Source organism: Pseudomonas sp. M2, assembly GCF_015751845.1.
GTDB lineage: Bacteria > Pseudomonadota > Gammaproteobacteria > Pseudomonadales > Pseudomonadaceae > Aquipseudomonas > Aquipseudomonas putida_E.
Window position 1 is genome coordinate 4,461,099 of record NZ_JADOUD010000001.1, and the last position, 50,953, is coordinate 4,512,051.

At 60.5% G+C, this 50,953-nt stretch carries 74 protein-coding genes and 1 tRNA gene (1 of these 75 running past the window's edge); 49 read left to right on the plus strand and 26 right to left on the minus strand.

What is annotated here, in order from left to right; all coding sequences use genetic code 11:
- Positions 1 to 466, plus strand: the end of a protein-coding gene (locus IWW33_RS20615) for a GGDEF domain-containing protein (protein ID WP_119687428.1). 695 nt of this gene lie to the left of the window's left edge; 466 of the gene's 1,161 nt are visible here — the last part of the coding sequence; its start codon lies off the left edge, out of view; it ends in the stop codon at positions 464 to 466.
- A gap of 1 nt (position 467) precedes the next feature.
- Here IWW33_RS20615 and IWW33_RS20620 read toward each other — a convergent pair whose 3' ends face one another.
- Positions 468 to 770, minus strand: coding sequence for an RcnB family protein (locus IWW33_RS20620; protein WP_115274385.1), 303 nt, complete (start codon positions 768 to 770; stop codon positions 468 to 470).
- 114 nt (positions 771 to 884) lie between these two features.
- Here IWW33_RS20620 and IWW33_RS20625 point away from each other — a divergent pair, with 114 nt between their 5' ends.
- Together IWW33_RS20625 and IWW33_RS20630 are read left to right on the plus strand one after the other, a co-directional pair.
- Complete coding sequence (locus IWW33_RS20625; protein WP_012315062.1) at positions 885 to 1,235, plus strand: hypothetical protein; 351 nt, start codon at positions 885 to 887, stop codon at positions 1,233 to 1,235.
- A 92-nt stretch (positions 1,236 to 1,327) separates the two neighbouring features.
- Positions 1,328 to 2,149 carry a class I SAM-dependent methyltransferase gene (locus tag IWW33_RS20630; RefSeq protein ID WP_196914338.1) on the plus strand — a complete coding sequence of 274 codons (822 nt, stop codon included), beginning with the start codon at positions 1,328 to 1,330 and terminating at the stop codon, positions 2,147 to 2,149.
- Here the strand turns inward: IWW33_RS20630 and IWW33_RS20635 are convergent, their stop codons facing one another.
- The 4 genes from IWW33_RS20635 to IWW33_RS20650 form a co-directional block, all read right to left on the minus strand.
- Complete coding sequence (locus tag IWW33_RS20635) at positions 2,150 to 2,917, minus strand: SDR family oxidoreductase (protein ID WP_046785720.1); 768 nt, start codon at positions 2,915 to 2,917, stop codon at positions 2,150 to 2,152. It abuts the gene before it with no gap.
- Between the two features lie 23 nt (positions 2,918 to 2,940).
- Positions 2,941 to 4,008, minus strand: a complete 1,068-nt coding sequence (locus tag IWW33_RS20640) for a phosphotransferase family protein (protein ID WP_115274388.1) — start codon at positions 4,006 to 4,008, stop codon at positions 2,941 to 2,943.
- A 193-nt stretch (positions 4,009 to 4,201) separates the two neighbouring features.
- The gene (locus IWW33_RS20645; protein ID WP_039601984.1) at positions 4,202 to 4,519 is read right to left on the minus strand and encodes an SCP2 sterol-binding domain-containing protein; all 318 of its coding nucleotides are present in this window, start codon (positions 4,517 to 4,519) and stop codon (positions 4,202 to 4,204) included.
- 56 nt (positions 4,520 to 4,575) lie between these two features.
- Positions 4,576 to 5,286 carry a histidine phosphatase family protein gene (locus tag IWW33_RS20650; RefSeq protein ID WP_119689069.1) on the minus strand — a complete coding sequence of 237 codons (711 nt, stop codon included), beginning with the start codon at positions 5,284 to 5,286 and terminating at the stop codon, positions 4,576 to 4,578.
- Between the two features lie 196 nt (positions 5,287 to 5,482).
- Between IWW33_RS20650 and sohB the strand changes: the two genes are divergently transcribed.
- Both sohB and IWW33_RS20660 read left to right on the plus strand, forming a co-directional pair.
- Positions 5,483 to 6,502: a protease SohB gene (sohB, locus tag IWW33_RS20655; RefSeq protein ID WP_039601983.1), complete on the plus strand. Its 1,020-nt coding sequence runs from the start codon at positions 5,483 to 5,485 to the stop codon at positions 6,500 to 6,502.
- A gap of 152 nt (positions 6,503 to 6,654) precedes the next feature.
- Positions 6,655 to 6,728 (plus strand) — tRNA-Cys (locus tag IWW33_RS20660).
- A gap of 99 nt (positions 6,729 to 6,827) precedes the next feature.
- Here IWW33_RS20660 and IWW33_RS20665 read toward each other — a convergent pair.
- The 10 genes from IWW33_RS20665 to IWW33_RS20710 all read right to left on the minus strand — a co-directional run bounded on the left by IWW33_RS20665 (position 6,828) and on the right by IWW33_RS20710 (position 11,196).
- A complete protein-coding gene (locus IWW33_RS20665) occupies positions 6,828 to 7,877 on the minus strand; it encodes a site-specific integrase (protein WP_119687427.1) in 1,050 nt (349 codons plus the stop codon).
- Position 7,878: 1 nt separating this feature from the next.
- Complete coding sequence (locus IWW33_RS20670) at positions 7,879 to 8,124, minus strand: DUF4224 domain-containing protein (RefSeq protein WP_003251051.1); 246 nt, start codon at positions 8,122 to 8,124, stop codon at positions 7,879 to 7,881.
- 39 nt (positions 8,125 to 8,163) lie between these two features.
- Positions 8,164 to 8,634 carry a hypothetical protein gene (locus tag IWW33_RS20675; RefSeq protein WP_196914339.1) on the minus strand — a complete coding sequence of 157 codons (471 nt, stop codon included), beginning with the start codon at positions 8,632 to 8,634 and terminating at the stop codon, positions 8,164 to 8,166.
- A gap of 49 nt (positions 8,635 to 8,683) precedes the next feature.
- Positions 8,684 to 8,875, minus strand: coding sequence for a hypothetical protein (locus IWW33_RS20680; RefSeq protein WP_028698342.1), 192 nt, complete (start codon positions 8,873 to 8,875; stop codon positions 8,684 to 8,686).
- A 46-nt stretch (positions 8,876 to 8,921) separates the two neighbouring features.
- Positions 8,922 to 9,254 (minus strand): hypothetical protein, encoded by a 333-nt coding sequence (locus tag IWW33_RS20685; RefSeq protein WP_196914340.1) that lies wholly within the window; start codon positions 9,252 to 9,254, stop codon positions 8,922 to 8,924.
- Positions 9,242 to 9,670: a DUF2591 domain-containing protein gene (locus tag IWW33_RS20690; protein WP_196914341.1), complete on the minus strand. Its 429-nt coding sequence runs from the start codon at positions 9,668 to 9,670 to the stop codon at positions 9,242 to 9,244. Before IWW33_RS20690 ends, IWW33_RS20685 begins: the two co-directional genes overlap by 13 nt.
- Positions 9,667 to 9,948: a hypothetical protein gene (locus IWW33_RS20695; protein WP_196914342.1), complete on the minus strand. Its 282-nt coding sequence runs from the start codon at positions 9,946 to 9,948 to the stop codon at positions 9,667 to 9,669. The genes IWW33_RS20690 and IWW33_RS20695 overlap by 4 nt, the downstream gene beginning before the upstream one ends.
- Positions 9,945 to 10,211: a hypothetical protein gene (locus tag IWW33_RS20700; RefSeq protein ID WP_196914343.1), complete on the minus strand. Its 267-nt coding sequence runs from the start codon at positions 10,209 to 10,211 to the stop codon at positions 9,945 to 9,947. The genes IWW33_RS20695 and IWW33_RS20700 overlap by 4 nt, the downstream gene beginning before the upstream one ends.
- The gene (locus IWW33_RS20705; protein ID WP_196914344.1) at positions 10,208 to 10,534 is read right to left on the minus strand and encodes a hypothetical protein; all 327 of its coding nucleotides are present in this window, start codon (positions 10,532 to 10,534) and stop codon (positions 10,208 to 10,210) included. The genes IWW33_RS20700 and IWW33_RS20705 overlap by 4 nt, the downstream gene beginning before the upstream one ends.
- Before the next feature lie 92 nt (positions 10,535 to 10,626).
- Positions 10,627 to 11,196, minus strand: coding sequence for a hypothetical protein (locus tag IWW33_RS20710; RefSeq protein ID WP_196914459.1), 570 nt, complete (start codon positions 11,194 to 11,196; stop codon positions 10,627 to 10,629).
- Between the two features lie 48 nt (positions 11,197 to 11,244).
- Here IWW33_RS20710 and IWW33_RS20715 point away from each other — a divergent pair, with 48 nt between their 5' ends.
- Positions 11,245 to 11,700: a hypothetical protein gene (locus IWW33_RS20715; RefSeq protein WP_196914345.1), complete on the plus strand. Its 456-nt coding sequence runs from the start codon at positions 11,245 to 11,247 to the stop codon at positions 11,698 to 11,700.
- 46 nt (positions 11,701 to 11,746) lie between these two features.
- Here the strand turns inward: IWW33_RS20715 and IWW33_RS20720 are convergent, their stop codons facing one another.
- Positions 11,747 to 12,526 (minus strand): DUF2786 domain-containing protein, encoded by a 780-nt coding sequence (locus IWW33_RS20720; protein WP_196914346.1) that lies wholly within the window; start codon positions 12,524 to 12,526, stop codon positions 11,747 to 11,749.
- 148 nt (positions 12,527 to 12,674) lie between these two features.
- On the opposite strand from IWW33_RS20720, the gene IWW33_RS20725 reads away from it, so the two are divergent.
- Genes IWW33_RS20725 through trbK form a run of 3 tightly spaced genes read left to right on the plus strand, consistent with a single transcriptional unit; the run spans position 12,675 to position 13,209 of the window.
- A complete protein-coding gene (locus tag IWW33_RS20725; RefSeq protein ID WP_158621121.1) occupies positions 12,675 to 12,830 on the plus strand; it encodes a hypothetical protein in 156 nt (51 codons plus the stop codon).
- Entirely contained in the window at positions 12,827 to 12,994 is a 168-nt protein-coding gene (locus IWW33_RS20730; protein ID WP_158621122.1) for a hypothetical protein, read from the plus strand. The genes IWW33_RS20725 and IWW33_RS20730 overlap by 4 nt, the downstream gene beginning before the upstream one ends.
- Positions 12,991 to 13,209 (plus strand): entry exclusion lipoprotein TrbK, encoded by a 219-nt coding sequence (trbK, locus tag IWW33_RS20735; RefSeq protein ID WP_125922946.1) that lies wholly within the window; start codon positions 12,991 to 12,993, stop codon positions 13,207 to 13,209. Before IWW33_RS20730 ends, trbK begins: the two co-directional genes overlap by 4 nt.
- 68 nt (positions 13,210 to 13,277) lie before the next feature.
- On the opposite strand, the gene IWW33_RS20740 is transcribed toward trbK, so the two are convergent.
- From IWW33_RS20740 to IWW33_RS20775, 8 genes are all read right to left on the minus strand, one after another.
- Entirely contained in the window at positions 13,278 to 13,874 is a 597-nt protein-coding gene (locus tag IWW33_RS20740; RefSeq protein ID WP_196914347.1) for a hypothetical protein, read from the minus strand.
- Between the two features lie 562 nt (positions 13,875 to 14,436).
- Complete coding sequence (locus tag IWW33_RS20745; protein ID WP_196914348.1) at positions 14,437 to 14,985, minus strand: hypothetical protein; 549 nt, start codon at positions 14,983 to 14,985, stop codon at positions 14,437 to 14,439.
- Positions 14,982 to 15,251 carry a hypothetical protein gene (locus tag IWW33_RS20750; RefSeq protein WP_196914349.1) on the minus strand — a complete coding sequence of 90 codons (270 nt, stop codon included), beginning with the start codon at positions 15,249 to 15,251 and terminating at the stop codon, positions 14,982 to 14,984. Before IWW33_RS20750 ends, IWW33_RS20745 begins: the two co-directional genes overlap by 4 nt.
- Positions 15,252 to 15,269: 18 nt before the next feature.
- Positions 15,270 to 15,653, minus strand: coding sequence for a helix-turn-helix transcriptional regulator (locus IWW33_RS20755; protein WP_196914350.1), 384 nt, complete (start codon positions 15,651 to 15,653; stop codon positions 15,270 to 15,272).
- A gap of 143 nt (positions 15,654 to 15,796) precedes the next feature.
- Positions 15,797 to 15,991 carry a hypothetical protein gene (locus IWW33_RS20760; protein ID WP_196914460.1) on the minus strand — a complete coding sequence of 65 codons (195 nt, stop codon included), beginning with the start codon at positions 15,989 to 15,991 and terminating at the stop codon, positions 15,797 to 15,799.
- Entirely contained in the window at positions 15,988 to 16,425 is a 438-nt protein-coding gene (locus IWW33_RS20765) for a tellurite resistance TerB family protein (RefSeq protein WP_196914351.1), read from the minus strand. Before IWW33_RS20765 ends, IWW33_RS20760 begins: the two co-directional genes overlap by 4 nt.
- A gap of 541 nt (positions 16,426 to 16,966) precedes the next feature.
- Positions 16,967 to 17,218, minus strand: coding sequence for a DUF1654 domain-containing protein (locus tag IWW33_RS20770; protein ID WP_196914352.1), 252 nt, complete (start codon positions 17,216 to 17,218; stop codon positions 16,967 to 16,969).
- Between the two features lie 167 nt (positions 17,219 to 17,385).
- Positions 17,386 to 18,033 (minus strand): LexA family transcriptional regulator, encoded by a 648-nt coding sequence (locus tag IWW33_RS20775; RefSeq protein ID WP_196914353.1) that lies wholly within the window; start codon positions 18,031 to 18,033, stop codon positions 17,386 to 17,388.
- 87 nt (positions 18,034 to 18,120) lie between these two features.
- Here IWW33_RS20775 and IWW33_RS20780 point away from each other — a divergent pair, with 87 nt between their 5' ends.
- The 29 genes from IWW33_RS20780 (at position 18,121) to IWW33_RS20915 (ending at position 39,777) form a co-directional block, all read left to right on the plus strand.
- Positions 18,121 to 18,333: a YdaS family helix-turn-helix protein gene (locus tag IWW33_RS20780; RefSeq protein ID WP_196110008.1), complete on the plus strand. Its 213-nt coding sequence runs from the start codon at positions 18,121 to 18,123 to the stop codon at positions 18,331 to 18,333.
- Between the two features lie 139 nt (positions 18,334 to 18,472).
- The gene (locus tag IWW33_RS20785; protein ID WP_196914452.1) at positions 18,473 to 19,345 is read left to right on the plus strand and encodes a replication protein; all 873 of its coding nucleotides are present in this window, start codon (positions 18,473 to 18,475) and stop codon (positions 19,343 to 19,345) included.
- On the plus strand, positions 19,335 to 20,147 hold the full coding sequence (locus IWW33_RS20790; RefSeq protein WP_196914354.1) for an ATP-binding protein: 813 nt from the start codon (positions 19,335 to 19,337) through the stop codon (positions 20,145 to 20,147). The genes IWW33_RS20785 and IWW33_RS20790 overlap by 11 nt, the downstream gene beginning before the upstream one ends.
- A 2-nt stretch (positions 20,148 to 20,149) precedes the next feature.
- Positions 20,150 to 20,446, plus strand: coding sequence for a DUF1364 domain-containing protein (locus IWW33_RS20795; protein ID WP_196914355.1), 297 nt, complete (start codon positions 20,150 to 20,152; stop codon positions 20,444 to 20,446).
- A complete protein-coding gene (locus tag IWW33_RS20800; RefSeq protein WP_196914356.1) occupies positions 20,443 to 20,871 on the plus strand; it encodes a VRR-NUC domain-containing protein in 429 nt (142 codons plus the stop codon). The genes IWW33_RS20795 and IWW33_RS20800 overlap by 4 nt, the downstream gene beginning before the upstream one ends.
- On the plus strand, positions 20,868 to 22,166 hold the full coding sequence (locus tag IWW33_RS20805) for a site-specific integrase (protein WP_196914357.1): 1,299 nt from the start codon (positions 20,868 to 20,870) through the stop codon (positions 22,164 to 22,166). The genes IWW33_RS20800 and IWW33_RS20805 overlap by 4 nt, the downstream gene beginning before the upstream one ends.
- A gap of 271 nt (positions 22,167 to 22,437) precedes the next feature.
- Positions 22,438 to 22,755, plus strand: coding sequence for a hypothetical protein (locus IWW33_RS20810; protein ID WP_196914358.1), 318 nt, complete (start codon positions 22,438 to 22,440; stop codon positions 22,753 to 22,755).
- Positions 22,756 to 22,767: 12 nt separating this feature from the next.
- Positions 22,768 to 23,454: a hypothetical protein gene (locus tag IWW33_RS20815; RefSeq protein ID WP_196914359.1), complete on the plus strand. Its 687-nt coding sequence runs from the start codon at positions 22,768 to 22,770 to the stop codon at positions 23,452 to 23,454.
- A gap of 156 nt (positions 23,455 to 23,610) precedes the next feature.
- The gene (locus IWW33_RS20820; protein ID WP_012315773.1) at positions 23,611 to 23,970 is read left to right on the plus strand and encodes a hypothetical protein; all 360 of its coding nucleotides are present in this window, start codon (positions 23,611 to 23,613) and stop codon (positions 23,968 to 23,970) included.
- 72 nt (positions 23,971 to 24,042) lie between these two features.
- A complete protein-coding gene (locus IWW33_RS20825; RefSeq protein ID WP_196914360.1) occupies positions 24,043 to 24,417 on the plus strand; it encodes a putative holin in 375 nt (124 codons plus the stop codon).
- Entirely contained in the window at positions 24,418 to 24,699 is a 282-nt protein-coding gene (locus tag IWW33_RS20830; protein WP_196914361.1) for a phage holin family protein, read from the plus strand.
- 183 nt (positions 24,700 to 24,882) lie between these two features.
- Positions 24,883 to 25,221, plus strand: coding sequence for an HNH endonuclease signature motif containing protein (locus IWW33_RS20835; RefSeq protein ID WP_196914362.1), 339 nt, complete (start codon positions 24,883 to 24,885; stop codon positions 25,219 to 25,221).
- 156 nt (positions 25,222 to 25,377) lie between these two features.
- A complete protein-coding gene (locus IWW33_RS20840) occupies positions 25,378 to 25,878 on the plus strand; it encodes a terminase small subunit (RefSeq protein ID WP_196914363.1) in 501 nt (166 codons plus the stop codon).
- Positions 25,879 to 25,881: 3 nt separating this feature from the next.
- Positions 25,882 to 27,561 (plus strand): terminase large subunit, encoded by a 1,680-nt coding sequence (locus IWW33_RS20845; RefSeq protein ID WP_196914364.1) that lies wholly within the window; start codon positions 25,882 to 25,884, stop codon positions 27,559 to 27,561.
- Between the two features lie 150 nt (positions 27,562 to 27,711).
- A complete protein-coding gene (locus IWW33_RS20850) occupies positions 27,712 to 29,025 on the plus strand; it encodes a phage portal protein (protein ID WP_196914365.1) in 1,314 nt (437 codons plus the stop codon).
- Between the two features lie 3 nt (positions 29,026 to 29,028).
- Entirely contained in the window at positions 29,029 to 29,886 is an 858-nt protein-coding gene (locus IWW33_RS20855) for a head maturation protease, ClpP-related (RefSeq protein ID WP_196914366.1), read from the plus strand.
- 2 nt (positions 29,887 to 29,888) lie between these two features.
- A complete protein-coding gene (locus IWW33_RS20860; protein ID WP_196914367.1) occupies positions 29,889 to 31,070 on the plus strand; it encodes a phage major capsid protein in 1,182 nt (393 codons plus the stop codon).
- Positions 31,071 to 31,659: 589 nt separating this feature from the next.
- Positions 31,660 to 32,001, plus strand: coding sequence for a head-tail connector protein (locus tag IWW33_RS20865; protein ID WP_196914368.1), 342 nt, complete (start codon positions 31,660 to 31,662; stop codon positions 31,999 to 32,001).
- Positions 31,998 to 32,324 carry a head-tail adaptor protein gene (locus IWW33_RS20870; RefSeq protein WP_174142177.1) on the plus strand — a complete coding sequence of 109 codons (327 nt, stop codon included), beginning with the start codon at positions 31,998 to 32,000 and terminating at the stop codon, positions 32,322 to 32,324. Before IWW33_RS20865 ends, IWW33_RS20870 begins: the two co-directional genes overlap by 4 nt.
- A gap of 8 nt (positions 32,325 to 32,332) precedes the next feature.
- Positions 32,333 to 32,515 (plus strand): hypothetical protein, encoded by a 183-nt coding sequence (locus tag IWW33_RS20875; RefSeq protein ID WP_196914369.1) that lies wholly within the window; start codon positions 32,333 to 32,335, stop codon positions 32,513 to 32,515.
- A 3-nt stretch (positions 32,516 to 32,518) separates the two neighbouring features.
- Positions 32,519 to 33,019: an HK97-gp10 family putative phage morphogenesis protein gene (locus tag IWW33_RS20880; RefSeq protein WP_174142175.1), complete on the plus strand. Its 501-nt coding sequence runs from the start codon at positions 32,519 to 32,521 to the stop codon at positions 33,017 to 33,019.
- Positions 33,012 to 33,398: a DUF3168 domain-containing protein gene (locus tag IWW33_RS20885; RefSeq protein WP_196914370.1), complete on the plus strand. Its 387-nt coding sequence runs from the start codon at positions 33,012 to 33,014 to the stop codon at positions 33,396 to 33,398. Before IWW33_RS20880 ends, IWW33_RS20885 begins: the two co-directional genes overlap by 8 nt.
- Before the next feature lie 55 nt (positions 33,399 to 33,453).
- Positions 33,454 to 33,954, plus strand: a complete 501-nt coding sequence (locus IWW33_RS20890) for a hypothetical protein (protein WP_196914371.1) — start codon at positions 33,454 to 33,456, stop codon at positions 33,952 to 33,954.
- 40 nt (positions 33,955 to 33,994) lie between these two features.
- Entirely contained in the window at positions 33,995 to 34,339 is a 345-nt protein-coding gene (locus IWW33_RS20895; RefSeq protein WP_196914372.1) for a hypothetical protein, read from the plus strand.
- Positions 34,336 to 34,569, plus strand: coding sequence for a hypothetical protein (locus IWW33_RS26720; RefSeq protein ID WP_348635186.1), 234 nt, complete (start codon positions 34,336 to 34,338; stop codon positions 34,567 to 34,569). The genes IWW33_RS20895 and IWW33_RS26720 overlap by 4 nt, the downstream gene beginning before the upstream one ends.
- Positions 34,570 to 34,614: 45 nt before the next feature.
- Entirely contained in the window at positions 34,615 to 37,905 is a 3,291-nt protein-coding gene (locus IWW33_RS20900; protein WP_196914373.1) for a phage tail tape measure protein, read from the plus strand.
- A complete protein-coding gene (locus tag IWW33_RS20905; RefSeq protein WP_012315754.1) occupies positions 37,905 to 38,243 on the plus strand; it encodes a phage tail protein in 339 nt (112 codons plus the stop codon). Before IWW33_RS20900 ends, IWW33_RS20905 begins: the two co-directional genes overlap by 1 nt.
- Positions 38,240 to 38,989: a phage minor tail protein L gene (locus IWW33_RS20910; RefSeq protein ID WP_196914374.1), complete on the plus strand. Its 750-nt coding sequence runs from the start codon at positions 38,240 to 38,242 to the stop codon at positions 38,987 to 38,989. Before IWW33_RS20905 ends, IWW33_RS20910 begins: the two co-directional genes overlap by 4 nt.
- Before the next feature lie 2 nt (positions 38,990 to 38,991).
- Positions 38,992 to 39,777, plus strand: a complete 786-nt coding sequence (locus IWW33_RS20915; RefSeq protein WP_196914375.1) for a C40 family peptidase — start codon at positions 38,992 to 38,994, stop codon at positions 39,775 to 39,777.
- Positions 39,778 to 39,900: 123 nt separating this feature from the next.
- Here IWW33_RS20915 and IWW33_RS20920 read toward each other — a convergent pair whose 3' ends face one another.
- Positions 39,901 to 40,488, minus strand: a complete 588-nt coding sequence (locus IWW33_RS20920) for a hypothetical protein (protein WP_196914376.1) — start codon at positions 40,486 to 40,488, stop codon at positions 39,901 to 39,903.
- 146 nt (positions 40,489 to 40,634) lie between these two features.
- Positions 40,635 to 41,285 carry a BRCT domain-containing protein gene (locus IWW33_RS20925; protein WP_196914377.1) on the minus strand — a complete coding sequence of 217 codons (651 nt, stop codon included), beginning with the start codon at positions 41,283 to 41,285 and terminating at the stop codon, positions 40,635 to 40,637.
- Positions 41,286 to 41,599: 314 nt separating this feature from the next.
- Here IWW33_RS20925 and IWW33_RS20930 point away from each other — a divergent pair, with 314 nt between their 5' ends.
- The 11 genes from IWW33_RS20930 (at position 41,600) to IWW33_RS20980 (ending at position 50,925) form a co-directional block, all read left to right on the plus strand.
- Positions 41,600 to 42,100, plus strand: coding sequence for a hypothetical protein (locus IWW33_RS20930; RefSeq protein WP_196914378.1), 501 nt, complete (start codon positions 41,600 to 41,602; stop codon positions 42,098 to 42,100).
- Positions 42,097 to 42,387: a hypothetical protein gene (locus IWW33_RS20935; protein WP_196914379.1), complete on the plus strand. Its 291-nt coding sequence runs from the start codon at positions 42,097 to 42,099 to the stop codon at positions 42,385 to 42,387. Before IWW33_RS20930 ends, IWW33_RS20935 begins: the two co-directional genes overlap by 4 nt.
- A 95-nt stretch (positions 42,388 to 42,482) precedes the next feature.
- A complete protein-coding gene (locus IWW33_RS20940; protein WP_196914380.1) occupies positions 42,483 to 42,839 on the plus strand; it encodes a VOC family protein in 357 nt (118 codons plus the stop codon).
- A gap of 91 nt (positions 42,840 to 42,930) precedes the next feature.
- Complete coding sequence (locus IWW33_RS20945; RefSeq protein WP_196914381.1) at positions 42,931 to 43,275, plus strand: hypothetical protein; 345 nt, start codon at positions 42,931 to 42,933, stop codon at positions 43,273 to 43,275.
- 51 nt (positions 43,276 to 43,326) lie between these two features.
- The gene (locus IWW33_RS20950; protein ID WP_196914382.1) at positions 43,327 to 43,914 is read left to right on the plus strand and encodes a tail assembly protein; all 588 of its coding nucleotides are present in this window, start codon (positions 43,327 to 43,329) and stop codon (positions 43,912 to 43,914) included.
- 56 nt (positions 43,915 to 43,970) lie between these two features.
- Complete coding sequence (locus IWW33_RS20955; RefSeq protein WP_196914383.1) at positions 43,971 to 47,888, plus strand: DUF1983 domain-containing protein; 3,918 nt, start codon at positions 43,971 to 43,973, stop codon at positions 47,886 to 47,888.
- 47 nt (positions 47,889 to 47,935) lie between these two features.
- Positions 47,936 to 48,187: a hypothetical protein gene (locus IWW33_RS20960; RefSeq protein ID WP_196914384.1), complete on the plus strand. Its 252-nt coding sequence runs from the start codon at positions 47,936 to 47,938 to the stop codon at positions 48,185 to 48,187.
- The gene (locus IWW33_RS20965) at positions 48,187 to 48,894 is read left to right on the plus strand and encodes a hypothetical protein (protein ID WP_196914385.1); all 708 of its coding nucleotides are present in this window, start codon (positions 48,187 to 48,189) and stop codon (positions 48,892 to 48,894) included. Before IWW33_RS20960 ends, IWW33_RS20965 begins: the two co-directional genes overlap by 1 nt.
- A 12-nt stretch (positions 48,895 to 48,906) precedes the next feature.
- Positions 48,907 to 50,268 carry a pyocin knob domain-containing protein gene (locus IWW33_RS26725; RefSeq protein ID WP_231386175.1) on the plus strand — a complete coding sequence of 454 codons (1,362 nt, stop codon included), beginning with the start codon at positions 48,907 to 48,909 and terminating at the stop codon, positions 50,266 to 50,268.
- 11 nt (positions 50,269 to 50,279) lie between these two features.
- Positions 50,280 to 50,651: a hypothetical protein gene (locus IWW33_RS20975; protein WP_231386176.1), complete on the plus strand. Its 372-nt coding sequence runs from the start codon at positions 50,280 to 50,282 to the stop codon at positions 50,649 to 50,651.
- Positions 50,644 to 50,925, plus strand: a complete 282-nt coding sequence (locus IWW33_RS20980; protein WP_196914386.1) for a tail fiber assembly protein — start codon at positions 50,644 to 50,646, stop codon at positions 50,923 to 50,925. Before IWW33_RS20975 ends, IWW33_RS20980 begins: the two co-directional genes overlap by 8 nt.
- Positions 50,926 to 50,953 lie beyond the last annotated feature (28 nt).

The following is a 50,953-nucleotide window of genomic DNA, read 5'->3' on the forward strand; positions in this document are numbered from 1 at the left end:
TCTGGAGCGCTTTGCCTGCGAGCTGGACCGCGCCCGTGGCGAACGCAGCAGCTTGGCCGTGGCGATGATCGACCTCGACCATTTCAAGCGTATCAATGACCTGTATGGGCACTTGGCCGGTGACGAGGTGTTGTGCCATTGCGTGCGTCAGTTGGAGCAGCGCCTGCGCAACGGCGACAGTCTTGGCCGCTATGGGGGGGAGGAGTTTCTGCTGCTGTTGCCACGCACCGATCGTGACGGCGCGATGGCAGCCTTGCAGGGCCTGAGGGAGGCCATTGCCCTCAGCCCGGCGCACTTTGCCGGTGGCCAGATCACGCTGCGCTTCAGCGTGGGGCTGTGGTGCGGCGTGCCTGGCCCGCACGACACTACCGCGAGCCTGCTCGCCCAGGCTGACGCGGCGCTGTATCAGGCCAAGGCAGCCGGGCGCAACACGGTGCACATGGCGGCGTTGACCGCTGCCGGTTGAGTCAGGACGCCGGGTGGATGGCCAGCACAACGCCATTGGTGATCTGCACCAGTACATAGTGGTCGCCCATGCGTACCCAGTGGCTTTCTTTCTCCGGTGCTGGCAGGCCCTTGGCCTTCCAGTCGGTCAAGGCTTCGTCGTCGCGTTTGTACTGGTCGGGGGCCTTGTCGCCCACTTTGAGTTCGCGGTTGTGAGTTTCTGGTGCGGTAACGCTCTCTTCAGCCGAGGGTGCGGCTGACGCCATCATTGGCAGGCAGGGCAGGGCGGCGAGTAGCAGTGAAGGCAAAAGACGAGGTACTTTCATGACAATCTCCTGTTGGCGGCATGCCTTATCTGCGACAACAGCCCCCGTGTGACAATTCACTCGCAATGCTGCGCAGTGCTAGAGTCGCTTTCTTTTTTGCCCCGAGGATGGAACATGCGAGCAATTCTGCCGATGGCTGCGGCGCTGGTATTGGTCGGTTGCGCTTCTGCAGCCATGGATACGGCCCGTGGCGGCAAGCCGACTGCACAGCTCGATTCGCAAAAGGCGCCGGAGCTGGTGGCCCAATGCATCCAGTTCAGCTGGCAGAAAGAGGATGTGTTCGGGGATGACGCTAGCGGCTATCTGGAGTCGCGCAAGCAAGGTGGGCTGACGGTGTATACCCGCGAAGCGGAATCGTTCGTGGATGTCTACCCGCAGGCGGGTGGCACGCGGGTGGATTACTACGCGCAGAAGAACGACGGTGTGGCGTTGCAGCGGCGGGCGGCGGCGGCCACCTGCCTGTAACGCTTGGAGCTATTGGGGGCTTTGCCGGCGCCTCGCTGGCAAGCCCGCCAAGGGGCCGGGGACCGCAACCTAAACAACAAGGACGTACAATCATGGACCGATCGCATCAACTCAACCGCGCCAGCTGGGATGAGCGCGCGCCGCTGCATGCCGCCTCGAAGGACTACGAGGTCGAGCTGCTGGTCCAGCAGCCCGCGCACCTTTCCGAGACCGTACGCTTCGACTTGCCACGCCTTGGCGATATTCGAGGCCTGCGCACAGCTCATCTGCAATGCCATATCGGCACCGACACCTTGTCGCTGGCGCGGTTGGGCGCGCTGGTCTGCGGCCTGGACTATTCGGCAGCTTCGCTGATGCAGGCGCGGCGCCTTGCCGGGCGTTGCAATACGGCCATCGACTACGTAGAAGCCGATGTCTATCAGGCCGATCAGGCACTGCAGGCAGGCACCTTCGACCTAGTCTACACCGGTATCGGTGCATTGTGCTGGCTACCGCGCATCGAGCCTTGGGCCCGTGCAGTGGCGGCCTTGCTCAAACCTGGCGGACGGCTGTTTCTGCGCGATGGGCACCCGATGCTGATGGCCGTCAATGAAGACCACCAGGACCGGCTGCAACTGGAGTATCCCTACTTCGAACAAGAAGCACCGACGGTTTGGCACAGCGACCAGACCTACGTCGACAGCGATCAACGCCTCACCCAGACCGAAACCCATGAGTGGAACCACGGCCTGGGCGAAGTCATCAGTGCCTTGCTGGCGCAAGGGCTGCAACTGGCGGCCTTGGTCGAGCACCAGAGCATCCCCTGGGAGGCGTTACCCGGGCAGATGGACAAAGGCGCCGACGGCGAATGGCGCCTGGGCCTGGCGCCCGAGCGCTTGCCGCTGAGTTACACCCTGCAGGCGATCAAGGCCTGATCAGGACAGGTAACCACCGTCGACATTGAGTGCGGTGCCGGTGGTGTAGCTGGAGGCATCGCTGGCCAGGTACAGCACGGCGCCGGCCATTTCCTTGGGGTCGGCCACGCGTTTGAGTGGGATCTGCTGCAGTGCGGCGTTGAGGATTGCATCGTTTTTCACCAGCGCCGACGCGAATTTGGTGTCGGTCAGGCCCGGCAGCAAGGCATTGCAGCGGATGCCGAATTGCGCGCATTCCTTGGCGAAGACCTTGGTCATGTTGATCACCGCTGCCTTGGTCACCGAGTAGATACCTTGGAAGTGGCCCGGTGAAACCCCATTGATCGACGCCACGTTGATGATGCTGCCAGCGCCGTTTTCACGCATCAGCTTGCCGGCTTCGACCGACATGAAGAAATAGCCGCGGATATTGACGTCGACGGTCTTCTGGAACGCACCTGCGTCTGTATCCAGCACATTGCAGAACTGCGGGTTGGTGGCGGCGTTGTTGACCAGCACGTCCAGGCGCCCGAACTGTTCGCGGATACTGGCGAACACCTGCTGGATCTGTTCCAGTTCACCGATGTGGCAGGCCACTGCAGTGGCCTTGCCGCCTGCGGCGATGATCGCATCGGCCACCTGCTGACAGCCCTCCAGCTTGCGGCTGGAAACGATCACATGGGCGCCTTGCTGGGCCAGCAGGTGCGCGATGGCTTCGCCAATGCCACGGCTGGCGCCGGAGACGAAAGCGATCTTGCCATCGAGGTCGAACAGGTGGGTCTTGGACATGCTGTTTTCCTTGTTGTCTGTCGTCAGAGCGTGGACTTGGCCATTACCTGCAAGCTCATCTGCTCCAGCAGCCGGTTCATGTGGATGAACTGGGCGAAGCGCTTGTCCTGGGTCTGGCCGTGGTAGAAGCGGTAGTAGATCTGCTGCACGATGCCCGCCAGGCGGAACAGGCCATAGCAATAGTAGTAATCGAAGTTGTCCAGGCGTATGCCCGCACGCTCGGCGTAGTAATCGACGAACTGGCGGCGGGTCAGCATGCCGGGGGCATTGCTCGGCTGGCGTCGCATCAATTGCACCGGCGCCGGGTCGCCTGCCTCGATCCAGTAGGCCAGGCTGTTGCCCAGGTCCATCAGTGGGTCGCCGATCGTGGCCATCTCCCAGTCCAGCACGCCAATGATGCGCATGGGGTTTTCAGCATCGAGGATCACGTTATCGAAGCGGTAGTCGTTGTGCACGATGCCTGGGCGAGGGTGGTCGGCCGGCATCTTTTCACGCAGCCAGGCAATGACCTGCTCCCAGCGCGGCGCATCGGGTGTCAGGGCCTTTTCGTAGCGGCCGGTCCAGCCTTCGATCTGGCGCTGCACGTAGCCTTCAGGCTTGCCCAGGTCGGCGAGGCCGCAGCTTTGGTAGTCGACCTGGTGCAGCTCTACCAGGCGGTCGATGAAGCTTTTGCACAGGGCCTCGGTACGGGTGGCATCCAGGTTCAGTTCGGCGGGAATGTCCGAACGCAGGATGATGCCGTTTACCCGCTCCATTACATAGAACTCGCCGCCGATCAGGGTTTCATCGGTGCAGTGGGTGTAGGCCTTGGGGCAGTAAGGGAAGCCGCTGTTGAGCTGGTTGAGGATGCGGAACTCACGGCCCATGTCGTGGGCCGACTTGGCTTTCTGGCCAAAAGGCGGGCGCCGCAGCACGAACTCACGGTCTGGGTAAGCGACCAGGTAGGTCAGGTTGGAGGCCCCCCCGGGGAACTGGCTGATGCGCGGTGCGCCTTCAAGGCCCGCGATATTGGCCTTGAGGTAAGGGTCGATGACGGCCGCATCGAGTTCTTCGCCGGGGCGTACCTGGGTGGACTGGTCGGTGAGCGTCATGCGTTTACCTTATTATCGATCGCAAGGATTATTGGCTAATCTAATGGCCTCGATGCGCTGGTACAAGCGTGCCAGGTGCCATATAGGTTTGGGTGTTGCCGGCCGATCACTGCACCGAATGCACACTGGCGGGCAAAAAAAAAACCGAAGCCGGTCAGGCTTCGGTTTTCGTCTCGCGCGGTGCGCCCATCACTCAGGAAGGGAACAGCTCGCTGAGCTTCATCGACAGCATCATGTCGCCTTCAACGCGCAGCTTGCCGCCCATGAACGCCTGCATGCCGTCGGTCTCGCCACTGACGATGCCTTTGAGGGTTTCGCTGTCCATGACCAGGGTGCAGTTGGCGTCCGGGTTCTCGCCTTCCTGCAGGTCGCAGGTACCGTCCTTGACGATCAGGGCGTATTTCTTGCCTTCGTCGGTGATGTCGAAGCCGAACACCAGGTCAAGGCCTTCGGCTGCAGACGGATTGAACTTCTCTTGCATCTTTTTCACGGCATCAGCTACGGAGGTCATGGCGCATTCCTTATTGAGTGATTTCACGTCCCTAACAGGGACACAACAGGCCGGGCTCATCTAAAGGTAATGAGCTCCGGCACCTTCAACAACTGCACATGGGCCTGGTTATTGAAGGAAGCCAGTGCCACGTCACGGCCGCGGAACTTCAGCTGGCTGAGCGACGTGTTGATGATCTGCCAGTTCAGCGCGAAGGCCTGGCTGGGGGTAATTCCAGTAGTCAGGTGAAGCAGGGCGGCAATGGTGCCTCCCGAGGTGAATACCGCGATGTTGTCGCCACTGCCGGCGCTGTCCAGCACACGTTGCAACCCGGCCTGCACCCGCGCGGTAAACGCCTGCCAGGTTTCCAGGCCGTCGTCGGCATGTTCGCCGGCGTGCCAGCGCTGCACCATCAGGGCGAACAGGCGCTGGAATTCGCTGCGGTTCTGCGCGCCATTGCGCAGGATGTGCAGGGCCTGCGGCTCTTCGGCCAGCAGGCCGGGCAGCAGGGCACGGATAACACCGTCGGCATCGAACTCATTGAACGCAGGGTCGGTCTCAATGGCGGGCACCGCGCAGCCATTACCCTGCAGTGCCTTCAGTGCCAGCCGCGCAGTGTCTTGCTGGCGGCGCAGGTCACCCGCCACGCATCGGTCCAGGCGCAGGTCCAGCCGGGCGAGGTGTTCACCCAGTGCCTGGCTTTGCCGCACACCCACCGGCGACAGGACGTCATAGTCGTCGGCACCGAATGAGGCTTGGCCATGTCGGATGAGGTAGAGGTTGCCCACGAAGGTATCCGGCCGCTTGAAGGTTGCTGCGAGGTTAGGATGCGCCACACGGGCTGTCAACGAAAAACATACAAGCGTTTGAAAAGGTCGTTTGAACTGTGTTGCCAGCGTTTACCGCAGCTGGCAGCGCCACGGGCGCACCGGTATGCTTGCTACAGTTTCGCGCCGTACAGGCGCAGGTTCATAAGGAGTCAACGTGGAGTTTCTTGCCGAATACGCAAGCTTTCTCGCTAAAACCGCCACCCTGGTGATTGCCATCCTGGTGGTGCTGTCTGCCATCGCCGGCTTGCGCGGCAAGGGGCGGCGCAAGGCTGGCGGGCAGTTGCAGGTCACCCGTCTCAACGAGTTCTATAAAGAGCTGCGCGAGCGGCTGGAATCCGGCTTGCTCGACAAGGCCCAGCTCAAAGCCCTGCGCAAGCAGCAGGCCAAAGCGGAAAAACAGCAGAAAAAAGGCAAGGCCGAAGAGAAAGGCCGGGTGTTCGTGCTCGACTTCGATGGCGACATCAAGGCGTCCGCCACCGAAAGCCTGCGCAACGAAATCACGGCACTGCTGACCCTCGCCACGCCACGTGACGAAGTGGTGCTGCGCCTGGAAAGCGGTGGCGGCCTGGTACACAGCTACGGCCTTGCGGCCTCGCAACTGGCGCGTATCCGCCAGGCCGGCATCCCGCTGACCGTGTGCATCGACAAGGTGGCCGCCAGCGGTGGTTACATGATGGCCTGTATCGGCGAGAAAATCGTCAGTGCGCCGTTTGCCGTGCTCGGTTCGATCGGCGTGGTCGCGCAGTTGCCGAACGTCAACCGTCTGCTGAAAAAGCACAATATCGATTTCGAAGTGCTGACTGCCGGCGAGTACAAGCGCACCCTGACCGTGTTCGGCGAGAACACCGAGAAGGGCCGCGAGAAGTTCCAGGAAGACCTGGACATCACCCACCAGCTGTTCAAGGACTTCGTCGCCCGCTACCGCCCGCAGTTGCACATCGACGAAGTGGCCACCGGCGAAGTCTGGCTGGGTGTTGCTGCGCTAAACCGCAAGCTGGTGGACCAGTTGCAGACCAGCGACGAGTACCTCAGCGAGCGTGCTCGCAACGCTAACCTGTTCCATGTGCACTATGCCGAACGCAAAAGCTTGCAGGAGCGAATCGGCATGGCGGCGAGCGGTGCGGTGGAGAACGCCGTGGTGGGGTTGTGGAGCAAACTTGGCCGCTTGCGCTAACACCTTGAACCCCTTGAATATTTTTTCTGTTCAGGGGGTTGCAAGGTTGGCGGAATGCAGACATAATGGCGCCCATCGAAACGCAGCAAACTTTGAAAAAGGTTCTACGTTTCAAGGAGATAGAAGCGCAAGCAACTAGATCCGAACTTTGAGGCCGAGTAGCAAAGTGGTTATGCTCCGGATTGCAAATCCGTCTACGCCGGTTCGATTCCGACCTCGGCCTCCACATTCGAAAGCCCCGCAGATTAACATCTGCGGGGTTTTTCTTTGGACGCAAGAAAAGACCGAAGTCCCAAAACTAATTGATGCCAGTCCCAAAACTTCATCATTTTGAAGGCTTGGCGATGGCGCCGACGCGCCGGTAAACGCGTTCGGTGATTCCCTCTTTCGAGTGCCCAAGCAGCACGCTTGCTTCGCTCAGGTCGTTGATCTCCGATGCCGCCTTCGGCCGGATGTCGCGGAACTGGAACTGGGCGATTCGATTGGCCAAGTCGGGCTTCTTCTCGGCCTCGGCCTTGACCCTGGCATCCTCTCGGGCGTCTGCCCATCGGTTGCGCAGCATCGGCCAGCTCATGCGCTTGCCGTGCTCATTGACGATGAAGAACGGCGACAGGTGCTCGCTGGTCCTGCGCATGATTCGCTCGAGCAGTTGGCCCAGGCTGTTCTTCACCCCGTCCATCTCCAAGACGATCCTCAGTCGCTTGCCGGTTTTACCTTGGCTTACCAGCAGGTAGATCCCCTCCATATCGTCCTTTCGCATGGACAGCACGTCCGACGGCCGTTGGCCAGTCAGGTACGCGAGGTCCATCGCATCCTTCAGCTCCGGTGGAGCCTCCTCATACACCGCCTGCCAAACTGTTTCGTTGGCGTAGAAGTCGCGAGGTTTCTCCTTGTTCTTTCTCACGCCCAGGCACGGGTTGTCCCGGGTGGTGAGCCCCCATTCCCTGGCCGTGTTGAATACGTGAGAGAGCAGGGCGATTTCCCTGTTCGCCCTGGTCTTCGCCGACCGCGAGTCGCGGTACTGGGCGATCATCGCTGGCGTGATGGCGTCAATCGGCGCCGAGTCGAACACGGCGCGCAACTGCTTGAGCTCGTAGATGTTGTCTTTTTGGGTCCTGGCGGCCTTGCCCGGGATGATCTTTAGCAGGTACTCGTCGAAAATTCCCCTCATAGTGGTCAGTTCCTTCGGCACCGACTTGGCCTCCAGTTCCGCCCACTTCAACTTGGCCTTCACCAGGTCATTGCCGAGAAAGATATCCTTGCCAGACTTGTCTCTGTAGTACAGGGCCTCCCACACCTTGCCATTAGCTTTTTGTCTCTTGCGGCGATACATGCCTGGTGGCAGGTCGCGATTTTCAGTCTTCCTTGGGCGCATTTCACTTCACTCGGGAAAAATCAGGGGTCCAGGCGGGCGCTGGTGGAGGGGCGGCAGCGACCGGCACGGTGTCAATCACCACGCCGCTGAGCTTCTGGCGGGCGTACTGGCGGCCAACCAGTGGCCGGCCGCCGCGGCTCTCGACAAAGTGCCAGCCTTTTTCTGTGAGCCAACGGCGCTGCCACGCCCGGGGTTTGTAGCCGGTGATCGCCACCAGCTCTTCGTCCGAAAGGATTTCGGTTTCCATGGGATGGTCTCCACGCCGCCGGTGGCGGCAGGTTGGTGGTCAGGCGCGGTGCAGCCGGATCATTGCGCGGGCATTTTCCAGGGCGGCCAGGTGTTCTTCCTTCGCCCCGATCTGGCCATTGGCATCAGGAGTGGTCACGGTAACCAGATGCTCAAGAGCCGCCACTAGGTCATCGCGCTGCTGGCCCTCGGCCCGGCCGATATCCCAGAACCGCTCGCCCCAGTGACCTTCGGGTGGTGGGTTGTTGTTCTGCTTGCCCATCGCCATGGCGCCGATGGCCAAGTCGCATACGGCCTCTTTGTAGATATTGGCGCCATCGATGCTCAGGCCTGGGCGCCGCAGCGCATCGAGGACGTTGTTCAGGTTCGCCTCGGGCGACGGCAGGACCAGATCATAATCAGCTTTGCCGGGGCGGCAGGCGATGACGAACAGTTCGCAGTCGGTCGGCAAGTGCTGGGCCATGTCGGAAATGCAATCCATGGCGACTTCGCGAAGCAATGCTTTAGGCATGACAGATCCTCGCCCGCGCATGTCGGCGAGCTTGAGTAGTTGGGGGGGGTTAGGCTTCTGGTTCGAAGCAGCGTTTGTAGCGCGCGCGGTAATCGTCGCGCTCCAGGTTGTCGAGCAGCTCTTGCTCGCGGCCGTCGGCCCACATCTGCTGGTGGCGCTTGTTGCATGTGAAGCCGGTGTCCGACTCGCTTTCACCGTCAACCCACTCCAGCCATTTGCAGGTGTTGCAGTTCTTGCTCATCGCGGCCCCCTGTAGATCAGGTGGGCCATGTACATCAGGGGCAGGATCATTGGCATAGCTCCCTCGGTACTTTGATGGTTTCGCCGCGGGCGTGGTGCACGACCGCCCGGGCTGCAGCTTCGGCCCGCGTATCACCGGGCTGGCGGTCCAGTGGGTGACCTGACACGCAGGCCAGCCAGGGCCAGCTGTAGCCGCAGTCAATCCAGATGCTGTGCTTTTCGATGAGGTACTCGCCGGTCGCGTCGTCGATGGCCTGGCCGCTGAGTGGCAGTTGCAGTTGGCCGGCCGGCGGCGGGATCGGTCCGTCGACCATCTCGACAGCCCAGAGCAACGCCTTTCCAGCCAGGTCGCAGGTGTGCACTTTGATCAGTTTGGGCATGACAGCAGCTCCTTGGGCACTTGGACGGTATCGCCGAACTCAGTGGCGACTACTGCCTGGCTCGCAGCAATCAGGGCGGTGTCGCAATAGTCCGTGCCGTAGTGCTCGCCTGCCTTGTAGTAAACGCTGGCCCGCCAGCGCTCCGACATTTCAGTGCCCTCGGGCCCTTCATGTGCTTCCGGGATGAGCGACACCTGATACTTCACCGCCAGTGGTCCGCCCAGCGCCCAGTCTTCCCACGGGTTGTAGCGTTTGGTGTGCTCGACGGCCTGGCCCTGGTACCGGGCGAACACCCGCCAGGGGTTGCCGTACTGCGGCGGGACCAGTTCAAGGTTCAGCCCTTCGGCTTTGCCAACGGCCCAGCCCAGCGCCTCGCCGGTCAGGTGTGCGGTCCTCACTTCGATCAGGTCGGTCATGGCTGCACCTGCGCCGGGTAGGGCGGCTGGGTTGATATGGACAACGAACCGATCAGCGGAAGCCGCGCCCAGGCGCCGAAGTGGCCATGGCCCACGAAGTACTTGGTGCCTGCCGCCATGGATGGCCCGAAGGCCGGAAGGCACAGAACCTTCTTTGGCTTTCGCCACCAGATTGCCCAGCGCCAGTAGCCGCACTTCAGGCTCCAGCTGGCGACCACCGCCTCTTCCTTGCCGCCGTAGCACCAGTTCACTCCAAGAAAAAGCTTTCCGATCTTCACAGCTGATACCTCTCATCAATCCAGCGCCCAGGCGCCAGAGCGGGTGTAGGTTCGGGTTGGGTTTCGTGCGGGGAGAGCTGGCGCTCGTTGCCGGCCTGCAGCTGGCTGTCGGGGATGCAGCTGATGCCGATCCCCATGCCTGCGCTGGCTACCCAGCAGGTGACAGCACGCTCGCTGTCGTGGATCCGCTCGACGTACCGTGGCAATGGGGCTGCGCTGGCGCCGGTGGCCAGCAGCAGGAGGCAGAGGGCGAGGCGGGTCATGGCTTCACCACTCGGCGACCCCACCAGCACACCGGACCGTCGTCGGTATCGTGGATTGCCAGGCAGAACCAGCCATCGCCATCGGGCCGGTATGGTTCCCAGTAGCTGCAGTCAGGGTCGTGGCTTTCGAAATACCGATCAGCAATGGCCTCGTCGGCGTATTCCAGGCTGACCTTGCCGACCTCCAGGCCCTGCTCAGCAATCCAGGCTTTGCACTTGTCGGCGTCACCCTCCTCGAAGTCAGGGAGGTCAGGGTGCTGGAACATTCCGTATTCGTCGCGCACGACCGGCGCCGGCTGGATCAGCTTGATTTCTTCAGGCATGACGATTCCTTGGCCGCCATATCGCGGCAGTGAATAGAGGGGAAAGGGATTAAAGCTGGGTGGAGTACAAATGTGCTCCGATCAGGATTTCGCTACCGGGCGTTGTTCGGCTGGAGAGCGAGACCCTTCACGGCCTCGCTGTAGATGAATTTGATTTTGTCCCAGGGGATCATGTGGCGCTGGCCGTACTCACCCTCGCCATCGCAGATCTCGCAGCCTTCTACCGGCTCATCCAGTTCGCGGCATTCCGGGCATTCCTGGGTGACCTCCAGCTTGAACTCACCTAGTAGCAGTGCCTTGGCGCCGTTTTCGGCGGTGAGCCGCTTGGGCATCAGGCAGTATCCGTCAGGGATGGATACCAACGGCCCAACAGGGACAATCGGCAGCCCGGCCGCCGCCGAATCCCTCTCTGCCTCTTCTTTGGTCCACCAGATGGCAGTATCAACCATCCAGGCTATTGGCTCGGGGTGGGGCTGCTGGACCGGCTGTGCAAGAAGGCCGGAGATGCGCGTAACTGCGCGATCAATCGGCGCTTGTATGAAACCAGGCAAGGGCTCACCAGGTGGCGGCTTCATACCGGTGACGCCGGAAACCATGCCGACAAGGGCTTCGGTGACGATCTTGCTCAGTTCGGTGTTGCTGGATCGGTTTTCTGTGGGCATGGGGATACCTCGCGGTTATAGTTCGCCGCATATCGAATGGAGGTGGTTGTGAGTCAGCGAGAATTGGGCGTTGTGGTTGCTGAGTTTCGGTCGGCGCTGAAACAACTAGTCGAAGAGGGTCACTGGTTCGGAGTCAGCATTACCAAGAATTTCCCGCACGCCTCATGCGATGATTCATCTTTGCTGTTGGCCGCGTACCTATCTGAACAAGGTTATCCAGGCGCGCTGAGAGTTCATGGGCGAAATGGCGGGAAAAAGGGCGAGCTTGGTTCGCACGTATGGCTCGACTTGAGCGGAACGATCATAGACATCACTGGAAGCCAGTTCGACGACTACGCGCAACCAGAAATCGTAATCGCTCAGAACGACCCCTTTCTCGCAACCTTCAGGCCTGATCGAGAGCGTAGAATTGCGGATTTTCGGGAGACAGAGTTTCTGCCCAAGTACTATTTCTATGAGGCTTACGACGCTATCTGCGAACGCATCAGCAGCCTGAAAGGCTAGTCCCCGCAGAAGCAGTCGATGTCTTCGGTCAGGCCGCGGTTGATAGTCATGCGCTTTCCAGCCTGTACTGATCCTGCCCGCCCGAGGCCAGCCCAGCGTTGAGCTCGACATGCTGCCCGGCGAGCGTCCCAGCGATCTGGGCTGCCATGTCGAGCTCGATAGGGCGCGCTTTGCGTGGCTTGCCGATTTCCCGACCGGCCAGGTACTGCTCGATCAGTGCATTGTCCTGACTCTCCACCGTGACGAGGTCGCGCCCATTGGAGTGCTGTTCGATGGCTGGATCTTCCTCGCCGCGGGGCACCAACTCATGGATCTTGCCGTGCACAACTGAAACCCAAGCGATTGCGAAGTGATCGCCGGCAGTCTCTGGCGAGTAGGCGCTGCGGCTCTTGCCGGACCGGACCCGTGCCACATAGTCGCGCCGGTCCTGCGTCAGCTTGGCAAGCAGGGTTTCGTAGGCGTACATCGCGATCTGGGGTGCTGGTGTTACGCCGATAAACAAGGTCCGCTCCACCATGCGTCCGGAGGTGGCGCACCAGTGGCGATACGAGAGCGGTCGGCATCCAAACACCCTGGCCACGACCCCGCTTAGGTGTCGATCCCAGGTTGGCCGGCGGTTCGCCCTGAACTTCTCCGACTGGACTTCATCCACATCGCTCAGGCGGACATCCAGCTCGGTGAGGCGGTACTCTCGCATCAGCGCTTGGGCCTGGCGCATTGCCGTGGCCGCCTCGTTCTCGTTCGAGCTTTTCGAGAGGGCCAGGCAGCGCTTAATCTTGCGGATGACTCGCTCTAGCTTGCTCTCGTCGTGCTGTTGTTCGGTCATGTTGTGGTCCTTGCGTGCAGGCGCCGCCCTCGCCGGGGAGGCGTTATCGTTGAATAGGGGAAGGCGCTGACTGATGGCACAGCGCCACGTTTTGCGGGAGGTGTGGATCTTTGCTATAACGCCCGGCCATTTCACAGGAAGGAACCTCATGAAACGCACCATCATTGGAGCAATTCTTGTAGCTATCACTGCGCTGTCGCTTAGCGGCTGCTGGGATTCCGAGACTGAAAAGCCGGCGGCCGGCGAAAAGCTCTGGAACATCCCCAAGCCAGACCGGAGCAAGGACGAGGGCTTCACGCCATGAAGCGCTCTATTGCACTCGCCATGCTGGCATTGGTCAGTTCCGTAATGCTCAGCGGATGCTTCGAGTCAGAAGCCGAGGAAAAAGCCAAGGCCCAGCAGGATTCTAGCGACAAGCTCTGGGACATCCCGCCTCCAAAGACCCCAGATCAAGGTTTCAAGCCATGATGCGCTCGCTTGCCTTTATGCTCACGGCGGCGGTCACTACAGGACTTGCCGGCTGCAAAGAAGACGCCGCCGACACTGCCGCCTACGAGCCGACTACTGAACACTGCCAGCCCGATTACCTGAAAACGCTTCCAGACAACAAGGCTCGCGAAGATCTGGTCGAGAAGTGCATGACTGGTGGTTCGTACAAGAAGTCAGAGCCGAAGACCTGGTAACGTCGGTTCTTCGTCATCCAGCGCCGCCTCATCAGGCGGCGTTTTCGTTTGCGGGCAGCGCCGGAGGGTCAGGCCGTAACGCGCTCGCCGATGACCTTTGTGCTGAAGGTGATCTCGTAGTTGAGGGTCAGCTCGAATTGGCCATCGCACACGTCGCAGGCCATCGTTTTGTCGCCGTAGTCCTCGGTTTCGATGTGCATGACTGAGGCGCAATGCGGACACTTGCAGTCGTCCTGATACTCGAAGTCTGAGTCGTCGTACTCCGCTTCAGCAAACTTGGCCAGGGCCCCTGCTTTGGCAGCAGCGTCCAGACGCTCCTGGCAAGGCTTGCAGTTGAACCCATCTCGTGTACCCCATGGGATGTCCGTCAACTGGGAGCGGTGAGTTCCGCAGCAGCTGCATACGTTGTGCGCGTCGCAGACGATGTAGCTCCACTTGCCCGCTTCACCGTTGCACTTATTGCAACCGGAGACCCAATACCAGGCGCCGTCGATGCGTTCGGCATACAAACCCTTCTCTGGCGGCTCAAGCTTCACCTCGGGCAGGCCGTTACGATGCGGACGATCATGATCCTTGCCATTCCAGATGTTCGTGTGGCCGGAGCGGGTGCGCTCGGTCCATTCGCCCGGGATCTCGGCGATGAGGATCTTGGTGTTCTTGTCCATGGCTTTCTCCATGCATGCGCCGCCCTCCGTGGCCGGATGCGGCATGGTGGCAATTTGGTTTGGGATGGGGTATTACGGGTGACCGGCATGGGGCCGGCCAGCGAGGGAACAATGGAAATTCATAGGCAAGGCGCTAACCGAAAAGAAGGATGGACTCGGCTGAAGGCGAAAAAGCCGAAGGCGCCAGTTTTAGGGATTTCGCCTGGAATCCAGACACCCGGAACTTCGATCAAGGGCCCGGATCCAGTTGTTACGGTAGGCCATCGCAAAGTTAGACATTCGGACGCGAGTGGTGAATACGACTATGTGATCGAGCTTGAGCTGACAGAAGTCGCCCAACTTATTGACTGCCTCGCTACTAAGGGATTGGAGCGGTATGGCGAGTCAATCTCGGGAGCGCTTGCTGGTTCCGTCCGCTCCTTGAACAGACTAACCGCCGCAGCATGTGGAATTGCTGTTTCCAGCGATAGAGACAAAGACTGATCTCGCTGCACCAAGCCGATGGGCGGCAGATTGATGTGCTGCTGGCGCCGGCCGTGCCGGACGCGCGCGGTGATGCGTTTCATGCTTGTCTTGTTGCTCGCTTTTCGGCGGTGGTTGGGAAGCTGATGCCGAAGTCCCGGAGAAGACGGCTGAGTTGCTTAAAGGAGATCTGCAGCTCGCGAACAACGTCAGCCCGGGTCATCCCGACGTTGCGATATGCAACGATCTGTTCAGCCTTGGCCCTGTCTTCTGCGGGATCGCTGAGCTTTTTGCCCTGGTTGCCCTTGCCCCAGTTCGGGTCGGGCTGAAACTTGAACTTGCCGGCTGCAGCAGCGCGGACCAGTGCTGATTGCGAAAGCCCTGTATGAGCCATTGCTTGGGCGTAGGTCATGGTCTGGGCTAAAGCCCGAATCGCTGCAAGGTGCTCGAGCCGCTTGGCCACTCGCTTACTCAGCGGCGGCTCCGCTGGAGCTCGTACTGGTTCCAGTTCACGGCGCGGCCGGTGTGGCACGTACTGGCTGCCTGGCAAGGTCTGCACGCTTCCACCTTCCAGGAAGAAGCTATCGATGCTCGCGTTGAGCTGCGCCAGCACCGCTTCACGATGGTCGGGGATTAGCGTGCCATTCACTGCAGGCCACCCCGCTTTGTCGCTGCACCTGCCTCCATCGCATCCACAAAACGCATGGCTGTTTGGTAGGTGAACGCGAAGCCTTGCTTGGCGCCGGTGGCGATTTCGACCACATCCCAAACTTTGCCTTTTCCCGAGGCTTGATAGCGCGGCGCGCCCTTGCCGATCTTGGCAAATGCCTCGTCACGTGCCTCCCGGGTGCGCGCCAGAAGCGCATTGAGCATGTCCACCTTCTCTTGGAAGGCCGGGTGCATTGGTGTCTGCATGGGTGATCCTCGGGTAGGTCAGGCGTGGAGCTCGAAGGCCTCGGCCTTGCGAACGATTCGAACTTGGGCGGTACGCCGCTCCGGTACTCGGCGGTCGCGGCGCATCGGGTCGCTGTCGTTGATCAACGCATGCGATGCGATCAGGGCGGCGAGGGCGATGCAGAGCGGGCTGATGATCTGTTGGCGCATAGCCTTGGTGACCGCCTCGATGCGGCGTCCGGCTTCCAGCTTGAACAGCGCGGCCTCGATTCGGTTGGCCACGGTGCCGGGGCTGACGGCCATTTCGCGGGCGATTTCTTTTGTGGTGAGGCCTTGGGCCACCCACAGCAATGCTTCAAGCTCGCGGGGGGCCAGCGCCTTGCCGAGCTGGCCAATCCATGAGCCGCAAGTGATCGTTTCCATGAGTTGTCCTCGGTGGGCTGCATTGGTCGTGACGCTCGCAGCCACGTACCTCCCGGACCAGGGGAGGGTGAACGTCACGACCGATGCGGCCTGGTGATGGGGAACCAGGTGGATCGGGCAGTTTTCGTCAGGCTGACGCGGTGCTACTGCTGGGTGCGAATTTCGTTGCGTGGCACCCATCCACTGCTGGTCTTCACCATGCAGCCGACGAATGCGGCGTAGCGGGTGTCGCGCTCGGTTTGGTGGCCGTACCAGGCGCAGGTCCCGTAGTCGATGCCGCGCATAACCAGCCACACGACGGCGACAGCGACGATCGCGAACGACGCGATACGGATCACAGGTAGTCCTTCAGGCTGAGGCCCATCAGCTTCGCCGCCTTCTCAAGGACGGCCATTTCCTTGTCGTCGATCTCGCCCGAGGCCTCGGCGATAGTGAGCATGACGTTGATGACGATGGCCGCTTCTTCCGGCGAGTGGGCCAGGTCCTTCAGTTCCTTCTCGGCGTTCATGCGCAGGATGCGATGGCCGCCGTCGTGGAAGTCCTTCTCGGCGCGGTCCATGGTGTTGGACAACTCCGGCCCGAACCCTTTGAGCTGAGGCGTGTTGGCGATCAGCTTCTCGGTCTTCTTGATCTCGTCTTCGCCGATATCGCCGTCGGCAGCGGCGACGTAGAAGGCGCCGTAGACGATCGCCTGCATCAGGTCGCGGTTCTGAACCACCTGCATAGCAGCGCGGGCTTCACGACCTTTCTTACCGAACAGTTTTCCAAGCATGGGGTGTTGCTCCGTGGGGTTGATTTCCCGTTTGCCCCTGTCGCCAAGGCCAATCGGTGAAACCGCCCCGGCCTCGCTACTGGCGACAGGCCAGGGATGCTGCATCAGCGGTGATTCGTCGTTTCGGGTGGGCTACCGGATATCCGGCCAATGCGCGGTGACATCGACGCCACAACTTGCCGCTGCCTGTCATGGTTACGGGTGCAGCCTTCAGGCTTCCTGCACCTCACGGGTGAATCGCTACCTACTTCATGGCGAGGGTTCTCCTCTGTACGTGGTTAAGGGTTTGCCACCAAGATCCGAGGTCGATACGGCATCGCTCAGGGAGGCTCCTGCCTATGAGCGTGCTAGCTACCTTTCCCACCTGGTGGTGTATTGCGCCGAGTTGTGTAAAGAGCGGTGGCTGCCGTAGCTGCCAGTCTTGCTGGCCGGGTTTGAACCGGCGATGAGGCAAATATAGGGGAACACATATTTGTTGTCTATGGGCAAACACATATTTTTATAGGTGGGCGATAAAAAGCCCGCGTAGTGCGGGCCCTGATCACATCGTGTCGATGAATTCTTGCCAGGCAATCCTTACAACCCCTGGCTCTAGTCGCTCCACCCGGATTCCATTCGTTTCCTCAAGTGCATCAAGCAATTGGGCCCAATCGGCTTCTGACTCCTCGGGCGCTAGCTTGACATCCACGTATTGGCGCTTTTGAACATGCGGCGACGCGATGAGCGTCTGCAATCGGTAACCTAGGCGCTCATAGGATCGCGAAGGGGAGCTTGAAAAAGCGAGGGGGAGCATGTCTGAAATTCCTTTCACTGTACATGCATACAGTTATCCTTTCTGTAGGAAATTTTCAATCCTCCTACATGTGTAAAGTTTTATTACAGGACAAGAATTCGCTCAGGCTACAAAAGTCCAGGCAAAAAAAAGCCCGGCGATAGGCCGGGCGGGTACGGATCTCAAGGCTACAGCTTCATCATTGCTCGGACGACTACTCCAACGATGCGACAACCTTCCGCACATACCTCAACCGGATACGCGGGGTTCAGTGGCTTGAGGAAGCGTCGGCCGCCATCCTCGACTAGCTTTTTGAAGGTGGCTTCGTTGCTGTCCGCGAGCTTTGCTACCACAAGCTTTCCGGAGATAGCGTCTGCCTCGGTGTCGACCAGGATCATCATGCCTTCTGTGATGCTTGTGCCCACAGGGGACGTCATAGAGTCCCCCTTGACTTCAAGCCAAAACGCCACTCCCTTTGAGTCGTAATCAGACAGCTCATATCGATCGGAGAACCCGGGCGGAAATGGCTCCACCGCCTCCGCCCAAGCTCCGGCTGCAACCCAGCTGATGACCGGGTACCGGAAGGATGGTTGCTCTACAGGAGACACGTTTGAGGGCTCGCCTGGGTTGGCGAGCATTTCACCCGAACCTTTTTCAAGCCATAACGCAGACACACCGCACGCTTTGGCGATGGAGGCGTTGTAGGAAGAGCGCCCCGATCGACCTCTTTCCAAGTCGGAAATGGAAGCCTGGTCGATCCCGACGAGCTTAGCCAATTCTACCTGGGTCAGTCGGGCATGCTTTCTGGCTGCTTTGACGCGGTCTTTGTATTCCATCTGCTGATTATTACGGGCCTGCCCATATTGTTGCAAATAGGTATCCCTATGCCCTAGGATATGGGTATTCACATATGGAGAGGCAGCATGAACGCCATCTTTAAGGACCTCGTTGCCTTCTTCGGAACGCAGGAGGTGACAGCCGAGAAGCTCGGTGTTGACCAAAGCACAGTCTCCGGATGGGTGCGAGGAAAGCACGGAATGTCCCCAGTAGTAGCGAAACGAGCAGAAAGGCTAACCCAAGGCAAGTTTAAAAAAGAGGCGATGTGCCCAGCTTTTCCCTGGGACGACGTTGCCTGACGAGACGAATTATGAGTTGCCTGGCACTCCGCCAGTAGATGACCAAAACACCTGCGAATCCATCCAGTACCGGAATCGCAGGCGAAAAAAAACCGCCTGGCAGGGCGGCTTTCTCTACAGCTTCATTACGGGTTTAAGCATGACAAACATAGTCCCACTTGACAAGTCCAGGGGGTTCACCCGGATGGACAACCAGCTCATGGATGGCCTGCTGGCTATCGATCTCCCGGCCAGGGAGATGAAGATTGTGCTGTACGTGGCCAAGGCCACCATCAACTTCGGTGCGGGCGCCCAGCGCATCCCGGCTACCGACATCGCGAAAGCCATCCACGCTCACCCCGACACCGTGTCGAAGGCGGTTTCCAGCCTGCTGCGCCGCCGCGTGCTGTTCCGGGATGGCGGTGCCCGTGGTGACATCGGCGTAAACGACCCGAAAGACTGGGTCTATGTCGTTGAGCCGAAACAGACCAAACCAGCCGACTCGGCTCAAGTGGTCCGAATCGGCGAAGAGTCGAAACAGACCAAAACCGCCGAGTCCCTTCTTTATTCTAAGAAAGAAACCCCCTATGTAACTCTTCCTACGGAAGAGATTACATGCCCCCCCAAGGCTGAGCTTGATCCGGTCCCGGATGGCAAGCCTGACCGCAAGAAGCCTTTCGGCCTTCGCGATCTGCTGGCCAACAACCCACACGATCTGCCTGAGCCGCTGCTCAAGGACTGGATTGCCCTGCGCAAAGCGAAGAGCGCCGGCGTTACTGAAACCGTGTGGGGCTCGCTCAATGACGAACTGACTGCGTGCTTGGCACTGGGAATCAGCGCGTCCACCGCGTTGACCGAGGCGCTCTCGGCTGGATGGCAGGGGTTCAAGGCTTCCTGGGTCGCCAAGCGTCTTGCAGAGCAAAACACCCAATCGTCCTCACAGGGCAAGCCAAACAGCCGTCATCACGGCTTCAACGAACGCGATTACACCGCCGGCCTGGCCGCGCGTGAGGACGGCACCTATGCGATCTGAATCGGTGATCACCATGTCCGAGGTGAAAAACGCCGCTGGCTTCCGTATCCAGCCAGCGGACTGTGAGCATCACGGGGCCTTCGAGCAGCGGGTGACCATGCTGATGGGTCGCGAAATCGTTGGGCGCTGCCCGGAGTGCGAGAAGGCCGCCATTGCTGAGCGTGAGGCCAAGCAACTGGCGGAGGAGACGCGCCTGAAGCGGGAGGCTATGGCCCGCAAGCTGGGCTCGGCGCTGATCCCGAAGCGCTTCGCCGACCGCACCCTGGCCAACTACCGGGTCGAGCACGAAGGTCAGCGCAAAGCGCTGGCGTTCTGCACCCGCTATGTCGCCGCATTCGAGGACATCGAGCGTACCGGGCGCTGCCTGATGCTGCTGGGCAAGGTCGGCACCGGCAAGACGCACCTCGGCGCGGCAATGGCCAACGACCTCATGTGTAACACCTCGGCCACGGCCGTCTACCGGACGGTGGGCGCGGTCCTCCAGTCCATCCGCGCCACTTACGACCGCAACAGCGAGCAGTCAGAGGCCGACATCCTGTCCAGTCTCATCGCGCCTTCGCTGCTGGTGCTGGACGAGGTCGGCGTCAGCAAGGAGCAGCCGAGCGATTTCGAGCTGACCACCCTGTTTTCGATCATCAACGGGCGCTACGAGCAGATGCGCCCCACGGTGGTGATTTCCAACCTGGAGGCCAGCCAGCTGCGCCACGCCATGGGCGAGCGGTGCTACGACCGTCTGCGCGAGGGCGGCGGGGTGATTGTGCCCTTCGAGTGGGAATCGCACCGTGGCAAGGAGGAGTCCTGACCATGCGGCAAACCAAACTGACCAAGGCCGCGCGCGGTCGGGAGTGCCAGGTGCGAATTCCGGGCGTGTGCAACGGCAATCCCGAGACCACCGTCCTCGCGCACTACCGAATGGCAGGCACCTGTGGCGTTGGCAGCAAGCCCCACGACTTGCAGGGCGCCTGGGCATGCAGTGCTTGCCATGATGTCTGTGACGGTCGCAGCCGCGCTGTCGATCGCGACACCGCCCGCCAGTACCACGCCGAGGGCGTGATGCGCACTCAGGCGATTTTGCTGGCCGAGTCCGTGGTGGTCGCATGAATTCGCCCGCCCTTCGCCCGTTCAAGGCCAAGCCGGCCCGCGCCAAGCCCATCGACCGGGAAGGGCAGGAGCAGGCCGCGCTGATGCAGGAGCTGCAGCTGCGCTACCCGCAGGCCTACAAACTGATCTACCACGTCCCGAACGGCGGGCACCGGGTCAAGGCCGTGGCCGCCAAGCTGAAGGGGCAGGGAGTGAAGGCCGGTGTGCCTGACTTGGTGTTGCCCATGGCACGCGGTGGGTATTTCGGGCTGTACATCGAGTTCAAGGCCATGCCGCCATTCGATGCGCCGGTATCGCCCTGCCAGGACGCCTACTTGCAGGCGCTCGGCGCCCAGGGTTATCTGGCCATCGTGTGCCGGGGCAACATCGACGCCGTCGAAGCCATTCGTGCCTACCTGCTGCTGCCCGCCACGGTGGCCGCATGAGCGCGACCCGGGAAGTGAAGCTGAGCGAGGCAGAGGTGCGCCGACAGGCCGCCGACAAGTCGGTGCGCGACCTGCGCGACCCACGTCACCCAGGCCTGTACCTGCGCTTCTGGAGCAACCGCGAGCGCGGTACCTGGCACCTGGTGCGCGGCAAGAAGTGGGTGCCGATCGCCCGTTGGCCCGACCTCACCGTGGCAGCGGTGCTGGCCGAACTGCCCGCTCTGCGTCAACGGCTGATGCGCAGCCCGGCCACCGCGCCGGTTGCCTCGGGCATGACCACCGTGGGGCAGTTGCTCGACTGGTACGGCAGCCGCATGGCCCGCGACCGCTCGCTGTCGGCCAAGCGCAAGGCCGGCGCCCGTTCCGCCATCGCCCAGCACCTCAAGCCGCGACTGGATGACCTGGCCCTGGTCGAAGTGACCGCCGACGCGCTGGACAAGCAGCTGATGTGGCCGTGCCAGGTGGAGGTGTCGCTGTCCTACTTGCGGCAGATGTTCGCGCTGCTGCTGACCGCGTTCCGCCAGGCCCTGCAGCTGGGCCTGATCGACCGCAACCCGATGGCCGGGATGCGCTTCAGCGACTTCACCAAGGCCAGGATCCTGCCCAAGGCTGCACGCCTGCGCGACGTGCAGCTGCCGGAGCTGATGCAGCAGCTGGCCAAGGCCTTCGATGTAGGGCCCGGTGACGTCATGCTGGCCCTCATGATGCTGGCCCACGGCACCCGGATCGGCGAGACCCGCATGGCCCGCTGGAGCGAGATCTCCCTGGCCGGTGCCGAGTGGTTCATCCCGGCAGCGAACACCAAGACCCGTACCGAACATCGCCTGCCGCTGACTGCCCAGATGAAGGCGTTGCTGCTCCGGTACCGGGCTATTCAGCAGGACCAGGGCTACGAGGGTGTGTACCTGTTCCCGAATCGGCGCGGGCTGCCATTGAGCGAGACCCAGGCCAGCATGGTGTTCACCCGACTGGGCCAGGGCGAGTGGACCAGCCACGACCTGCGCAAGGTGTCCCGCACCACCTGGACCGACCTCGGCATCGACGGTCACATCGGCGAGATGCTGCTGAACCATACGCTGGGCAAGATCGCCAGTACGTACATCAACACCCAGGCCATGCAGCAGCGCCGGGCGGCACTGGAGAAGTGGCACGCCTGGTTAGACGGCATCGGCTTTGGTGCCATTCACGGCCTTACCAAGGCCTTATCCGGAATTTCACAGAATTCGGTTGAACCAGCGGAACACAAGGCCTCCAGCGACCTTGCCGAATTTGTAACTAGCGAGGATTCGAAATGACTGAAAAGCACCCTGGGCCGGCCATGACCGACTTGAACACGATGTCTCCAGCGGCCCGCTCGGCGGCAATGCGCGGCGGGATGGAAGGTTGGGGTTTTGTCGGCGGGCTGCCTGGGCAGATCTGCTATCAGGAGCAGGTTGATTCGAAGTCGCGCCGGCGCTGCAGCTGCGGCTGTGGGCGTCGAGCGTCCCATCGGGGAATGGCCAACGGGGTCTGCTTGAAGATGGGGTGCGAGCTGTCGGTACGGCGCTGGGTAAAGGCGTCCAACGCATGAGGAAGAGCCACGGCCCAGCCTTCAAGAAGGCCGTGATCGAGCTGGAGGAATGCCCTTTGTGCCGTGGGCGAGCGGTCACAAAGGGTTTGTTTCACGAACTGCCATGTGGTCACTGCCATGCCTCGGGCTTTGTAGCGGCTGCAACAGGCGAGGCCCTGGCCCTGGATGAACTGGTCACCCAGCTCAGTATGAGGCTTCGGGCATCGCTCCGGCAGATCGAGCAATTGAAGAACCCTCAGGCATCAGGGCCTGAGGCGACATATCAGGGAAGCAACCGGCGCGGCGCCGGCGGCACCAACTACACCGGGGATTGAGGGGGAAGGACCATGGTTTACAGCAGCGTTTCGGGTGCAGTAGTTGCCGCTCTGGCGGCGGGCGAGAAGGGATCGGCAAAGGCCCAGGCGTGGCAGAAGCTGTACAAATCGGCGGAGGAGGAGGGCGGATGCTTGGCCTCGCTGGGTGGACGATCAGACGGCATCGATCGCACCCAGGTCGATTACTGGCTGTCGGCGCGCCTGCACCACATGCTTAGGGGCAGGCACTGGGATGCTTTGGTCGCCAAATACAGCACCAACAAGGTGAAGAAGGTTCAGGCGATCACGCTGGTCCGTCCGTTAATCGCTAGCCCAGCACCGGCATTGTTCATCTACAAGGCGGTGACTGCCTGGGCGATTCCAAAGCTTAAGGGGGCACGCCGCAAGGCTCCGCAATCTGTTTCGGTGGATATCCCGTTGGATGCGTCGTCTTGGCGTCGCGAGGCCACTGTGAATGCTGCAGTTGCCGCTGGCCAAGCAGCGAAGAAGCGCATCGAGGCACTCGAAGAGGATGTGATCATACTGCCTGACAGCTTCTACGACATGAACACTTGGGATCTCGACGCCACGCCGGAGTCCACCCGCCGGCGTTGGAGGCTGGAGATCAACGAAAAGCTCGACGGCATGATTGACGACGCGTTGGCAGAGGTTCGGGTGATTCTGGAGGCCGAGGGGCTCTTGATGAAAGAGGTTGCATGATTGCCTGTTGACATCAGTGAGCGACTGAGCGAAATTACTTCCATCCTGTCATTCCTGCGCGTGTTGAGGAGTGAGAACTAAAAGCCCGGCCTAGCGTCGGGCTTTTTGTTGTAGTGGCTTTTTGATATATTCCGCGCCCTCACCTGGAGGGAACCCATGAAAAAAGCCATCTTCACTGTTATTGTCGCCGCCGCTGTCGCTTCGGGCTGCACTGTTCGAGTAGCCGACATGACTGTCGCGAGCACCAAGAACTACAACATCAATTCTTCGAAATTCGTGAAGGGCTCCCGAGTCACTGGCGAAGACACCTACCCCGTTATCCTCTTTCCGTTCGGCATTCCCAACATGAAGACTGCTATGGATAACGCCATTCAAAAGGATGGGTGTGCAGTTGGTCTCTCGGATGTTGTGATGAGCCAGCTCAACCACGCCTTCCTCGTGGGCTCCATCGGATATCGAGTGGAGGGTGATTTGATTATCGACACCTCCCGCCCAGGCTGTGAAAAACGAGCCTAAAGAGTCAGTCTGATCGCTGACACCCTGAGCCCCGCCATTGTGCGGGGCTTTTTCATTTATGGAGCAGTGCTTATGGCCGAGCCAAGTACCGGCGCCCTCGCAGTGACCGGCGTACTTGCCAGCGTCGGACTAGGTGCTGCATTTCCCCAGCTGGATCTCGCTGCACTAGTCGGCGCATTCGGTGGAGCTTTCTTCTATGTGGTGTTCGCCAAGGACATCAGCACCTGGCGTCGCATAGGCTACCTTCTGGCCGGTTGGATCGGCGGCTACTTCGGTGCGGCTGAACTGATGGGGCGGGCCTGGACCCAGACCGCCGGTTTCAGCGCCTTTGTCTGCGGTGTTCTCTGCGTGGTCACGTTCTCCGGGTTACTGGAGTGGATGCAGACCGGCCGCATGCCGACCTGGCTGCAGTGGGTCTTCCGCCTGCGAGCCAGGAAGGAGGGTTGAATGGTTGCCTTTATCCAGGCCGCGTTGTGTGCGGTCATCTTCGTGATGATCGGCCTGCGCTACCGGCCTTACCCGGACGCCCGCTACAAGCTGGGTGTATCCCTGATGGCCTGGGCTGCATGTGCTGTTACCGGCATGCAGTTCATCAGCCTTGTCGGGCGGATGGTGATGCATGACGACTTCGCCGATGCCTCCTGGTTCAACACCGCGTTCTATCTATTGGCCGCCGTTCTGGTCTGCAGGGCCAAGGGCAACGTGGCCAAGATCGTGCGGGTTGATTGATCCGCGCCACAACGTGAGGTTGGTGATGGCTCGCATGACTGCAACGATCGTGTGTCGCCAGAGCTGGTGGCTTAAGTACTACCTGGCTGGCGTCCTCGCAATGGTCCAGATCACTGGTCATGAACCGGATCCTGGTCGCGTCTCCAGCTGGATCGAGCGCGGCATAAGGGTCGAGGTGAGCTGATGGGTAGGCTCAGAACGCTCGGTTCGCGCATCAAGGAAAGCACAAGTTCGCGAGTCAAGGTGGTTACACCTGGCAGTTGGCGGAGCGGCATGACCAGCTCCCAACGTGGCTACGACTACCGATGGCAGAAGGCGCGAGAGCAGTACCTCAAGGAGCATCCGCTCTGCGTCTACTGCGAACGAAACGGCCGAACGACTGCCGCCCGGGTGGTCGACCACATCGTTGCTCACCGTGGCGACATGGTTCTCTTCTGGGATCAGAACAACTGGCAGGGCCTCTGCAAGCCTTGCCACGATTCCGTCAAGCAGGCTGAGGAGTCGGCGGGGCTGGGTGGCTGAGGCGTCAACGGGTCACCGAAACCTCGCGCGGCGCCATAGAGGCACGCCAGTGACGTGCTGCGAAGGGGTAGGGGGGCAAAAGCTAGGGATTCTCATCTAGCTAGACCGCCTCCGACCCCACGTCTACATTTTTCTCCCCCCTAAAGGTTTTTGTTAATGGTGTTAACAGACAAACAGCGACAGTTTGTTGACGCTAAGGCCCGGGGTGCGTCCAACAAAGAAGCGGCGGAAGCCGCAGGCAGCAAGCCTTCGACTGCTGCTGCAGCCGGTTCACGTTGGGCCAATGATCCGAAGATCGCATCCGCAATTTTGGCTCGCCGAGCCGAGCTCAGTGTTAACCCTGAGCCGAAAAAGCGTAGAACCAAAGCGAAGGTTGATGAGGCTACCGAAGACCCTGTCGAGATCAACGAGCGCGACGGGGAGTTCCTGAGTTGCCTGCCGTCTACTGACGATCCGCTCATGTGGTTGCTCGCGTTGATGAACGAGCCCCGGGCGAAGGTTTTCGATCGGCGCAACGCTGCGCAGACAGCCGTCCCTTACATCCACGGGAAGAGGGCCGAGGCAGGCAAGAAAGAGCAGAAGGCGGAGGCCGCTAAAGAGGCCGGCAAGGGCAAATACTCCCAAAGCAAGCCGCCCCTCACTGTCGTCAAGGGGTAAACCATGCTCTGGACTACGGCCTGCCCTGACTGGTGGCGGCGCCTAGCTGCCAGCGAGTCCATCATTCCCGAACCGCTGTTCCCTCAAGAGGCCCAGGAGAGCCTGGAGGTTTTCAAAGGGCTTCGTATTGTCGATGCCCCTGGTAGCCCAACCATTGAGAGTACTTGTGCTCCGTGGGTGCTGGCTTTCGCAGGAGCTGTGTTCGGCAGCTACAACAGCGAGACCGGTGAGCGCCTGATTCGGGAATTCATGCTTTGCATCCCGAAAAAGAACAGTAAGTCGACCATCGCTGCCGCGATCATGTTGACGGCTCTGGTCCGTAACTGGCGTATGTCAGCTGAGTTCATCATCCTCGCACCGACCAAAGAGATTGCCGACAACGCCTTCGTACCGGCCAAGGACATGGTCAACAACGACGAAGAGTTGAAGGATCTACTTCACGTGCAGCCGCACCTTCGGCTGATTACTCACCGGGAAACGGGCGCCACGCTGAAGGTCGTAGCCGCTGACAGCGATGTTGTGGGCGGCAAGAAGGCGGTTGGGGTGCTGATCGACGAGGCCTGGTTATTCGGCAAGAACCCGAAAGCGGCTGACATGATCCGAGAGGCCACTGGTGGATTGCTGTCCAGGCCCGAAGGCTTCGTCATCTGGCTGACCACGCAATCGAACGAGCCGCCCGCTGGTGTGTTCCGGTCGAAACTGAACTATGCGCGCGGCGTGCGTGATGGTCGTATCAACGACAACCGCTTCCTGCCGATCATCTACGAATTTTCGAAGGAGATGATCGACAGCGGCGCAGCCCGCAAGCCCGAGAACTTCCACCTGGTGAACCCCAACATGGGGTTCTCGGTCGACCGCCCGACCCTTGAGCGTTTGTTCATGCAAGCGGAGATCGACGGTGAGGCAGAGTTGCGCGGCTTCCTTGCGAAGCATCTCAATATCGAAATCGGCTTGGCGCTGATGTCGGACGCCTGGGTCGGTGCCGAATTCTGGGAGTCACAGGCGGCCACTTGGCTCAGCCTGGATGAAATCCTTGATCGATGCGAAGTCATCGATGTGGGTGGTGATGGCGGTGGGTTGGATGACTTGCTCGGTCTCGCAGTTATTGGCCGAGAGGCAGGAACCCGCCGCTGGCTCCACTGGGCCCATGCCTGGGCACACCCTTCAGTGCTTGAGCGGCGTAAGTCCGAAGCCCCACGGCTAAAGGATCTTGAGGCGATTGGCGATCTTACTCTCGTCAAGCGGATCGGCGACGACGTTGAGCAATTCGCGGCCATCGTCAAACGCATCAACGAGACCGGCCTGCTGGACAAGGTCGGGCTCGACCCAGCGGGTATTGGCTCCGTTCTCGATGCCTTGGCTGATGCCGGTGTCGAGGAAGACAAGATCGTTGGTATCTCTCAGGGATGGAAGCTCACCGGTGCGATCAAGACGACAGAGCGCAAGCTTGCCGAGGGCACGCTGCTGCACTGCGGGCAGCCGCTTATGGCGTGGTCCTGCGGCAACGCAAAAGGGGTGCCCTCGGCTAACGCCTTCTTGATCACCAAGCAGGCATCGGGTACCGCAAAAATCGACCCGCTGATGGCAACTTTCAACGCCGTGTCTCTGATCAGCCTCAATCCTGAAGGCCGCGGAGGGATGGACAACTTTATGGCTGGCATTCGGGACCCACTGATCGCATGAACGCACTTTACATTTTCATCGCCTGCGCTCTGGTGGCTTTCTGCCTGGCATGTGCCGGGGTATGGGTTCTGGTCGGCACTGGCTGGGCCTTGCTGGCAGGATCGGTGAGTTTCTTCTGCATCGCCGGATTCCTTCGCCGAGGACTGACCAGTGATTAAAACCCTTTCTCAGGCGTTAGGGGCGGCGGCCGCCAAGCCGTCAGCCAGCATGAGTGAATGGCTGGGCAAGAGCATCAAGCTGTCTGATGGCGGCTTCTGGGGGGCTTTTCTCGGCGCGCAGTCCAGTAGTGGCAAGTCGGTCAGCGTGGATAAGGCCATGCGCCTTTCTACCGTGTGGGCTTGTGTCCGTATCATCTCGACCTCGGTGGCTGGCTTGCCGCTGAGTATTTACAAGCGAATGCCAGATGGAAGCCGCGAGAGTGCCCGGGACTTCCCGCTGTACGACGTGGTGCACACCAGTCCAAACGAGGACATGGCCGCCTTTCATTTCTGGCAGGCAGTAGTTGCCTCAATGTTGCTGTGGGGGAACGCTTACTGCGAGATCCACCGCTCTGCAGGACGCGTCATTGCGCTGGACTTCCTGATGCCGTCCCGGGTCGACCTCGAGTTCGATGATGATGGTCGGTTGAGGTACTTCTTCAGGCCGCGAAAGGGCGCGCGCCGAGAGATAGTGCGGCAGAACATGCTGCACATCCCGGCTTTTACCCTGGATGGCAGGGTGGGCCTTTCCGCCATTCGATATGGCGCGGATGTGTTCGGTTCTGCGATGTCCGCAGACGACGCAGCCAACAGTACATTCCGCAACGGCATGATGCCCACGGTCGCTTTCTCGGTGGACAAGACGCTGAACCCGGCCCAACGCGTGGAATTTCGGGAGTACGTGAAGACGATCTCCGGGGCGTTGAATGCCGGCAAGAGCCCTGTGCTCGAGCAAGGCGTTAAGCCGGAGATGATCGGTATCAATCCTGCCGACGCGCAGTTGCTGGAGTCGAGAGGTCACAGCATCGAAGAGATCTGCCGCTGGTTCGGCGTCCCGCCCTGGATGGTGATGAAGACCGATAAGGGCAGCAACTGGGGAACCGGCCTGGAGCAGCAGCAGATCGCGTTTCTCACCTACTGCATCATGTCTTTCACGGCGCCGATCGAGCAGTGCGTGAACAAGTGGTGCATGACGGCGGTGGACCGGATCAACTTCTATTCGGAGTTCTCGCTTGAGGCGTTCCTGCGGGCCGACAGCTCCGGGCGCGCAGCGTACCTGAGTACCATGGCCCAGAACGGGTTCATCACCCGCAACGAAGGCCGGCGCAAGGACAACATGCCTCACATGCCTGGCGGCGACGTTCTCACGGTTCAGTCGAACCTGGTGCCACTGGACCAGCTGGGCAAGCAAAACAACGATGGTCAGGCCGCTCGGGCCGCACTGATGAACTGGCTGCAAGAGCCGGACAGCAAATCACGGGAGTAATCCATGAAACACAAGATCCAGTCTCGCGGCCTGCGCAGCGAGATGAGCCCCCGCGCGCTCGATAAATGGAACCCCGCGATCCAGGCGGCCGTTGAGAACACCTCGGACACTATCACGGTATACGGCGTGATCGGCGAAGACTGGTATGGCGAAGGTGTCACCCTGAAGCGGATTGATGCCGCGTTGCGTGCTATCGGCGAGCGTGACATCACCGTCTACATCAACTCGCCAGGCGGTGACATGTTTGAAGGCATCGCCATTTATCACCGTCTCCGCGAGCACAGTCATACCGTCACCACCAAGGTGCTCGGCATGGCGGCCAGCGCTGCGTCGATTGTTTTCCTCGCGGGCAGTAAGCGAGAGGTGGCCAGCAGTGCCTTCCTCATGATCCACAACTGCTGGACCTGGCTCGCCGGTAATCGCCATTACCTCCGGGATATTGCCGCTGACATGGAGGAGTTCGATGCCGCTATGGCCGACCTCTATGCCGAGACCAGCGGCCAGCCGGCAGAGGACATGGCCGAACTGATGGACGACGAAACCTACATCCGTGGCAAGCGTGCCGTGGAGCTTGGTCTGGCTACTGGTCTGTTGTCGTCCACTGAGGTCACCGAGCGCGAGACTGAAGACGCCACTCAGGCCAATGCGCTCAAGGCCATGGATGTAGCCCTGGCCAAAGCGGGAATGACTCGATCCGAGCGTCGCGAACTTTTCGCCAATTTCAAGTCCGGCATGCCTCGCGCTGCCGGCGGGGGCACGCATAACGCTGCCCCGACCGATAAGCCCAGCGCTGTCGCGCCAGACCTCTCCGCCTCACTGAGCGCGGCAACCAATCTTCTCAATTCTCTGAAAGGAAAGTGACCATGGACTTTGAAGCCCAAGTCAAAGAACTCAATGCCAGCCTGAAGGGCATTGGTGATCAGATCAAAGCCCAAGCTGAGGCGACCGACAAACAGATCAAGGCCTCCGGCGAGATGACTGCCGAAACCCGTGCCAAGGTCGACGAACTGTTGACCAAGCAGGGCGAACTCAACGCCCGCCTGGGAGAGGCCGAGCAGAAGCTGGTGAACGCAAGCCGTGACCGAGGCAATCAGGATGAGCCGCAGAAGTCGGTTGGCGCCCTGGTGATCGGCAGCGATGAAATGCAGGACATGAACTCGTCCTTCCGCGGGTCTCGCCGCGTGTCCGTGCCGCGCGCGGCCATTACCACCGCAACCGGCGGCGATCTGGTTCCTACGCAGCGCCTGGCCGGCGTCGTCGCACCACCTCAGCGTCGGCTGACTATTCGCGACCTGGTGGCGCCGGGCGAGACGGAGTCGAACTCCATCGAGTACATCCGTGAGACTGGTTTCACCAACAACGCCAGTACCGTCGCGGAGAACACCGCCAAGCCGTACTCCGACATCACCTTCGCCCTGACCACCGCGAACGTCCGCACCATTGCCCACCTGTTCAAGGCGAGTCGGCAGATGCTCGACGATGCCAAGGCACTGCAGAGCTACATCGACGGTCGCGCTCGCTACGGCCTGAACATGGCGGAAGAGGCTCAGCTGCTCTACGGCAACGGCACGGGCGCCAACCTGCAGGGCCTCGTCACGGTCGCTCAGTTGTATGCGCCGCAGGCCGGTCTGACTGTGGTGGGTGAGCAACGGATCGACCGTCTGCGCCTGGCGCTTCTGCAAGCTGAACTGGCCGACTTCCCCTCGGATGGCATCGTGCTGAACCCCATCGACTGGGCAGCGATCGAGCTCACCAAAGACGGCGAGGGCCGCTACATCATCGGCCAGCCGCAGGAAGGCACCAATGCCAAACTCTGGAACCGCCCGGTGGTGTCCACTCAAGCCATGACGCAGAACGACTTCCTCGTCGGCGCGTTCAAGCTCGGCGCACAGATCTTCGACCGCATGGAAATCGAAGTGCTGATCTCGACCGAGAACGACAAGGACTTCGAGAACAACATGGCGACGATCCGCGCCGAGGAGCGCCTGGCGTTCGCGATCTACCGCGACGAAGCGTTCGTCACTGGCCCGCTGGTCACGCCTTAACCCTTCCGCAACGCGGCGCCAGAAATGGCGCCCCAATGGAGTAATCCAATGGCACGTAAACAGGAAACACCAGCACTCACGACTGATGCGAAGGATCCGGTCTCGACCGTTGATACCAGCACCGGCCCGTCTGAGGCTGCCGGTTCGCCCCCCTCGCCTGGCGGTGCGATCGTTCCAGCTAGCGGTGACCCCGGCAATTCGGGTGTCTCCGCAGTTGCTCCAGGCCAAGCGGAAGGCTCGGGCCTGGTACCGCCAGAAGGACAAGCAGTCGCTGGTACGGTGCCGGATGTCGCCACGGGCGATCAAGGGGCCAGCCCAGGCGTCGCTGCGACTGACGCTGCGGCATCCGAAGACGCCAGCCAGGCCGCATCATCCTTGTCCGACAGAAGCACCGGCGCTGATCAGTTGGCACCAGAGGATCAGGCGAAGCTTAATCCTGCGACTCTTCAGATCTATCCGTTGCGGTCATACATGGATGAAGGCGAGCTTCGCCGTCGCGGCGGCCCGGCGTATACAGTGCCACGCAGGCACGCTGAAGAGCTGGTGCAGCGGAATCTGGCATCCCTCGAACCGCTGAAGGAGTGAGGGTATGTCGGTCATCAGTTTGACCATTGCCCGTCATCACCTGCGGGATCCCGACGACGATGACGCATACCTGGAGCTCCTGATCGAGGCGGCCGAAGGGCAGGCGATGGACTATCTGAACCGTCGCTTCTATGTCGACCAGCAGGCGCTGGATGAGGCTGTCGCCGCCGGAGATGCGGGCGACTCGCCCATGGTCAGCAACAAACAGATCAAGGCCGCATGCTTACTGATCCTCGGCCACATATACGCCAACCGTGAGGACGTTGTGATCGGGACCATCGCCACCGAATTGCCGCAAGGTTCGAAGGCGCTTCTGACCCCACATCGTGTCGGGTGGGGCATATGAGAGCCGGCCCGTTACGTCATCTGCTCCAGGTGACCCATCGACATGAGCAACGCAATAAGTCCGGGGGAGCCACCGTGACGTGGCTACCTGCAGCTCGTCCTCAAATGTGGGGCGAAGTCCGGACTCCTAGCGGCCGAGTAACGGCAGTTGCTGAAAAGCTGAATGCCGTTGTCGCAGCCGAGATCATCGGCAGGCCGCGCTCTGACATCGTTGCCGGATCGCGCCTGACACGCCGTGGGATCACGTACCAGGTCGAGGCAGTTTTGCCGGATAACGAGAACACCCTGATGAGGCTGCTTTGCTCATCGGTACCGAATCCATGAGGTGTGCCATGAAAGTTCAAGCACTGGGCCCGTTGACCGGCGCTTCTGGCGAGCGCGAGAAGGGCGAGATCTTCGAGGTAAAGAAGGAGTACGGCGAAGGGCTGATCGCTCGTGGCTACGCCGTGAAGATCAAAGACGAAACCGCTTCCACTGAAAAGCTAGTGAAGTCGCCGACCCCGGCCAAGGAGTAGGCCATGGCCCGCCGGTCCAGCATTCGCGGCGATATCCGGCTGCGCCGGACGTTACGCAACATCCACAAAACGATGGACAACGAGCTACAGCCGGCGATGCTCAAGGCTGCCAACCGCATCTTGGAAACGCAGCGTCAGCTGATTCCGAAGGACACCGGTGCTGCCGCCGCTGCGCTCAAGGTATATGTCTCGCCTAGTGGCTTGGACGCGCAGATCGGCATACGTGGCAAGCGCGACAATCGACGGTTCTTCTACCTGCGCTTCATCGAGTACGGGACCAAGGGTTACACCGGCGGCAAGGGAGCGGGCAGTCGCAACCGTCGTGAAACCAACAAGAGCGACGGTGAAAACTTCTTCGGCAAGCACCCTGATATCCCGGCGAGGCCTGCGCACCCGTGGCTTCGACCGTCCATGCAGGTAAACCGGGAGTACGTCATGGCTGATATCGAAGCCGCCGTGCGTCGCACGCTCCGCAAAGCGAGCCAGGGGGTAGGCAATGACTGATCCATCCTTGGCCCTGCAGGAGGCCATCTTCGCCAGGCTTGAAGACGAGGTCAGTTGCCCCATCTACGACGGCGCGCCGCTTAATGCGGACATGCCGTATGTGTCCATCGACCGGGAGGTTTCGGTCAACAGCAGCCCGATCTCGGGCCGCAAACGCCAAACGCGCCTCATCTACCTGTCGGTCTGGTCCGATGCGGTAGGCCAGGCCGAGGTCAAGCGCATCAACGGCGAAGTCATCGCCGCTCTGGACGAGCGCCGCCTGCCGCTGGAAGTGGGGCGCGCCGTTTCCGTCCGGGTGGAGCAAGCCGACGCCCAGCGCGACGCCGACGGCATCACCTATCAGGGTTCGATCACTGTCCGCGTGATCACCACCCACTGAATCACTTATCGGCCGCGCCGCGGCTTTTATCCAATGTGCCTTTGGAGGATCCCCCATGGCCGAAGACAACCTCAACACAGCCGCCGGCTGCCGCCTTGCCATTGGCGGCAAGACCGGTGCAGGCACCCTCACTGAGTACGAAGCCGACACCTATGTCCAGGTGGGTGAGATCGAAGACTTGGGCGAGTTTGGCGATACCTTCAGCGCCGTTAACTTCACTGCGCTGAGCGATGGCCGTGTGCGCAAGTACAAGGGCACAGCTGACGCCGGCAACATGACCCTGACCGTGGGCCTGGACAGCGGCGATGCCGGTCAGAAGGCCGTGTCGGTAGCGCACAAGGACCGATCCAAGGGTAACTACAACGTCAAGGTCACGCTCAACGACGGCGACCCGGACGCGGCCACTCCGATTCTGCCAACCACTTTCTATTTCGGTGTGAAGGTGATGAACAACACGGTGGCCCCTGGTGCGGCCGACAACGTCGTGCGCCGCAACATGACGTTTGCGATCAACACCGACATCATCGAGATCCCAGCCGGCCCGGCTGCCCCGTGACCAACGGGGCTGAGCCCTGTTCTTTTCTGCGAGAAACCCAATGAGCGAAGCCTTGCACGGTACCGTCACGCTGGTGATCGGCGGCCGCAGCTACACCCTGAAACCCACGCTCGACGCGGCGCTGCGAATCGAAGCCCGCTTTGGCGGATTGCGGGCCGCGCTGGAGTCCATGCGCCTGATGAGCATCGCGGCCTGCGCGGACATCGTCATTGCCGGCGCGGATCTGAAGCCTGACCAGCATCCTGTGATTGCTGGGGAGGTCTTCCACACCGGCGTTGCCAAGGTATCGGGGCAGCTGACCGAGTACATCACCGTCCTGCTCAACCCGGTACCGCCGAGTGTGGCTGCCCGGGGAAAGGACGAGGCGGCCAGCACAGCGCAGTGAAGAACGGCAGCTACGTCGACTATCTGTTCGGCGTGGCGACCGGCTGGCTTGGCTGGCCGCCCGACACTGCCTGGCACACACCCATCCCGCAAATCATGCTCGCGCTTGATGCCAGGCTCGATTGGACTGGGCGCGGGCATGGCCAAGGGCAAAGTCCGGCTTCCCCCCAGAAGCGTGAAAGTGTCGCGGATAAATTGAAAAGCTTCCTGCGAGGGCGGCCTAAACAGTAGACAGCGTGCCGCCTCTGGGCGGTTTTTTTGTGCTTGGAGATTTGCATGGCCGACCAACAAGTCCAGGGGATGCTGGTCCAGATCGAGGCCACGACGGCACAGCTGCGTCGGGAGCTGGCCAGCGCTGACCAGGTGGTGGCACGCACCACTCAATCGATCGACAGCAACCTGGCGCAAGTCGACTCCGCGTTCGATAGCACCGGAGTTGCCGCTGAGAAAGCCGGTGTGCTGATGCGCGGCGCCTTTGCCGCCGTCGCAGGTGCTGGCTTGATTGGCGGCATCATCCAGCAGGTAGACGCCTATGGTCAGATGTCCGACCGCATGAGGGCCGCCGCCGGCAGCGCTGGTGAGTACCAGACGGTGCAGGAGCACCTGCTGCGCACCGCGCAGGAAACTTACCGGCCGCTGGCTGAAGCGCAAGAGCTTTACATCCGCACCGCAGACGTCATGCGCAGCCTGGGTTTCAATACCCAGCAGACCCTCGACATCACCGACAGCTTCAGCTTCCTGCTGGTGACCAACGCGGCTGCTGCCGACAAGGCCGGTTCCGCTCTTGATGCCTATTCCAAGGCTCTGCAGACCGGCAAAGTCGAGGCTGATGGCTGGGTGTCCATTCAGGACGCCATGCCCACCATCGTCACAGCGATCGCGACCGCCACCGGCAAGAGCGCCGAGGAAATCCGCAAACTGGGCGTAGAGGGCAAGCTGTCGCTCGACGACATCAATACCGGCCTGCTGCGGACCGTCGAGGTGAACCGCAAGGCAGCGGCCGATATGTCCACCAGCGTGCAGGATGCGATGGTGAACATCAGCAACGCCGTCCAAACCTTCCTGGGTGGCATGGAAGAGCAGACCGGCGCCGTTGCTGGCCTGTCGAGTGTGCTGATCACCCTGGCCGACAACGTCGATCTGGTGGCCGTGGCCATGGCTGGCGCGGGTGTTGCGGCGCTGACCAACTATGTCGCGAAGTCTGGGCTGGCTGCGAAAGCCGCGCTGGCGGACCGCGCGGCGCGTATCGCCCAGGCCGAGGCCGTGCTGCAGGCTGCACTCGCCGACCAGCGTAAGGCCGAAACCGCTACCATCCTGGCGGCCCGCGAGGCAGCTGCCGCGCGCGGCACGGCGGTGCAGACGCAGATGTCGATTCAACTGGCCCAAGCCCGCCAGCGCGAAGCGGCGGCCACCGCCGCAGTAGCAACCGCCCAGGCTGGTCTTCGCACCGTGAGTGCTGGCCTGCTCGGCATCTTGGGCGGGCCGATGGGTCTGGCGTTACTGGCCGGCACGGCGGCGGCCAGCTTCCTGCTGCTGAGCAACAGTGCCGATCAGGCAGGAGTCAGTCTGGATGACCTGCACAAGCCGGTTGCGCAGCTGCGGGAGGAGTTCGCAAAGCTCAACAAGGACCAGCGGGAAGCATCGTTGGTCAAGTGGCAGCAGGAGCAGGTCACTGCAGCCGACAAGGTCAAGGACGCTTACGGTGACCTCGCTCAGTCCATTCGTTCGAGCGTGGTCACGGCGCCGGCGCGTGACTCGGGCGGCCAATACAACCGGCAGCTGGCCGAATACCAAGGTCTGATCGACCGTCTCAACGAAGCGCGTTCGGCAGGGCAGGGACTGTCGCCTGTGCTGCAGGAAGTCGGTAACCGTCTGCAATTGCCAGCCTCCACCGTACAGCAGTGGATTACGCAGGCCGGCGCCGTGAGCGATGCCGATCAGCGATCTGGTCTGATTGCCGAGACGCTGCGGGTGCTCACCGGGGTGACCGAACAAAACACGTCGGCCACCCAGGCGAACAACGCTGCGAAGGCCGGCATGAGCTCGGCGGGCCAGACCTACCTGGAGACGCTGCAAAAGCAACTCGCAGGTCTGCAGGACAATGGCGATGCGACCAAGATCGCCAACCGCTACCTGGCCGAGAACGCTGACCTCACCGAGACGGACCGCCAGGCAATCCTGTCGGCAGCCAGTGCAATTGAGGCGCAGAAGAAGGCCAACAAGGATGCGACCGATGGCAGCAAGGATCGCACGAAGGCGCTGAATGACGAGATCAAGGCTCTCGATGCGATCATCGACCGCGCGCTACCGGAGAAGAAACGACTCGAGGATCTGGCGGAGGGCGTGCAGGGGCTGCGCAAGGCCCAGGCTGCCGGCAAGATCACCGCGGCCGAGATGGAACTCGGCATCAAGAACCTCAACATGGCCTACGCCGATCCTGTCTTGCAGAAGCGTGCTGAGGAGGAGAGGAAGCTTGCAGAAGTGCGCCGCAACAGCGCCGAGGCTTATCGCAAGGCGATGGAAGTGGTGCTGCAGACACGGCAGGAGGCGATCAGCGCGGACGTGGCCGGTGTCGGCATGGGCGACGACCAGCGCGAAGAGGCTGACCGACTGAATACGGTGCGGCAGAAGTACGCCGAGGCACGCCGTCAGCTGGAGGAACAGCAGGAGGACGTGTCACGCCGCCTCAGCCAGGACGCCTACCAGCAGCGGCTGGCCGACTTGGCCGACTACCAGGCGCGTGAGCTGCAGATGGAGGTCGACGGCTTCGAGGCCAGGCTGCAGGCGCAGCGCGACTACCGCAACGGTGCCAAGCGCGCATGGGCCAACATACAGGCTGATGCGGCGAACGTGGCCGGCGCAACCGACGACATGCTCACCACCGGTTTCAACTCTGCTCGCGATGCTGTGGCCGAGTTCGCCATGACAGGGAAGGCCAACTTCAAGGACTTCGCCACCAGTGTGATCTCGGACATGGCGAGAATTGCAAGCCAGCAGGCCGCGAGCTCGCTCTTGAGTGGGCTGGTCGGCATGGGCATTTCCGCTGCCGGTAGTTTCTTCGGCGGCGGTGGCGGCAATGGCCTTCCGGCAGGATCGGCAGGGGCAACTTCCTCGAATCTGGGCGCGTCCCAGGCTGGCTACGGCAGCACCTACTTTCCGCAAGCCTTGGGCGGCGCCTGGTCGAACGGCGTGCAGCTGTTCGCAAAAGGTGCCGGGTTCGCTACCAATACCATTCTGAACACGCCAACGATGTTTGGCATGGGCGATGGTGGTCTTGGTATCGCTGGTGAGGCTGGGCCGGAGGCAATCATGCCGCTGGCGCGCGGTGCAGATGGATCGCTCGGCGTGCAGATGGTAGGCGGAGCGGTTGGTGGCTCTACCGTTGTTCAGGTCAGCGCGCCGGTGGCCGTGACTTTGGAAGATCGGAGCTCTGATGGAATGGAGCTGGATAGCACAGCCCTGCAGCAGAACATCCAGCAACAGATGCAAGGTGTGGCTGAGCGGGCTATTGCCGCGTCTTGGCGCGCCGGCGGCATGAGCTATCGAAACAGCAACGGGAGACGCTGATGGCGATCGAAACTTTCACCTGGACACCGGACGATGAGGCCAGCGGCGACAGCACCCTACGCACCAGAAAATCGCAATTCGGCGATGGCTATGTCCAGGTATCCAGCGATGGATTGAACGGCGAATCGGACAGCTGGGCGCTTTCATTCGGCGGGCTGGCCGATGAGATTGCGCCGGCTATCGCGTTCATACGTCGCCATCGAGGCGCTAAGTCCTTCCTCTGGACCAATCCAGAAGGCGTGCTTGGCATGTACCGCTGCGAGACCTTCCGGCAGCAGCGCAAGCCGGGAGGTGTGGTGATGCTGACGGCAACCTTTGAGAGGGCGTTTCACCCATGAGTTTGATCACGCAGCTGCAGAAACTGGAGCCGGGCGCGGAGATCCTGCTGTTTGAACTGGACGGTTCGGACTTCGGGGCGGACACGCTCCGGTTCCACGGGCATGCAATCCCGCATTCGCCCGAGGAACTGGCCGCCGCTGGCGCAAACGCCGACCAGCTTCCGGCCAAGTCGATTTGGTGGCAGGGCAACGAGTATGGTGCCTGGCCTATGCAGATAGATGGTATTGAAGCGAATTCGGACGGTACGGCAGTGCGACCCACGCTGACCGTGGGCAACGTCAACGGCAGGATTACGGCGCTGTGCCTGGCCTTCGACAACCTGCTCGAGTTCAAGCTGACCATGCGCCACACCATGGCGGGCTACTTGGACGCGGTAAACTTCCCCGCCGGTAACCCGGAAGCTGACCCGAGTGAGGAGGCCATCGAGGTCTGGTACATCGATCAGAAGGTGTCCGAGAACGGCACCACGGTCGCTTGGGAGCTTGCCAGCCCCGGCGATGTTGGCGGCGAGACCATTGGCCGGCAAATGACCCAACTATGCCACTGGGCAATGACCGCCGGTTACCGTGGCCCGAACTGTGGCTACACCGGTCCGTACTTTGATCTCGACGGCAATCCAACGGACGATCCGGCCAATGACCAGTGCAATGGCTGCCTGGACTCGGGCTGCACAGTTCGCTTTGGCCAGGGCAACCAGTTGCCCTTCGGGGGCTTCCCGGCCGTTTCCCTGATCGCACGGAGCTGACCATGCGCAAACACATCCTCGCCGCCGTGCAAGCGCACGCCGCGGCAGAGTATCCGCGCGAGTGCTGCGGGTTGATCATCGCCGTGGGCCGCTCCCAGCGGTACCTACCGTGCGACAACACTGCGACCGATCCGGCCGAGGAGTTCCGCATCTCGCCGGAACAGTATGCGGCAGCCGAGGACCAGGGCCAGGTCATCGGCATCGTGCACTCGCACCCGGACGCTACCAGCAGGCCGTCGCCGCGTGACATGGCGATGTGCGAAGCAACAGGATTGCTCTGGTACATTCTGTCGTGGCCCGAGGGAGACCTGCGCACAATCACTCCGACCGGTCACACCCCGCTGCTGGGGAGGCCTTTTGTGCACGGCGCCTGGGACTGCTGGCAGGTCTGCGCGGACTGGTACAAGTGCGAGTGGGACTTGGAGTTCCCGGCTTACGCTAGGGAGGAGGGATGGTGGGAGCAGGCAGAAGGCCCCAGCCTTTACGAGCAGGCCTACGAGGCCGCTGGATTCTACCAGGTCGGCCACCCGCAGCGCGGCGACATGATAGTCATGTCCGTGGGGCGTACCGCTCACCCGAACCATGCTGGCATCTACCTGGGCGCTGACGCGAAACTTCCCGAAGAGCATGCTCAGATCTTCGGTTCGGGACCATTCATGCTGCACCACCTGCTTGGCAGGCCATCAGAAATCGTCGTGTTCGGCGGGCCGTGGCTCGATCGAACGCGTCTTGTGTTGCGTCATCGGGACGCGAAAAGAAGCGGCCAGGCCGCAGGAGAGGGGATATGAATCGGGAGCTTCTCACCGCAGCAAAGGCGCCGTTTCAGCCTGAAGACATAGTTGTCTCGAAAGCAATGATTGAGGCCGGTCTGGCTGTTTTGGAAGAGACAGACGACCGACCCCTGTCACGATCTACGGTCGAAAGAGCTTTTCAGCAGATGTGTCACTGCGGATTTCAAGAATCTGCTGCCTGGTCATGCGTCCTGACAGCACCTCAAGACCAAGAGAAATAGCTTGCATAATCTTCATCAGGGTGAAGCAGTGATTTCGAAGGTCTTCCAGCGATAGTTCAGCATTAGCCTTCTCTGGCGCTCTGGGTTTGATTAGGTCCGTTAGGGTGGCGCTCTCACCCTCATTCAGCCCCCACTGCCAGTGCACGATTTTGTGGCGAGTCGGTGAGATCTTCTCAAAGGCCTCAATGCTGAAAACAAGATCCTTTGCTGTCACCTCATTAATCCCGCTGACCTCAGCGAGCTTGGACTTAGTGTATCGGACCATTCCAGCGATCGACATGTTGGTCTCTACACATATTCGTTGGGCCTCTGCTACTGGCTTGCCCATTGTTAAAGCAAAGAGCTCTGCCATTCGCCACTCAACTGCTGAGTAGTTGGCAATGAATTGGCCGATGGCGTGAAGATGAGGATCCGATGGGCCGCAGTCGTACTGACGAACCCAGTCGATATTGAATGCTGGTCTTGGCTCAAATTCTTGATCCTTCAAAGGATACTCCTTGTCATCATGCCCCAGTCCATGGGCTTTCCGGCAACGGACCGGGGCGGTCGTAGGAGGCGCCGCGCTACTACGCAGGGTGATAGCGCGATACTGGCTTTCCATCCATGCTGGATGGGTGATCAGGTTCGGTGGTCTTAGGTGAAGACGGCGTTTTGCCAATGGCCTTCTGAAACGATGGCTATTGGTGCGCCGGCTTCACGAAGCTCCACAGCCTTGAGGATCTTCGTTCCATACGATGCATGGCGCCACTGTTCGTTACCTACGCTGCCAACAATTAGATAGTCCACCTTCTTACTGATGGCTCCGCCAAGAATGCCTCCTCGATCAGTAACTAGCTGCTGGCAATCCTTGCGCGGTCCGAAGGCCATTATCCCAGTGAAAACGAAGTTTTTGCCCTCAAAGCAGAGCGATGGCGCAGGAGCGCAGAAGGGTAAGTCAGTGGGCCGTGAGTAGATTGAGGCGGTAGTGTTGGATGAGGCCGCATGGGCGGAAACCCCACCGAGGCCCCTCAGCATACCCAGCAGGTCGGCGGACTCATCTGTATCAAGCGTGCCGTCAGCTAGCATACTGCTCAGTCGGCGGTAGAGAAGATTTATCACCGGGTCTTCCAAATGAGCAAGGTTACGCTCGATCCAATCTTTGAGGAAAACGGCCTCCTCTTGAGTGACTACATTATCAGCAACGAGTCCGGCTGCTAGGCCTGCCAAGGCGTCGGCGCTGCGTCTGTCGATTCTTTCGGCGTTGAAGTAGCGGCTTGCTGCGAATTCGTTATGAAGATCTGTCAATGAAATGGCTCCCTGCTCAATGGATAGAGGGCAAAACGCTACTACGGTTGCGTTTGAGGCGGTTACTGGCTTTTCGTCCAGGGTGGATGGGCGGCCAGGGCCTAAGTCTCAAGCTGTCGCGTCGATCATAATGAGCGTATGTTCAGGCTGTGAACTGGTGGTGCGTTCAGCCGTCTCATCTATAGTCACTGTGTGCGCGCCACAGAACCGTTAGCTGAGGTTTCGCGGCGCGGATTTCAGTTGACAGGGATGACAACGTAGCGATAATCGCGAGCCGGTAGTCTATTTACCGGGTTATCATCGAGGACCATATGATGAATTCGGCAAACCACCACCACTTAGCTGATGCGCTTACCGCCGCAGAGCTCATGGGTGTTGGCGCTGTTCGATCTCTCGATCTGCTGCGAGATATCGACGGCACGATTGACGCCATCTCCCATCACTGTCAGCTGCTTCATGCAGCAGAAAGAGCGTTTTGTGCGGTCAAAAAGTCAATCGCCTCGGGCGATGCTTCAAGGCCGATACCAGAAGAAAACGTAGTGCCAGTCCTGGAAAACCTTCAAGACAGCCTGGTCAGGACTTACTCTGAGTCCAAGGAAAAAATGCAATGCGCAATCGACGATCCGCGCCTCAGCGATGAAGACGGAGTTGTTGATGCCTATGCAGGCCTTCTGGAGGCGCTGATCACGCTTAATACAACCACAGAAGCGTTGCGTTGGAGCATTCTGGAAAGCAACGCAGACAAGGAGGCTGGCCATACTCCAAAGGTTCTCAGTGAGCCAGCGGACATTGATAAGTTCCTTGACGAGCTGTGAGGCTTCAGATTACGGCAATCGACATCGGCCGAAAGTCGTTTCAGAATTCCTACAGCGCGCTTTCTGAAGAAGTTAAAAGCGCGTTCAAGGAAGCATACCGTCTTCTTCTGCATGATCCGCAGCCAAAAAAGCTACGCCTTGAAAAGCTTTCTGGTTATAAGCGTCCGGGAATCTATACGATCCACATCACGGCAAATCATAGTCACAAGCTTAGCTTTGAGCTTGTCGGAACAGTGGCGGAGCTGAGGCGCATCGGCACGCACAAAGAGATCGACCGCGCGCCTTGATGTGAAATAGCACAGCCCCGTGCTGGGCTTTTTGCGTCTGGTGCAAACCTTCTGTCTGGCTGTGCTAGATTCCAGGCTCCAACATGGAGGTGGCAATGAGCAACAGAGGGAAGGATAGCCAGATCGACAACATTGAGTTCAACGTCAGCGACATCAAGCTCAGCAAGGACTTCTATGGCGCAGTGTTCGGTTGGAGCTTCGTTGACTATGGCCCAACATACACCGAGTTCAATGACGGTCGGTTGACCGGTGGCTTCACCACTGGTGAGCCAGTCAGGCCAGGCGGCCCATTGGTCATTTTGTACTCAGACGACCTTGCTGGCGCCGAGAGCAGGGTTGTGGCTGCTGGCGGCATGATCAGCCGGGAGGTTTTTTCTTTCCCTGGCGGGAAGCGATTCCATTTCGTCGACCCAGACGGTTATGAGCTTGCTGTCTGGACAGCGGCAGTCTGAGGGAGATAACGCCCAGCCCAGCGCTGGGCTTTTTGCATTTGGCTGCCGGGCTAGGTCCGCGCTACAGTCACCCATTTCAAGGGAGGGACTCATGCGAATTCTGATCGGGGTGGTGGGGTCGGCGTTGCTGGCGGGGTGCGTGACGACCGCAGATCTGGAAGGCAACGATCCTTCGATTAGCGCGGTAACCAAGAAAGACCCAAAACAGTATGCCTTGTGCGTTTTCCCTAAGTGGCAGGCTGCCAGGACCGAGTCCTCAATGGTGGAGACCGAAAATGGCTACCGCCTATGGGTTTCGAATAGCAGCATGGCAGACGAGCTTCTCGATATCACCAGAACGTCTACTGGCAGTTCAGTAACTCTTCGACAGCGCATGCCCTGGTCGGCCATGCCGGGTCGTACGGCTGTGGAACGCGCCGTCCGGTCATGTCTTTGATAGATCACCACAAAACCGCCTTAGGGCGGTTTTTTTATGCCTGGAGGAAACATGGCAGCCACAGCGGCCAGTTATCAACCAATGACCATCATCAAGCTATCCGGATCCTTAGCGCAGAAGTTCGGACGCACCCATCATAGACAGCTTGACAGCGGTGAGGTCTGGGAGGTCTTCAAGGCTCTGAAAGCTACGTTACAGGGGTTCGAGGAGGAGATCAGGCGACTTGATGGATTGGGGTTACGCTTCGCCATCTTCCGTAACCGAAAGAACATTGGCCTGGACGAAATGAACCTGCGCGGCACTCGGGAGGTTCGTGTTGTTCCCGTTGTCCATGGCAGCAAACGTGGCGGAATACTACAAACCATCATTGGCATCGCTTTGATGGTATCCGCCATATGGCTGGGCCCATCCGCATTTTATGCTGGCCTTTCCATGACGCTTGGCGGGGTGGTGCAGATGCTCAGCCCGCAGGCCCAAGGTCTGTCTCAAAGTGCGGCTCCCGAGAACCTACCGTCCTACGCCTTCGGCAGCGCCAAGAACACCACAGCTAGTGGCAACCCCGTCCCGATCTGCATCGGCGAGCGGCGGTGGGGTGGGGCGATTATCTCTGCCTCGATTGAGGCGCAAGACAAGGCTTAGGGCCGATTCAGCGTACAGACCGCCTCCGGGCGGTTTTTTATTGCCCGGAGGAAAACATGGGCCCCGTAGATCACCTGGAAATCAACGGCGCCAAGGGCGGCGAAAGCAAGCCGAAGACCCCTGTTGAGGCGCCGGATAGCCTGCAGTCGACGAACATTGCGAAGATCCTGCTGGCTGTGGGCGAGGGCGAGTTCGACGGCACGCCCACCGACCGCGACATCTACCTCGACAACACGCCGATCATGGATGCCAGCGGCAACGTTAACTTCCCGGGCGTGAAGTGGGAGTGGCGCCCTGGCTCCGTTGAGCAGGACTACATTCAGGGAATCCCTGCGGTGGAAAACGAGACCACCGTTAACGTGGAGCTGCGCAGTGACAACCCGTTCACCCGGTCGCTGAGCAATACGCAGCTGTCGGCGGTGCGCGTGCGCATGTCCTGGCCGCGCCTGGCCAAGCAGGACAGCAGCGGCAACACAAACGGCTACCGCATCGAGTACGCCATCGACATCGCCACTGACGGCGGCGCGTATGTAGAAGCCCACCTGGGCGCCGTGGATGGCAAGACCACCAACGGCTACCAGCGCTCAGTGCGCGTCAACTTACCGAAGGCGACGTCGGGCTGGATGCTGCGCGTGCGCCGCATCACCCCGAATGCCAATAGCGGTACCGTGGCCGATACGATGACCATCGCCGGCTACACCGAGATCATCGACGAGAAGCTGCGATATCCGAACACCGCGCTGCTCTACATCGAGTTCGACGCCCAACAGTTCCAGAACATCCCGGCCGTGACGGTCAAATGCAAGGCCAAGCGCTGGCCGGTGCCGACCAACTACGACCCCGTGAACCGCACCTACACCGGCGTATGGGACGGCACCTTCAAGCAGGCTTGGACCAACAACCCGGCGTTCGTGACCTACGGCCTGTGCGTCGAAGACCGTTTCGGCCTGGGCAAGCGCATCAAGTCGTGGATGGTCGACAAGTGGGAGATGTACCGCATCGCCCAATACTGCGACCAGCTGGTGCCGGACGGGATTGGCGGGCAAGAGCCGCGCTATCTGTGCGACATGAACCTGCAGGGTCGCGCTGAGGCCTGGACCCTGCTGCGCGACCTGTCGGCCATCTACCGGGGGATGGTGTACTGGGCCCACGGCTCGCTGTTCATGCAGGCGGACATGCCGCGCGCCCAGGACATCGACTACGTGTTCACCCGGGCCAACGTCATCGACGGCGACTTCGTCTATGGCGGTGCCGAGCGCAACACCCATTACAGCCGGGCCTTGGTCAGCTATGACAACCCGGCGAACAACTACGACACCGATGTGATCCCGGTGACCGACAACGCGCTCCAGCGCCGGTACCGGGACCGTCCGGTGGAAATTTCGGCCATCGGCTGCACTCGTGCGTCCGAGGCTCAACGCCGCGGTAAATGGGCATTGCTGAGTAACAGTCAGGATCGTACCGTTACCTTCAAGACCGGGATGGAAGGCCGCATCCCGCTGCCTGGCTACGTCATTCCCGTGGCTGACGAGCTGGTGGCGGGCCGCCCGAACGGTGGTCGGATTGCTGCCGCTGCCGGCCGGGTGGTCACCCTCGATCGCGACACGCCGATCAAGGCCGGCGACCGTCTGATTCTGAACCTGCCGAACGGCACCGCCCAGGCACGCACCGTGCAATCGGTCGCTGGGCGTGCGGTGACGGTGACCACCGATTACGGTGTGCAGCCGGAGCCTGAGCTGCAGTGGGCGATCGACTACGACGACCTGGCGGTGCAGCTGTTCCGAGTGCTGAAGACCACTCGAACTCAGGAAGGCGAGTACGAGATCACTGCGCTCGAGTTCAACCCAAGCAAGTTCGCAGCAATCGACACCGGCGCTAAGCTGGACGAGCGCCCGATCAGCGTCATTCCGATCACTGTCGTACCGCCACCCGCGAGCGTAACGCTGACTTCTGCCTACGCCATTTCCCAGGGAATCGCGGTCAGCACCATGACGATCGCCTGGCCAGCTGTGCAGGGCGCGGTTGCCTATGACGTGGAGTGGCGCAAGGACAACGGCAACTGGATACGCCTGCAGCGCACCGGTACCACCTCCGTGGACGTGGTCGGTATCTACGCCGGCGCTTATCTGGCTCGCGTGCGCGCCGTCAGCTCGTTCGACATCACGTCGATGTGGCGGGATTCGGTACTGACCGAGTTGAAGGGCAAGGAGGGTGCACCTCCGGCGTTGGCCTATCTGAATGCTACTCCGGAAATCATGGCCATCCGGCTCAACTGGGGGTTTCCGCCAGTTGCAGAAGATACTGCCTATACCGAAGTCCAAATGGCGTCCGAGTCAACCGGACAGAATCCTCTCCCACTCGGCCAGTTCGCATACCCGACACCGACCTACCTGCATAGCGGGATGGCGGCTGCTGTGGTGCGGTACTTCCGCGGCCGCCTGGTCGACCGGTCGGGCAACATCGGACCGTGGTCGGACTGGGTCTACGGGCAGTCCAGCGCTGATGCCGATGCGATTCTTGACTACATCACCGGCAAGATCACTGAAACTCAGCTTGGCCAAGACCTGCTGAAGGAAATCGAGAAGATTAGCGGGGAGGGACCTGGTTCGATCAACGAGCGGCTGACGGCAGGGGACATCGCCCTGCAGAACCAGATCGACTCGCTGCAGGCTCAGCTGGCGGACGTGGTCGGTGCCCCGGACTGGGATGCGGCCCAGGCCTACTTGGCGGGCTCCCTGGTGAAGCAGGGCGGCAAGCTGTACCGGGCCAAGCAGGACGTGCCGGCCGGAACGCCGGTCACGGATGCCGGCTACTGGGAATACATCGGCGACTACGCATCCCTTGGCGAGATGGTCACGGCGCTGGCGTTGCGGGTGGATGCCGTGGAGACGAGCGTCGAGGAGATCGACGGCCAGCTGGCGGCTATGGCGACCCGGATCATCGGTGTGGAGACCCAGGTCTACCCGCGGATGGCCGGTGCTACCGACTGGAAGGCTGGCGATTCGGCTGTACGGGCAACGTCCACCTCGATCTACAGCGCTTTCAGCAGCGGCGATATGGCGCTGGCGCGGCGTATCGACTTGGTCGAGGCGCAGATTGGCGACGACCTCAACGCCAGGTTCGAGCAGGAAGCCTATGCGCGAGTGACCGCTGACGAGGCCCTGGCCACTGAGGTGACCAAGGTTTCGGCCAAGGTCGGGGACAACGAGTCGAAGCTCCAGCAGGAGATCACGGCGCGGACCAGCGCAGACGAAGCACTCACGGCGCAGATGACCTCAGCGACATCGAGGATCGGCCAGGCTGAGGCAGGGCTCGCCACGGAAGCGCAGACACGCGCTTCGGTCGACCAGGCAATCAGCACCTCGGTCACCCAACTGACCAGCCGGGTTGGCGACAGCGAGTCGGCGATCGTCAACGAGGCGCAGACCCGGGCGAACGCCGATCAGGCGATCAGCAGTTCGGTAACGCAACTGAGCAGCCGGGTAGGGAGCACCGAGGCCTTGGTGCAGGACACGTCCGAGGCCCTGGTCGATCTGGAGGGCAACGTGTCGGCCACCCGTAACATCAAGGTGGGTGTCGACGTGAACGGTCGCTATTACGGCGCCGGCATGGGCATTGGAGTCGAGAACACTCCGGACGGCATGCAGTCCATGGTCATCTTCCTGGCCAACCTGTTCTCCGTCATGCACCAGCCCGGCGGCACGCCGAAGTCGGTGTTTGCCATCCAGAACGGCCAGGTGTTTATGAACAGCGCGATCATCAACCAAGCCGACATCATCAACCTGATCATCACCGGGGAGCTGCGCAGTTCCAACTACGTTGCAGGCTCTCAGGGCATCCGCATCAACTTCGTGACGAATGAGTTTGAGATAAACGGGGTTCGGCCTGGAATGGGCCGGATGAACATCACCAATCAAGCACTGACCGTCTACGACACCGCACGTATGCGGGTTCGGCTCGGGCTTTGGGGGTAACGATGACCGCAGGTTTACAGGTTTGGGATGAGGCCGGGAACATAGTCGTGGATATCACCGACCGGCTGGCCAAGATGCTCGGAACGGTCTACACGGGAGCATCATCGGGCTCTGCTTCTGTGCCTGGTTTGAGTTCGGGAACACCGTTTTTTGCTGCGACGCCAGTGTCCTCTACTCAAGGCTCACTGGCTTTGTTTGTGCCGGCCATTTCGATCAATCAGGCGGCGGAAACGATCACTTGGACCTTTGAGGCTAACAAGAACCAGTCGCCCTCATACATAACGGTTGGGGTGTTCTGATGCCTGCAGGTCTTCAAGTCTTCACGCCCGATGGACTGGTTCAGATTGATGACAGCTGGGTCAACTTCGCGATGGTCAGTAAGCAGTTAATAACCTCCGCCGACAACATCCCGTTCGATGGCTTGTTTGTGCGCGGTGTCCAGTTCTATGTGGCATCACCGCAAGACCTTGTGTTTGTTCATTGCACGAGTGAGTTCGGCTTTATGGTCCGGCGGATCGAAACCAATGGCAACAACCGTTGTATTGTCGTGACGAGGGCCCTGGGGGTTACGGTTGAGATCTTTGTTTTCCGCAAGCAGCCGCCGGCAGCATCTCTATACGGCCTGCAAATATGGAACCCGGCTGGTGAGCTTGTATTTGATGCTGCATCCAAGTTTTGCAAAGTAAAGGGGGTTATCCCGTCGTTCACCGGCAGTGCGAGCTACAACCATCCCGCCGGGAAAAAATATGCGGTTAATTTTCCGCAGTTCATGGGTAGATGGACATCTGACTTCATCCCATCTTCCTCCGGAGAGGTTCCGTACTATTTACATGCTTGGTACACCTATCTCCTCTATTGCAGATCGGATGGGGTGACTGTGACAAGTCTATATCCGTACATGGCCATGGAGGCACCGTGGTATGCCCCCGTGCCGCCTGCGCCACCGTCTTACGACCGTTACTACACCGGCGGCAGTTCGCTGATTGCCGATGTGACAGGATTATAAATAGGAGGCCAGATGGCCAAGCAAGTTATCGCCCTTGGTTCAGCCCCCAATGGCCTGGACGGGGATGATGCCCGTACGGCGTTCCAGAAAACCAATGCCAACTTTGACGAACTCTATGGCGGCACTATTAGCCAGCCGACCAATGCCAAGTTGAGTGCGATTGCCGCTTTGGTGTGGTCGGCGAATCAGATGATGTACACCACTGGCACCAACACGCTGGCCATGGCCCCGTTGACGGCGGCGGGCCGCGCACTACTCGATGACGCCAACGCCGCTGCCCAGCGCGTCACGTTGGGGTTGGGCACATTAGCTACGGTCGACGCTCAAACTGCCGCCAACGATGCGACTGCCGGTCGTGCCCTGTTGGTCGGCGCTTTTGGGTTGGGCGGTTCTCAGGGTGTCGCAGTGCCCAACAGCGATCTGAACGACTGCGGGTTGACCGGCTTTTACAACATCGCCAGTAACACCGTGAATGTGCCGGTAGGTGCGTCGTCCGGCTCTGTTTGCTTCACTCAGTGTTTCAACGGGGCGTCTTCTGCGCATCAACTAGTATTCGGCTACGCCGCCAGCCGTCTCTGGTTCCGTCGACGCAACAACGGCACGTGGTCCGATTGGGAAGAGACCGTCAAGAGCTCCTCTATCGGTACTTCCGCTGGCGGAACTCTAACCACTTCTACGCTAGATAATACCCTAGGGCGCGTGTTGCGTGTAGGCGACTTCGGCATAGGTAATACCTGTGTATTGCCCCCCACACCAACCAGTCTTGCAAGCATCACAGCATCGGGCTTCTACTACTGCGGCGCCACGGTCGACGACGGACCGCTCGGCTCTGGGACCGGGGCGTCGCAAGGGTACATTCACCACTACCGCCACCCTACCTCGGGTTATGCGAAGCAGGTATTCACGAGCGTTCAAACACCGCACCGAACTTATGAGCGGGTACAGGTAGGTGGTGTCTGGCAACCTTGGCAGTACATGTTAAAGACTGTCGATATCGTCGGCACAGTGTCGCAAAACGGTGGCGTTCCGACAGGTGCAATCGTTGAGCGCGGTAGTAATGCGAATGGCGAGTATGTTCGCTTTGCGGACGGAACTCAAATTTGTTGGGGCTTGAAAACATACTCTTCGGGCATCACTTCCGTGGCGGGGGGTGTCTATATTAGCCCTGCCGGCGACCTGATCACGTGGCCTGTTCCATTTTATTCAAACTTAGTAAGTTTGAGCGGAGGCGTGTGGTCAGGCTCCTACAGGGTAACCATCTTGCCTTATAGATCAAACACCTTGAATGGCACCTTTACGTTCGAACTTTATTCATCCGTGCCATCCGGTGTTGATGTTGTTTACACTTGGCATGCAATCGGCCGCTGGTATTGAGGGTGTTTCATATGATCATCAAGTTGTCGCCCGTCCGCATGGACGAGGAATTGATGGTAGATCGCGAAGGCGATCTACTTTACGTGAACGGCGACGTGTTCGACTTCGGTCCGCTATTGGAGGGCGCGACCCTGCCGGCTGAGGCTATATCGTCGAAATGGTTCTCTGGACAAGTCGACCGCATTAACGGGGAGCTTCACTTGACCCTCATTCTTCCTCACGGCGCTGACGCCCCGGAGGAAACAAGATTCCCGCAGCCGATTGTCCTGACTGATGACGGCACGGTGGACCTACCGCAGCCCAGCCTCCGTGCCCCCGAGGAGCCCCCTTTGGCTGAGGACGAACCTAACCCAATCGAAGCCGAGGTGGTTGACGATGAGTGACATTGATTGGTCCATGATGGTCACGGCCGAAATGAAAGAGGCCGCTGCCGCTGCTGCTTTGCTGGAGCAAGTTCAGGCAGAGATCGCCGGATTACGCAAGGTGGCAGACGACGCTATTGCCCCGCTGCAGGATGCGGTCGACATCGACGAAGCAACGACGGACGAAGAGGCCCGTCTCAAGCTCTGGAAGAAATACCGCGTTGCGCTGAGCCGAGTTCCTGAGCAGGGCGGCTACCCCGAAATCATTGATTGGCCCGCCCCACCAACGGACTGACCATTGTTGATAAGGAGTAAATTCCCTC

Excerpts from the sequence above, each read along its gene's own strand:
- IWW33_RS20635 (WP_046785720.1), bottom strand. The coding sequence starts at position 2,917 with ATGTCCAAGACCCACCTGTTCGACCTCGATGGCAAGATCGCTTTCGTC.
- IWW33_RS20955 (WP_196914383.1), top strand. The coding sequence starts at position 43,971 with ATGGGCCCCGTAGATCACCTGGAAATCAACGGCGCCAAGGGCGGCGAA.
- IWW33_RS20825 (WP_196914360.1), top strand. The coding sequence starts at position 24,043 with ATGGCCGAGCCAAGTACCGGCGCCCTCGCAGTGACCGGCGTACTTGCC.
- IWW33_RS20785 (WP_196914452.1), top strand. The coding sequence starts at position 18,473 with ATGACAAACATAGTCCCACTTGACAAGTCCAGGGGGTTCACCCGGATG.
- IWW33_RS20845 (WP_196914364.1), top strand. The coding sequence starts at position 25,882 with ATGCTCTGGACTACGGCCTGCCCTGACTGGTGGCGGCGCCTAGCTGCC.
- IWW33_RS20830 (WP_196914361.1), top strand. The coding sequence starts at position 24,418 with ATGGTTGCCTTTATCCAGGCCGCGTTGTGTGCGGTCATCTTCGTGATG.
- IWW33_RS20630 (WP_196914338.1), top strand. The coding sequence starts at position 1,328 with ATGGACCGATCGCATCAACTCAACCGCGCCAGCTGGGATGAGCGCGCG.
- IWW33_RS20950 (WP_196914382.1), top strand. The coding sequence starts at position 43,327 with ATGGCAGCCACAGCGGCCAGTTATCAACCAATGACCATCATCAAGCTA.
- IWW33_RS20975 (WP_231386176.1), top strand. The coding sequence starts at position 50,280 with ATGATCATCAAGTTGTCGCCCGTCCGCATGGACGAGGAATTGATGGTA.
- IWW33_RS20815 (WP_196914359.1), top strand. The coding sequence starts at position 22,768 with ATGGTTTACAGCAGCGTTTCGGGTGCAGTAGTTGCCGCTCTGGCGGCG.
- IWW33_RS26725 (WP_231386175.1), top strand. The coding sequence starts at position 48,907 with ATGGCCAAGCAAGTTATCGCCCTTGGTTCAGCCCCCAATGGCCTGGAC.
- IWW33_RS20865 (WP_196914368.1), top strand. The coding sequence starts at position 31,660 with ATGTCGGTCATCAGTTTGACCATTGCCCGTCATCACCTGCGGGATCCC.
- IWW33_RS20810 (WP_196914358.1), top strand. The coding sequence starts at position 22,438 with ATGAGGAAGAGCCACGGCCCAGCCTTCAAGAAGGCCGTGATCGAGCTG.
- IWW33_RS20795 (WP_196914355.1), top strand. The coding sequence starts at position 20,150 with ATGCGGCAAACCAAACTGACCAAGGCCGCGCGCGGTCGGGAGTGCCAG.
- IWW33_RS20685 (WP_196914340.1), bottom strand. The coding sequence starts at position 9,254 with ATGCCCAAACTGATCAAAGTGCACACCTGCGACCTGGCTGGAAAGGCG.
- IWW33_RS20690 (WP_196914341.1), bottom strand. The coding sequence starts at position 9,670 with ATGACCGACCTGATCGAAGTGAGGACCGCACACCTGACCGGCGAGGCG.
- IWW33_RS20740 (WP_196914347.1), bottom strand. The coding sequence starts at position 13,874 with ATGGACAAGAACACCAAGATCCTCATCGCCGAGATCCCGGGCGAATGG.
- IWW33_RS20965 (WP_196914385.1), top strand. The coding sequence starts at position 48,187 with ATGCCTGCAGGTCTTCAAGTCTTCACGCCCGATGGACTGGTTCAGATT.
- IWW33_RS20930 (WP_196914378.1), top strand. The coding sequence starts at position 41,600 with ATGAATTCGGCAAACCACCACCACTTAGCTGATGCGCTTACCGCCGCA.
- IWW33_RS20725 (WP_158621121.1), top strand. The coding sequence starts at position 12,675 with ATGAAACGCACCATCATTGGAGCAATTCTTGTAGCTATCACTGCGCTG.
- IWW33_RS20835 (WP_196914362.1), top strand. The coding sequence starts at position 24,883 with ATGGGTAGGCTCAGAACGCTCGGTTCGCGCATCAAGGAAAGCACAAGT.
- IWW33_RS20840 (WP_196914363.1), top strand. The coding sequence starts at position 25,378 with ATGGTGTTAACAGACAAACAGCGACAGTTTGTTGACGCTAAGGCCCGG.
- IWW33_RS20805 (WP_196914357.1), top strand. The coding sequence starts at position 20,868 with ATGAGCGCGACCCGGGAAGTGAAGCTGAGCGAGGCAGAGGTGCGCCGA.
- IWW33_RS20710 (WP_196914459.1), bottom strand. The coding sequence starts at position 11,196 with ATGCCCACAGAAAACCGATCCAGCAACACCGAACTGAGCAAGATCGTC.
- IWW33_RS20770 (WP_196914352.1), bottom strand. The coding sequence starts at position 17,218 with ATGCTCCCCCTCGCTTTTTCAAGCTCCCCTTCGCGATCCTATGAGCGC.
- IWW33_RS20670 (WP_003251051.1), bottom strand. The coding sequence starts at position 8,124 with ATGGAAACCGAAATCCTTTCGGACGAAGAGCTGGTGGCGATCACCGGC.
- IWW33_RS20720 (WP_196914346.1), bottom strand. The coding sequence starts at position 12,526 with ATGACCGAACAACAGCACGACGAGAGCAAGCTAGAGCGAGTCATCCGC.
- IWW33_RS20945 (WP_196914381.1), top strand. The coding sequence starts at position 42,931 with ATGCGAATTCTGATCGGGGTGGTGGGGTCGGCGTTGCTGGCGGGGTGC.
- IWW33_RS20775 (WP_196914353.1), bottom strand. The coding sequence starts at position 18,033 with ATGGAATACAAAGACCGCGTCAAAGCAGCCAGAAAGCATGCCCGACTG.
- IWW33_RS20890 (WP_196914371.1), top strand. The coding sequence starts at position 33,454 with ATGGCCGAAGACAACCTCAACACAGCCGCCGGCTGCCGCCTTGCCATT.
- IWW33_RS20640 (WP_115274388.1), bottom strand. The coding sequence starts at position 4,008 with ATGACGCTCACCGACCAGTCCACCCAGGTACGCCCCGGCGAAGAACTC.
- IWW33_RS20620 (WP_115274385.1), bottom strand. The coding sequence starts at position 770 with ATGAAAGTACCTCGTCTTTTGCCTTCACTGCTACTCGCCGCCCTGCCC.
- IWW33_RS20700 (WP_196914343.1), bottom strand. The coding sequence starts at position 10,211 with ATGACCCGCCTCGCCCTCTGCCTCCTGCTGCTGGCCACCGGCGCCAGC.
- IWW33_RS20705 (WP_196914344.1), bottom strand. The coding sequence starts at position 10,534 with ATGCCTGAAGAAATCAAGCTGATCCAGCCGGCGCCGGTCGTGCGCGAC.
- IWW33_RS20940 (WP_196914380.1), top strand. The coding sequence starts at position 42,483 with ATGAGCAACAGAGGGAAGGATAGCCAGATCGACAACATTGAGTTCAAC.
- IWW33_RS20980 (WP_196914386.1), top strand. The coding sequence starts at position 50,644 with ATGAGTGACATTGATTGGTCCATGATGGTCACGGCCGAAATGAAAGAG.
- IWW33_RS20730 (WP_158621122.1), top strand. The coding sequence starts at position 12,827 with ATGAAGCGCTCTATTGCACTCGCCATGCTGGCATTGGTCAGTTCCGTA.
- IWW33_RS20755 (WP_196914350.1), bottom strand. The coding sequence starts at position 15,653 with ATGGAAACGATCACTTGCGGCTCATGGATTGGCCAGCTCGGCAAGGCG.
- IWW33_RS20860 (WP_196914367.1), top strand. The coding sequence starts at position 29,889 with ATGGACTTTGAAGCCCAAGTCAAAGAACTCAATGCCAGCCTGAAGGGC.
- IWW33_RS20870 (WP_174142177.1), top strand. The coding sequence starts at position 31,998 with ATGAGAGCCGGCCCGTTACGTCATCTGCTCCAGGTGACCCATCGACAT.
- IWW33_RS20625 (WP_012315062.1), top strand. The coding sequence starts at position 885 with ATGCGAGCAATTCTGCCGATGGCTGCGGCGCTGGTATTGGTCGGTTGC.
- IWW33_RS20765 (WP_196914351.1), bottom strand. The coding sequence starts at position 16,425 with ATGCTTGGAAAACTGTTCGGTAAGAAAGGTCGTGAAGCCCGCGCTGCT.
- IWW33_RS20855 (WP_196914366.1), top strand. The coding sequence starts at position 29,029 with ATGAAACACAAGATCCAGTCTCGCGGCCTGCGCAGCGAGATGAGCCCC.
- IWW33_RS20680 (WP_028698342.1), bottom strand. The coding sequence starts at position 8,875 with ATGAGCAAGAACTGCAACACCTGCAAATGGCTGGAGTGGGTTGACGGT.
- IWW33_RS20790 (WP_196914354.1), top strand. The coding sequence starts at position 19,335 with ATGCGATCTGAATCGGTGATCACCATGTCCGAGGTGAAAAACGCCGCT.
- IWW33_RS20880 (WP_174142175.1), top strand. The coding sequence starts at position 32,519 with ATGGCCCGCCGGTCCAGCATTCGCGGCGATATCCGGCTGCGCCGGACG.
- IWW33_RS20905 (WP_012315754.1), top strand. The coding sequence starts at position 37,905 with ATGGCGATCGAAACTTTCACCTGGACACCGGACGATGAGGCCAGCGGC.
- IWW33_RS20910 (WP_196914374.1), top strand. The coding sequence starts at position 38,240 with ATGAGTTTGATCACGCAGCTGCAGAAACTGGAGCCGGGCGCGGAGATC.
- IWW33_RS20800 (WP_196914356.1), top strand. The coding sequence starts at position 20,443 with ATGAATTCGCCCGCCCTTCGCCCGTTCAAGGCCAAGCCGGCCCGCGCC.
- IWW33_RS20900 (WP_196914373.1), top strand. The coding sequence starts at position 34,615 with ATGGCCGACCAACAAGTCCAGGGGATGCTGGTCCAGATCGAGGCCACG.
- IWW33_RS20885 (WP_196914370.1), top strand. The coding sequence starts at position 33,012 with ATGACTGATCCATCCTTGGCCCTGCAGGAGGCCATCTTCGCCAGGCTT.
- IWW33_RS20895 (WP_196914372.1), top strand. The coding sequence starts at position 33,995 with ATGAGCGAAGCCTTGCACGGTACCGTCACGCTGGTGATCGGCGGCCGC.
- IWW33_RS20820 (WP_012315773.1), top strand. The coding sequence starts at position 23,611 with ATGAAAAAAGCCATCTTCACTGTTATTGTCGCCGCCGCTGTCGCTTCG.
- IWW33_RS20675 (WP_196914339.1), bottom strand. The coding sequence starts at position 8,634 with ATGCCTAAAGCATTGCTTCGCGAAGTCGCCATGGATTGCATTTCCGAC.
- IWW33_RS20665 (WP_119687427.1), bottom strand. The coding sequence starts at position 7,877 with ATGCGCCCAAGGAAGACTGAAAATCGCGACCTGCCACCAGGCATGTAT.
- IWW33_RS20915 (WP_196914375.1), top strand. The coding sequence starts at position 38,992 with ATGCGCAAACACATCCTCGCCGCCGTGCAAGCGCACGCCGCGGCAGAG.
- IWW33_RS20645 (WP_039601984.1), bottom strand. The coding sequence starts at position 4,519 with ATGACCTCCGTAGCTGATGCCGTGAAAAAGATGCAAGAGAAGTTCAAT.
- IWW33_RS20750 (WP_196914349.1), bottom strand. The coding sequence starts at position 15,251 with ATGCAGACACCAATGCACCCGGCCTTCCAAGAGAAGGTGGACATGCTC.
- IWW33_RS20780 (WP_196110008.1), top strand. The coding sequence starts at position 18,121 with ATGAACGCCATCTTTAAGGACCTCGTTGCCTTCTTCGGAACGCAGGAG.
- IWW33_RS20875 (WP_196914369.1), top strand. The coding sequence starts at position 32,333 with ATGAAAGTTCAAGCACTGGGCCCGTTGACCGGCGCTTCTGGCGAGCGC.
- trbK (WP_125922946.1), top strand. The coding sequence starts at position 12,991 with ATGATGCGCTCGCTTGCCTTTATGCTCACGGCGGCGGTCACTACAGGA.